Raw genomic sequence first — 48,451 nt, 5'->3', positions numbered from 1 at the left:
GGGNGGGGTATGACCTCGCGGGTCACAGCATTCAGAGTGCTCGCAACCCTGCCCTCGATTGTGACAGTTGAAGTGGTCCGGCGACAATCGACAGCTAGTACCAGTGGTGGGACTGCCAGAATGCCCACGCCCCGTCGGGGCTGCCGTACCGCTCGACCATGTAGTCGTAGGTCCAGCGGATCTGGGTCACCGGGTTGATCATCCAGTCCACGCCGTGCGAGGCCATCCGCTCCGGCGGCAATGCCTGACCGAGACCGTAGGCGCCCGATTCCGGATTGACGGCGAACGGATTCCAGCTGCTCTCGTGCGTGATCACGTTGTCGAACGAGGGGAACTGGGGGGCCGGAACGATCGTGAGGGCGACCGTCTTCATCGGCAGGCCCAGCAGCAGCCCCGCGGTGGCGGACCCGGAGGATCCCGCCGAACCCGAGGCCGAACCGGATGCCGATCCGGAGGTGTCGGCGCAGGCGGGGCCGCAGTCGGCGCCGGCCGTCGCGGCGAGGGCCGCCGGCGCTCCGACCAGCCACAGCGCGGAGAACGCGGCCAGGGCGGCGCGGCGCAGCGGGGACCTCGGTGTCGTCTCGGTCACAATTTCGACGCCGGCCGGAGAGGGTGCCGGAGGTGGCGGCAAGGTTGCCGAGCTGATCGGCGAGGCGGAGGAGACCGGAAAATGCGTTGCCGAAGCGGTGGGCTTCGCGGTCTGATTTGTCGGCTGGGCCGGAATTCGGGCGGGCTCGATTGGCGCAGACATGGTCAGCTCGGTCCTTCCGTGTCGACTTGCCGATCGATCAGAGTCGGAAATGCGACAGGTCGAGCAAACCACCGGTAATCCCGGGATGTCCGGATTGGGATCGGCGTGTCCGGCGCGGGCTTCCCGGGGGTGGGCCGGGGTACGTGCGAGCGCTATCCGAACGTATGTATAGTTGGCCTCAGCAACTAGTTGTACATGCTAATCAAATGCGTCGCGGGGAGTAAGGAAACTCGATCATGGTCGTCGATGCCCGTGATTCCCGTGTAAGCCCGCGGGCCGAAAGCGGTAGCTTGCGTAACCACGTAGGCCCTGGCGAACACAGCGCCGGCGTCACCGAACAGGATGTGGCCGATCGACTCGGCGGCCAGCTGATCCGGTTGATGCGGGCGATCGGCAGAACCAAATCGCACATAGCCAAGTACGGTCCGGACGGTCTGGAGCGATTGGCCTATTCTGTGCTGTTCTGCCTGGTCCACGACGGTCCGCAGCGGACGGGGAAGCTGGCGGACACCTTGCATATCGAAACATCGACCATCAGCAGGCAGACCAGATCGCTGGTGGCACACGGCCTGGTGGAACGCCGGGCCGACCCCGTGGACGGACGGGCCTGCGTGCTGGCGCCCACCGCCGAAGGGGTGCGGGTCTTCGAGGAGAACCGCCGAAACCGCAACCGCTGGCTGGCCGAGGTGATGGCCGAGTGGCCCGCCGGCGAACGGGCCAGATTGACCGATCTCCTCGAGCTGCTCGTCAGCGGCATCGAAGAATCCACAGCTGAAAAGTCCACCGCAACAGCCGAATCGAATTAGGGCTTACATACACATGACGACTTCGACCAGTGAGGCTCCGCCGGCGCAGCCGAACGCCCCGACCGTCGCTCCGGCGGCGGATGTGCGACCGTCTCTGTCGCATCGGCAGATTTTGACTATTTTGTCCGGTTTGTTGCTGGGGATGTTCTTGGCGGCGCTGGATCAGAATATTGTGAGTGTGGCGATTGTCCGGATCGCGAATAGTTTGCATGGTTTCGATCAGCAGGCGTGGGCGACGACGGCGTATTTGATTACGGCGACGATTTCGACGCCGTTGTACGGCAAGTTGGCCGATATCTATGGTCGGAAGCCGTTCTATCTGTTGGCGATCGGTATTTTCGTGGTGGGTTCGGCGGCGTGCACGTTCGCGACGTCGATGTACGAGTTGGCGGCCTTCCGCGCCTTCCAGGGCTTGGGCGCCGGTGGCCTCATGTCGCTGGCCATGACCATCGTCGGCGATATCGTCCCGCCGCGTGAACGGGCCCGCTACCAGGGCTATTTCATGATGGTCTTCGGCACCTCGACGGTGCTCGGCCCGGTGCTGGGCGGCCTGTTCTCCGATTACGACACGCTGTGGGGTATCGACGGCTGGCGTTGGGTGTTCCTGGTGAACGTCCCGATCGGCGTGGTCGCGCTCGCAGTCGTGGCCAAGGTGCTCAACGTCCCGCATCAGCGGCAGAAATTGAACGTCGACTGGTGGGGCGCGATCGCGCTGGCGATCTGTGTGGTGCCGTTGCTGATCGTGGCCGAACAGGGCCGCACGTGGGGCTGGGGCTCCGGCGGTTCGGTGATCTGCTACGCCATCGGCGCGGTGGGCCTGGTGTTGTTCATCGGAGTGGAATACCTGATGAAGGACTCCGCGCTGATTCCGCTGCGGCTGTTCAAGAACTCCACCTTCTCGGTGGTGATGATCGGTGGCTTCATCGTCGGTATCGCGATGTTCGGCGCGATCAGCATGGTGCCGCTGTATCTGCAGGTGGTGCGCGGCTATTCGCCGACCGAGGCGGGTCTGCTGATGCTGCCGCTGGTGCTGGGCATCATGATCGGGTCGATGATCTCCGGTCAGGTCGTCAAGCGCACCGGCCGCTACAAGATCCTGCCGGTGGTCGGCACCTTCCTGGTGACCGTGGGCGCGCTGCTCTACGCCCAATTGCACTTCGACAGCGCGATGTGGCAGGTGCTCGCGATCGGCGCGCTGGTCGGTCTGGGCCTGGGCTGCTGTATGCAGACGTTGATCATCGCGGCGCAGAATGCCGGTCCGCGGTCGGATATGGGTGTGTCGACGGCGTCGGCGACCTTCTTCCGGCAGGTCGGCGGCACGCTGGGCGTGGCGATCTTCCTGACGATTCTGTTCAATCTGCTGCCGCACAAGATCACCGACGCGTTCGGCGGTCATCTGCCGCCCGGACTGGACGCCGGCAAGCTGAACCAGCTGCAGGCCAACACCGCCGGAATCGGCGCGCTGCCGCAGCAGATCAAGGATCCGATCCTGATCGGGTTCACCAACTCGATGCACGGCGTCTTCTACGCCGCGGCGGGCGTGGCCCTGCTGGCCTGCATCGTCATGATGTTCATGAAAGAGATTCCGCTGCAGGATGCTTCGGCGCCCGCCCCGGCGCCGAAGGATCCGGTCGAGGCGGCCGAAGCCGAGTGGGCCGAGAACCAGGTGTGGGAGGGTGCCGCCCAGGCGCTCTCCGAGCCCGAACCGGTTCTCGCCGCCGCGGCGGCAGGTCGGCACGCCGCGGCCAACGGGCACGAATCACATCGAATTGCGGAGGTTTCGGCGATGACAAACACTCCTGTCGTCAACTCCCACGGCAGCGGCCACGCCATCGGCGGGCAGGTGCAGCGGGCCGACGGCCGACCGGTCGCGGGCGCCGCGCTGACACTGATCGACCAACGCGGACATCAGGTTTCGCGTTCGACCGGCGACAGCGGCGGCCGCTATTCGATCGAGCCGCCGGGCGCGGGTAGCTATGTGCTGATCGTCTCGGCGAACGGTCATCAGCCGGCCGCGGTGAACGTCACCGCCGACGGACGTACCCAGCGCCTCGATCTGACCCTGCAGGGTTCGGGCGAGCTGTCGGGTATGGTCCGGACCGCAGGCGCGGGACAGCCGCTGGCCGGTGCGACCGTCACCCTCACCGATCTGCGCGGTGAGGTGGTCGGCGCGGCCGTGACCGACGCGTCCGGCAACTACCTCTGCCACGGTGTGGTCTCGGGGACCTACACCCTGGTGGCGGTGGCCGAACATATGCGCCCGAGCGCGACCGCGCTGGTCGTGCCCGACAGTGGCCTGCTGCACCACGACATCGAACTCTCGCCGATGGCGGTGCTGACCGGAACCGTGCTCGCCGACGGCGGTGCGGTGCTGGACGCGGAGGTCACGGTGCTGGATCGCTCCGGAACCCCGATCGGGACCACTCGCACCGACGAGAACGGCCAGTACGTCCTGACCGACCTCAGCGAGGGCGAGTACACGGTGGTCGCGCGCGGTTATCCGCCGGTGACCAGCCGGGTCACCGTCGGTGGTGGCGAGGTCGAGCACGATGTCCGGCTGGGTTACGACGACGGTGACGAGGGCGTTCGCCCGGCCGCCGAGCCCACCGGAGTCGCCGGCACGAACGGTGTCGCGACGAACGGAGAACGGAACGGGGTGCGGCACAATGGTGTCGAACCCAGTGGTGTCGATCAGAACACGGAGCTGTCATGAGCGGTTTGACCGCACAGGTTCGCAATTCCGATGGCTGGCCGGTGCCGGGTGCGCTGCTGACCGTGACCGATCTGACCGGTCGCCAGCTCGCCCGGGCGGTGGCCGACGAGACCGGGGGCCGCGGCCACCGAGCCGCTGCCCGCGGGTATGCACACCGCGGTGGTGACCGCCCCCGGCTACCAGCCGGTGGCGCAGATCGCGCGGATATCCGCCTCCGGCAGTGGGCAATTGGGTGCGGTGGCGTTGCAGTCGGAGGCGAGCTCCGTCGGCACGCCGGCGCCCGGCCCGTGGACCATCGACCCGGTGCATTCCACGGTCGTGGCCACCGCCCGCCACCTCGGTATCGCGAGTATCAAGGCGCGCTTCGCCGAGGTGGGCGGCCGGCTGGACGTGGCCCGGAACTTCGAGCAGACAACCGGTTTCGCCGAGATCAAGGCGGCCAGCATCGATACCGGAATCGGAATGCGCGACGACCATCTGCGCTCGGCCGACTTCCTCGATGTCGAGAACTACCCGCTGATCGGCTTCACCGGAACCGGATTGCGGCGCACCGGCGCCGATACCTGGGTGATGCCCGGTGAATTGGAGTTGCACGGTCAGCGCCGCCCGGTGGAGCTGGACCTGACCTACGGTGGTTCCGGACCCGACCCGTGGGGCGGGGTCCGCGCCGCCTTCCATGCCGAAACCCATTTGCACCGCAACGATTTCGCGATCGACTACAACGCCGTCGTCCGCGCCGGCGTCGCCGCGGTGGGCACCACGGTGAAGGTCGAGCTGGATATCGAACTGGTGCAGGGAGATTCGCTGCCGCAGATGTAGCGGGCGGGCCGGGAACCGGTCAGCTCGCGTGGCGTTCCGGGACGACCCAGAGGCGCTGCACCGCGGGGAATTCCGTGGTGTCGGCGCTGGGGTCGACCTCGATCTCGGGATCGAACTCCGGATACCAACGCGTCATGCCCGCAAGGGAATTCGCCGAAGCGGGAATGTCGAGTTGCAGCTCGATGGTGTCGGTGAACGGGTCGATCACCGCGGCGTGGCGGGCCGGCTCCGGCGCCGCGTGGCGCGGGCGAAACCGTAGTCGATCGATGAAGTCATCGACGGAGGTGTAACCGGCCTCGTAGATCTCGGCCAGCAATCGTTCGGCGGGCGACGGGGCGTGGGATCCGCGCATACTGTCCCTCGATTTATCGATGTTTCACACTACGGTGTTGTTCAGGGGCGATGGGGGCTGTCGGGGACGCAGCCCCCATCTGACCTGATGTTGCGACAGCGGGACGCTGTGGGCATGGCGACCCGCTCTGCAAGCCTCGAGCTATCGAGGCAGGTCGAGCCTAAGCCACTTCGTGGCAACCGCACGGCATTTCGGGGGAAACTTCACTAATTCGCAGACGCGAAATTCGTTGCGCCAGGCCGTACCAGACGGTCGTATTGAATCGCCCACCACACCTGTGCGCCGGTGTGGGCCCGGCGCAGATCGCACCCGGTCAGCTCCTCGAATCGAGCGATGCGATACCGGACCGTATTGGGATGCACGATCAGTCGCTGGGCGGTCGCCTCGATGCGCATACCGGTATCGAGATATGCGGTGACGGTATCGATCAGCGTCGTCGCCGAGCCGCTGCTGCCCAGCGGGGCGAGATAGCGGCGCACGAGTTCGGCGCCCAGTTCGGGATCGGCCGCGACCCCGGGCAGCAGGCCGAGACCGTCGAATTCGCAGGTGCCGGTGTGGCCGAGAGCGGCTGCGGTGGCCAGCGCGCGGCCCGCCAGCCGAAACGAGCGCGGGGCCTCTGCGAGCGGGCGCGGCGGTCCGAACGCCAGCAGTGCCGTGCCCGGGATGTGGATCGTGCGGTCGGTGAATCCGGCGTAGTCCCCGTCGATCACGGTGCGGAAGGCGTAATCGGCGCCCTGGGGTCGCAGCAGACGGTCGAATTCGGTCGGCGGCGCGGCGTCGGCGCGGGCGCGGAAGGCCCGGTATTCGGCGTCGGCGCGCAGGCCGTAGCGCTGGATGCCCAACGTCAGTTCGGTGGCCGAAATCGTGCCCGCCAGCACCGACCGCGTGAATTCCGCGCGCTGGATGCGGTCGTGACCGGCCCGGGTGCGCTCGACCTCGTGGTGGGCGTCGGAGAATGAGGTCGCGGCCTCGTCGACCAGGCGCAGCAGGTCCCTGGTGATCTCGAACAGCACCGCGTCGTCGGCGCCGCATTCGGCCGCCACCGCGCTCAAGGTCTCGAGATGCAGCCGTTCGGCCAGGCGCCAGGCGCGCAGCAGCGCTTCCATCGACACGTCCTGGTTGGCGCGGATGCGGCCGTAGTCGGTCATCCGAGCGCCCTCGGGCGGCTCGATATCGGCCGTACCGGCGAGGGAGGCGAACAACCGGTCCATGATCGCCGTCGTCGTCGGGAGCAGATCGGCCGCCTCGATCGTGCGGTAGTCCGGAATGTCGGCGCGGGCCCGGTCGACGATGCGGGCGGCGAGGGCGTCGCGCTCGGCCCGCATCCGCACCAGCAAGCGCTGCCGCGGGGAATTCGGGACCTCGGACGATTCGCTCATGACAGGCCCGAGGATACGACGCGACTTTGGAGAAACCAACAAAACGCGGCCCCCGAACTTCGACACGGACTCCATGGCCGCCCGCGATGTGGTGCACGACACTCAACGGTGTTCCTCCGGTGGATCTCGGCCGCCTCGATTTTGGACTGACGGAGCGAGGGAGCGCAGCGACTGAGCGGAGGAAGGAAAAATCGAGGCCAAGGGGCCGAGATCCCGCCGTAGCGAAGCGAAGGCAGAAAGCAGAGAGACCGTGTATCTGACTCAGGGCCTGCACCGGGCCGTCCAGCAGAACCCCGACGGGGTCATGTCGATCTGCGGGGATCGCACCCGCACCTTCGCCGAGGGCGCCGACCGGGTCGCGCGGCTCGCCGCGGCGTTGCGGCAGCTGGGCGTCGGCGCGGGCGACCGGGTTGCGATTCTGGCGCTCAACAGTGACCGGTATCTGGAGTACGTACTGGCGGTGCCGTGGGCCGGGGCAACGCTGAATCCGGTCAACATTCGCTGGAGTCCGGCCGAAATCGCCTATTCGCTGGAGGATTCCGAGACCGCGGTCCTGCTGGTCGACGACGTCTTCGCCGCGATGGTGCCGGCGCTGCGGGCGGCCGCGCCGGTGCTGGCCACCGTGATCCACTGCGGTGACGGTCCCGCGCCCGACGGCATGCTGTCGTACGAGGAGTTGATCGCGGGCGCGGACCCTGTCGAGGACGCCCGCCGCGGTGGTGACGCCCCGGCCGGAATCTTCTATACCGGCGGCACCACCGGTCACCCCAAGGGCGTGGTGCTCAGCCATGCCGGGCTGCAGATCTCGGGTCTGGGCAGCCTGTCGACCGGATATCTGGCACAGCCCGGCGCCCGATATCTGCATGCCGCGCCGATGTTCCATCTGGCCGATCTGGCCGGCTGTGTCACCCAGATCATGATGGGTGGCGCCCAGGTGATGGTTCCGGCCTTCGATCCCGTCGCGGTGATGACAGCGATCGCCGATCACCAGGTTACGGATACGCTGCTGGTGCCGGTGATGATCCAGATGATCGTCGATCACCCGCGGGTGAGCGAGTTCGATCTGTCCAGTGTGCGCGGCATCGTGTACGGGGCCTCGCCGATCGCGCAGGCCGTGCTCGAGCGCGCCATGCGCGCGTTCCCGCAGGCGCGTTTCGCCCAGGCCTACGGGATGACCGAATTGTCGCCCGTGGCAACGCTGCTCGGCCCCGACGACCACCTGGCCGGACGATTGCGTTCGGCGGGCCGCGCGGCTCCGCACGCCGAGGTGCGCATCGCCGATGCCGAGGACAACGAGGTGCCGCGCGGAACCGTCGGCGAGATCCTGGTGCGCGGCGGCCATGTGATGCTCGGATACTGGAACCGGCCCGAGGAGACCGCGGCGGCCCTACGGGGCGGCTGGATGCACACCGGCGACGGCGGCTATATGGACGACGAAGGCTACGTCTACATCGTCGACCGGATGAAGGACATGATCGTCAGTGGTGGCGAGAACGTGTATTCCGCCGAGGTGGAGAACGCGGTCTCCGCGCATCCGTCGGTGGCGGCGTGCGCGGTGATCGGCGTCCCGGACGAGGAGTGGGGCGAGCGGGTGCACGCGGTGATCGTCTGCCATACCGGCGCCACCGTCACCGTCGAGGAGATCCGCGACCACGCCAAGCGGCTGATCGCCGGTTACAAGGCCCCGCGCACCATCGAGCTGGTCGACGCCCTGCCGGTTTCCGGTGCGGGCAAGATCCTCAAACGTGAACTGCGCAAACAGTATTGGGGCGAGGCGGAGCGGCAGGTCCACTGATCGCGTCAGCGCAGCAGGCCGGCCAGGTGCGGTAGCGCTTCGACGGGGTGGGCGGCGGTGATTCCGGCGGCGATCTCGCGGAATTCCCAGCCGTCGCGCTCGCGGCGGAACACTCCCACCACCATGCCGGTATCGCCGCCGGCGCCGAGTTCGCGATCGGCGAGCACGGTCCCGTCGGCGCCGGTGACGCGGCAGCGCGCGTTGTCGATATCGGCGAAGGTCTGTCCGCTGTAGCAGGTGACGACCACGGCGACGGCGGTGATCTCGGGGCGCACGCGGGTCAGGTCGACAGTGATGATCTCGGCGTCGCCCTCGTCCTCGCCGTTGACGCTGTCGCCGAGCAGCCGCACCGCACCGTCGGCGGAGATCAGCTGCTGGTGATACACCACCTCGACGGGGTTGTCGCCGGCCAGGAGGACGGCGGCGGCGTTGAGGTCGATCGCGGTGCGGCGGGCGCCGAACCAGCGTCGGCCGTGAGCGGGATCCCACCCCAGGCCGACGGTCGCGAATTCCACCGAACCCGCAGCGCGTCGTGGTTGATCTCCGGACATCAGCCGCACCTCCCCGCCGAGCGGTGCGACGTCGGTGCGCACCGGCTTCCGGCGGTAATTATGGACCGTCGAGTGCGCGACCGTGAGCGGCGGCCGGTTCCGGCACCTGTGCGTGACTCGGAAGTTCCTCGGCCACCGGGTGATTCAGCCGAGGGGCCGATCGGTGGGCAGGTTGACGTAACTCGGTGCGTTCGGATCCAGGCGCAGGTGCTGGGGCTTGAGCTCGGAATCGTTGAGCATCGGGCGGAACGGCATGGCCTTGGGCGCGTTGGCCGCGAACAGATCGATGCGCAGCCGATGTCCGATCTGAAGCCGCGCCTGGGTCGGGATCACCGCGATGTCGAGGCCCACCGGTTCGCCGGGCGTCACCGGCTGCCGCGCCGCGGCGGTGAGGAGATGGAACGGAACGGTGTAGTCGCCGTTGGCGGATCGGGAACTGCGGGCATCGTCGACGGCGCGCATGGAGACGGTGAGCTGGCCGGTGGTCAGGGCCGTGGAGGTGCCGTCGGGCGCGACGTCGTTGACGGTGGCGCTCCAGAATCCGTCGGTGGCGTCCTGCACGGTCTCGAGGTGGATGTCGATGGGCCCGGAGATGGCGGTCGGCGCGGACACCGGGGCGCTGGTGAAGGTCAGCGCGTCGTGTTCGGCCACTCGGGAGTCCTTGGCGCAGGTGTCGAGCATCGCGGCCGAACCGGCCGAACCCTGGGCCGCGTCCCGTGAGCAGAGGGTCGCCAGCCCCGGCGCCACGGTGAGCGCGGAGACCTCGGCCGGCGGCTGGGCGCTCAACGAGCCGTCGTGCACCGCCGCATCGGTCGTCCCGCTGGGCGCGGCCGTCAGGTAGATCCGGCGGTGGTCGGCTCCGGGCTGCGGATACTGCGGCAGTGTCACCCAGCCGCCGCCCTGTTCCTTCAGCACGATGGGGCCGTAGCCGTCGATACCGTTGTCGATGTCCTTGAGCCACTTGTCGAACCACGCTCGCTGCAGCACCTCGAGCCGCGGCGGGGCGCCGGGTACGCCGGTGCCGGCCCCGGGATTGGAGTGATAGGTGTCGCCGACCACCAGTTGTTTCCGCCCGGCCGGCAGCGGGATGGCCTGGTAGATCTTGGTGGCGCTGTTGGCGAAGATGTCGTGCCAGCCGCCGTAGACGAAGGTGGGCACGGTGACTCGTTCCGGATGTCCGGTGAGGGCCTGGCGGAAGTCGCTGCCGGAGTCGAGCGCGTCCGCGAGGGCGGGCGGCATGTTGTCCATCGACGGCGTCAACAGGGCTTGGGCCAGCAGGTCCACATTGGTGGCCGGATCCGCCACGCGGGCGGCGAGCCATTTCCAGTCGAAGGTTCCGTCGAAAATCGACTTCAGGTCGGGGATCAGCTTGAGCTGATTGACCGTTTGGAGCCACATCGGCAGGAAGGTGGTGCCGACGCCGCCGCCCGGTGCCACCACATCGCGCATGAGATCGCTGCCGGGGACGACCGGGAAGATGGCGCGCAGCGCCGCCGGGGCGTCCTCCGCCGCGCGCAGCTGGTTGATGGCCGCGTACGAGCCGCCACTCATCGCCACCTTGCCGTTCGAGAACGGTTGTGCCGCAGCCCAATCGATCACCTCGCGGGTATCGAGCTGTTCCCGCTCGCCGAGGGTCTCCCACTTGCCCTGGGACTGTCCGGTGCCGCGCACATCGGCGACCACCAGCGTGTAGCCGCTGCGGATCAGATTGCGGTCCAGGCCGAGGACGGTCGGCACGGTGCCGCCGTCGAGGGCGTGCAGCAGATCGCCGAAGCTGCTGATCGGGGTGCCGGAGAGGTTGATCTGCCGCACCAGCGACATCACCAGCGGCTGTAGTTCCGGATTCTCCACCGCCGAGCCGACCAGATCGGTCATCAGCTTGGTGTAGGGCGTGAGATTGACGATGGTCGGCAGTGGCTGGGCGACAACCGCGCCCGAGGCGTCGACCGGCCGGTAGACGTCGGCCTTCAGCATCACCCCGTCGCTCATCCGGATCGCCACATCGGAGTCCACGTGGACATCGGGATATTGCTGCGGACCGTCGTGCACGGCGGTCCACTGGTCCTCCCGGCCGGCGAGGCTGGGGGCGCCGGAGTGCGGTAGGCCACCGAAGAGCGCGGTGGCGGTCGCGGAAATCCCCACTGCCGCAACGGCAATCAGGGTTCGGACGGGCACGACGGGTTTGCGCGATCGCAGCTGCCCGAACATCACGCCCCTTCTCGGTTGAGTTTTCGCGCACGACTGGGCCGGTCATCGACGATAGCAATGCGCTACCGAGAAACCCGGTAGCGCGGCCCTGGTGTCGTGCGCGGAACTCAGTCGCCGAGCCGGACCGGGAACTGTGCCAGATCGTTCTGCGTCAGCACGGGAAGGTTGTGAATCTCCGCCACGGGTACGGCGAGCGACAGCTGCGGGAATCGTTCGAACAGCGCGGGCAGCGCGATCGAGGCTTCCAGCCGGGCGAGCGCGGCTCCGGGGCAGATGTGCGGGCCGTGACCGAAACTGATGTGCCGCTTGGCCGTCGGCCGGGTGATGTCGAATTCACCGGCATCGGCGCCGTGCACCGTGGTGTCGCGGCCGATGGCCCGATACGACATGACCACCCCCTCACCGCGTTCGATGACGGTGTCGCCGACGGTGATGTCCTCGGTCGCGAAGCGCATCAGCAGATGTGTCACCGGGCCGTCCCAGCGCAGCGTCTCCTCGATCGCGGTCTCCCAGTCGATCTGCCCCGACCGCACCAGCGCGAACTGTTCCGGATGGGTGAGCAGGGCGCGCACGGTGGTGAGGATCAGCGACACCGTGGTCTCGTGCCCGGCGGCGACCAGGGCTTGCAGATTGCCGACCACCTCGGCCTCGCTGAGCGGTTCGCCGCCGTCGGTGGCGAGGATCAGCGCGCTGGTCAGGTCGTCGGCCGGGGTGGCGGCCTTCTTGCGCACCATCGCGGTGAAGTATTCGCCCATCCGCTCGATCACGGCGAGCCGCTCGTCCTGCGGGGTGAGCAGGGAGAAGAACGCCTTGTACCAGTCGAGCAGCATCGGATGGTCGGCGTGGTCGACGCCCATCAGCTCGCTGATCACGCGCATCGGCAGCGGATAGGCGAAGACCGATTTCAGGTCGGCCGTACCGTCGCCGGAAGCGGCGGCCAGATCGTCCAGCAGGGCGGCGACCGTCGATTCGATGAACGGGCGCAGCGCGGTCAGGCGGCGCGCGGTGAGCGCCTGGGTGGTCTTGATCCGCAGGCGGCGGTGTTCGGGGCCGTCGACGGTGAACATCGACACGCCGACATCGATCATGCCGATCAGCGGCCACTGCCGGGTGACCACGCCGTCGCGCCACAGCGACCAGGAGTTGATGTCCTTGACCAGTCGCGGGTCGATGAGCAGCTGCCGGGCCAGGGTGTGGCCGGTGACGGTCCAGGCCGGGACGCCCAGCAGTTCGATGCGGGTCAGCTGTCCGGCATCGCGTAATCGGGCGGTCTCCCCGGCGAGGTCGCCGACCATCGGATCGATCACGAGCGGTGCGGCATGCGGGCAACTGGCATTCACGGGGTACCTCCCACGGTACGAACGGGTGTGAAGGTGACCGGCAGCGACGTCATTCCGCGCAGGAACGGCGAGGGCCGGCGAGTCAGTTCGGTGGCGGCGACCGCGAGGTCGAGATCCGGCAGCCGATCCAGCAGCACTTCGATCCCGGTGCGCGCGATGATCTCCGCGATCTGCTGGGCCGGGAAGGGACAGCGGTATTCGCCGTAGCTGAACGCGAAATGCGCGCTGTTGCCGCTGTGCGCGGGGGCGAGCGAATCGGAAAGGTCTTGGCGCACATGCGGATCGGCGTTCGCACCGGCCAGGCCGAGCAGCAGCATATCGCCGCGCCGGATGGTCTTGTCGGCCAGCCGGGTGTCGCGCGAGGCCCAGCGCCCGGCCAGGATCTGGGTGGGGGTGTCCTCCCACAGCACCTCGTTCATCGCCTGGCCGATGCTGTGGCGGCCGCCGCCGAGCGCGGCGGCGAAGCGGTCGTCGGTGAGCATCAGCCGCACCGAATTCCCCAGCCAGTCGCTGGTGGGCAGCTGGCCCGCGGCGGTGACGGCCATCAGGTCCAGCGCGTATTCCTCGTCGCTGAACCGTTCGGGCGAACGCAGCATCCGCGAGGTCAGATCGTTGCCCGGGCGCGCCTTCTTCATCGCGACGAGTCGCTGCATATGGTCGGCGAACCGGCCGTAGGCCGCCTGCGCCTCCGCGCCACCGTCGGCCAGCGTCTTCATCGTCCAGGCCAGATCCGCGCCCTGCTCGTCGGGGAAACCGATCACCCACGCCAAGGCCAGTACCGGCAGCGGTTCGGCGTATTCCGCGATCAGGTCGGCGTGGCCGCGCCCGCAGAAGTGGTCGATCAGCCGATCCGCCAGATCCTCACAGGCCCTGCGCAATCCGAACGGGTCGACCTGTTCGAGCGCGGGCTCGACCATGGCCAGATGCCGCAGATGTTCGGCTCCGGCGGTGAAATAGATCGAGGGCATCGGACGGCCGACCATGGGCAGCAGCGGCCAGTCCTCCGGAATGTTCGGCCACTGGTTCCAGCACGCCACGTCGCGCGGGAACAGTTCCCCGTCGCTGGTGACCTGGTGCACTTCGCGATAACCGATCACCAGCCAGGCCGGAATCCCGCCGGGCAGTACCACCGAGACCACCGGGCCGTGGGTGCGGCGCATCTCCCGGTACAACTCGTGCGGGTCGGTGTGGAAACGCGGGCCGCTCAACGGAACCGGATCGGTGGGCGACACCGGGCAACCCCCGGTGGTGAGGCCGGGCTGCGGCGCGTTCATCGAGCGGCCCCCCGGGCGGCGGCCCGCAGACCGGCGGCGTGCAGATGTTCGACGAGGGCGATCAGCACTCGCTTACCCGAATCCCGCGAGCGCGCATCGCATGCCACCATCGGCACGTGCGGATCCAGATCCAGCGCCGCGCGCAGTTGGGTGTCGTCGTGGCTCGTGGGCCCGAAGATGTTGCACGCCACCACGAACGGTGTCTGCTGATGTTCGAGCCGGTCGATCGCATACCAGGAATCGGTGATCCGGCGCGGGTCGACCAGCACGATCGCGCCCAGCGCGCCGGTGAACAGCCGGTCCCACAGAAACCAGAAGCGCTCCTGTCCGGGAGCCCCGAACAGATACAGGACGTGTTCGGCGTCGATGGTGATGCGGCCGAAGTCGAAGGCGACCGTGGTGGTGGATTTGGCCGGTGCGCCGGTGGGATCGTCGATGCCGATGCCCATCGAGGTCATCGTCGCTTCGGTGTCGAGCGGCCGGATCTCACTGACCGCGCGGACCATGGTCGTCTTGCCGACGCCGAAACCGCCGACGATGACGACCTTGAGCCCGTGCCGGACGGTATCGGCCAGCGGGGCCTGGGCCCGGGCGGGACGGTCGCCGACTCCGGTGCGGCGGGGATCAGAGGTTGCGGAGTCCAACGAGCACCTTCTCCAGTATTTCGGTGTCGGGCAAGGCTTTCCACGGCTCCCACGCGGGGGCGGAGCGCGGGTGGCGCACGGTGATCTTGCCGGCGTCGAGCAGGTCGGCCAGCAGAACCATCGTGATGCCGACCGGCAGCCGCAGTTCGGCGGCGATCTCGACCACGGCGGTCGGTGCCCGGCAGATCTCGAGGATCGCGACCTGTTCGGACTGCATACCGGGGACCGGAGCGGATTCGGCCACCACGAGCGTCACCAGATCGAAGGCGTCGGTATCGGGGTGGCTGCGGCCGCCGGTGAGGGTGTAGAGCCGGTCCGGGGAGTCGTCACGGCCCGGCCTGGTCATCGCGGCCGCCTCACGGGCGCGGGCCGCGCGGCGCGGCGGACAGGTGTTCGCCGAGCTGTTCGACCAGTTCGCTCATGTTGTGGCCGACCAGCCCGGCATCGGCCTCGGCATCGGCGACGACCGCGATATGGGCTCCCAGCCCGGCTTCGACGATGAACAGGATGCCGCCGTAGAACTCCGTCATCGACTGCCGCACCCCACTGCGCCCGTCGCCGAATTCGACCGAGGCGCCGTGCGAGAGGCTCTGGATACCGGCCGCGATCGCGGCCAGTTGATCGGCCTTGTCCACCGACAGTTCCGGGGTGTGGCAGATCTTGAGACCGTCGCTGGACAGCAGCAGGGCGTGGCGGCTGTGCGGGGTGCGGGCCAGCAGCTGGTCGAGTAGCCAATCCAGGTGTGCCGGTACGGAAGTGGTCACCGATCGTTCTCCAGGGCAATCGAAGGGGAGGGGGAATCCGGGGCCGAGACCGCGCGCTGGAAGGCGCCCAGGGCCGAGGGGCGCGCGGGCGGATAGGCGGAATTCTCGGCGGCGGTGGGGCGCAGGCCGTCGGGATGCACGGCGGCGAGGGTGCTGCCGCGGCGGCGCTTCGGCAGTGGCTCGGCCGATCGTTCGAGGGGTGGAACCGATTGGGCGGCAGGCTGTTCCGTGTTCGGCGTGGACGCGGCCGGTTCGGTGTCGCCGGTCAGGGGCGGCTCGAACGGACTCGCCGGAAGGGCGGCCGGGGTGACCGGTCGGGCCGCGGGCGGCAGTTCGATCGTCGCGGTGGAGCCGGGGGAGCGATCCAGACGGGTGGTCAGATCGCGCGGAACGACCACGACGACCGCCGTGCCGCCGATCGCCGACGGGCGGTACGACACGGTCAGCGCGTGTTTGCGGGCCAGATTACCGACCACGGCGAGCCCGAGCCGGGTGCCGGTCAGTGAGGACAGATCGGTGTCGGATCCGCGGCCCGCCACGGTGCCCGATACCGCCTGTTCGGCGCGGCGCAGGGCGGTTTCGCTCATCACGAGTCCGCTGTCCTCGATGGTGACGACGACGCCGGCCGGCACTTCGGCGGCATAGACGTGGACTTCGGTCGTGGGCGGGGAGAAGTTGCACGCGTTGTCGATCAGTTCGGCCAGCGCGTGCATGACTCCCTCGGCGGCATGACCGGCGATCGCGATTTCGGCGACCGCGCGCAGGCGCACCCGGCGGTAGCCCGCGACGCGGCCCATGGCGCCGCGCAGAATCGATTCCATCGCAATGGGTTTCGCCCACCGGCGGCCCGATCGCGCGCCACTGAGCACCGCGATACTGTCGGCCAGGCGTCCGGCCTGTGCCGTGCGGTGGTCGAGGGTCAGCAGATCGGCCAGTACCGACGGATCGGCGTGCCGATGTTCCATCTCGCGCAGTTCGGCCAGCATCGAGGTGGTTATGGCCTGCATACGCCCGGCCGCACCGGCGAACGCGGCCATCGCGGCCACCCGGCGGTTCTCGCTGCCGTGCGCCTCCCGCCCCGCCGCGGACGCGGTGTCGTGCGCGGCGGCCAGGCGCGCCTCGCTCTCGGCGACGTAGGTGGCGGCCGCGCGCTCGGCCCGGTCGTTCGCTTCGCGATAGTGAATCGCCTGGTCACGGTAGTGCGCGGCGCATCCCGACGTCACGGCGAGGAGCAGTCCCGCGGCGCCGGCGGCGATGGCGAATGCCACCCGTGCGGTATCGGGCGCGAACCGGAGGACGGCGAGGCAGGCCACGGCGCCGGTGAGGACGCAGATCGTCGCGGGAAGCAGGAAAGCCGGTAGCCGTCGCGGTGGCCGGGATGGGGCGCCGGAGGGCGGCTGCTGCGTATTCAATGAATAGATCACTATCGATACTTCCGGATCCACATCCACCCGTGCGGAGACGGCACAGTTTCCCCCACCTTCCGCTGTGCACGGCTGGCTCGAATATGCGGACCGCCAGACGTTTTCGAAATTCGCGCACGAGCATAACGCCGACCTCGAGGGTGCGCTACCCGAAGTGTTCGCGCCGTCCGGCGGCTTCGAAATGGAAGTTTCACGGCGAGTTTTCGAAATGAAAGGAATGTGATGCCGAGGGGGTCTCTTTCCGTGAAAACGCTGCTCGGCGACCATGTTCGAAAATTCTGGCGAATGCGTCGTGTGATCGATCGACATGATCACGAACTGAAAACGTTGCGCCGCAGTATCTTTCGGCAATTTAGTGAACAGCGTTCATTTCACCCTGAGCAGTGCTTTTCTCCGCGGGGCCGGGTGTCCGGTGAGCGGGAGCGCGCGCCGGACCGAAACGTGTGTCAGTTACCGTCCCGGCATGGCCGCAGAACCGAACGACATCATCGATCCGCACCGCTACGGGCCGTGGGCAGTCATCGCCGGCGGTTCGGAGGGGGTCGGCGCGGAGTTCGCCGACCGGCTCGCCGCCGCGGGAATCAACATCGTGCTGCTGGCGCGGCGGGAGGGCCCGCTGGCCGAGACCGCCGAACGAGTCGCCGCGCGTGGTGTCCAGGTGCGGACACTGGCGGTGGATCTCACCGCGCCGGACGCAGCCGCCCGGGTCGCGACCGCCACGGCCGACGTGGAGGTCGGCCTGCTCGTCTACAACGCGGGAGCCAACACCCACAGCGCCGAATTCCTCGACGGCGACCTCGAGGCCTTCGCCACCATGAACGCGCTGAACGTGACCGCGCCGCTGGCGCTGGTCCACCACTTCGGGCGCGGTATGCGCGCGCGGGGCCGCGGCGGCATCGTGCTGGTCGGCTCGCTCACCGGATACTGCGGTTCGGCTCGCCACACCGTCTACGGCGGTTCCAAGGCGTATCTGCGGATCTTCGCCGAGAGCTTGTGGCTGGAACTGCGGGAACACCACGTCGATGTGCTGCATCTGGTACTCGGGGTGACGCGGACGCCGGCGATGGCACGGGCGGGCTTGAATTTCGACATTCCCGGAATGCTCGTGGCCGAACCCGCGGATGTGGCGCGCGAAGGGCTCGAGCAGTTGGCGAACGGCCCGGTGTTCGTCGCGGGCGGCAATGCCGAGACGGCCGCGCGCAGCAGCGGTCCGGACCGGGCGGCGATCGTGCTCGGCGGGCATCGCCGGATGCAGAAGCTGATCGGCGCCGAACCGGATCCGCGATGACCGCGCCGTTGCGACTGGCCCTCTCGTCGCCGATCGTGGTGCGGTTTCCCGGGCAGTATTCGCCGTGGGAGGCCGACGCCGGCATGGCGGAACTCGCCCGCATCGCCGAGACCGCCGATCGGCTCGGATTCGACCATCTCACCTGCAGTGAACACACCGCGGTCCCCGCGGCGGTGGCCGCCTCGCGCGGCGCGACCTACTGGGATCCGGTGGCCACGCTGTCGTATCTGGCCGCCCGCACCACGCGAATCCGGCTCGCCACCTCGGTGCTGGTGCTGCCGTATCACCACCCGCTCGAGATCGCCAAGCGTTACGGCACCCTGGACCGGATCAGTGGCGGGCGGGTCGTTCTCGGCGTCGGAGTGGGTTCTCTGCGTGCGGAATTCGAGCTGCTGGGCGCGTCGTGGGAGGGACGCGGAGAGCAGGCCGACGATGCGATCGCCGCGCTGCGTGCCGCATTCGGTGTGCGCGAACCCTCCTATGCCGGAACGCATTACAGCTTCTCGGAGTTGATCGTCGAACCGGCCGGCGTGCAGGCCCGCGTTCCGATCTGGGTCGGCGGGCGAACCATGCGCTCATTGCGCCGTGCGGTCCGCTTCGGCGACGGATGGATGCCGTTCGGCCTGCCGATGGCGGAGCTGAAGACGATGCTCTCGCAGGTCGATTCGCCACCCGGCTTCGAGGTCGTACTCCCCACCGGACCGCTCGACCCGCTGGGTGAGCCGGACCGGGTGACGCGGCGGCTCGCGACCCTCGCGGATGCGGGTGCCACACTGGCCGGATGCGCCGTCACCGCGAACTCGGCCGAACACTACTGCGATCAGCTGGTGGCACTGACCGAACTCGTGAACCGATGAGGCCGGAGGAGGACGAGATGACCGAGATCGAGCTCACGGACATTCTGCGCCGATTGCGGCGGGTCGAGGACGAACTGGCGATCATGCGCATCATCGCCTCCTACGGTCCGCTGGTCGACGCCGGACAGGCGGAGGCGACGGCCGAATTATGGTGTGCCGACGGCGAATACGACGTCGAGGGCTGGCAGATGCGGGGGCGTGACCAGGTGCGCGCGATGGTGGACTCGTCCGCACATCGGACGCTCATCACGGCCGGGTCGGCGCACTTCCAAGGTCCGGCGCGCATCGCTGTCGACGGCGACGAGGCGCTCGCGGTGTTCGAATCGCTACTGGTACACCGCGAATCGGAGGGTTACCAGGTCCTGCGCGCGAGCGTGCACCGCCTCGAACTGCGCCGCGAATCCGACGGCTGGCGTATCGCGCGCCGCACCGCCCGGCTGCTCGACGGCGGTGAACAAGCCCGCGAACTGTTGTCCACCTTCGCGGGCCGACGCGGGGACCGGCCGTCGCCCGATTCCCGCGACTGAGCACCGGTTATCACCTGCCGGCGTTGAACACCTCCGAATATGTCTGTGCTCCAACCGCTTACGCGTTGTAGCGGTAGAAGCCCTCGCCGCTGGCCAGGCCGAGCTTGCCCTTGTCGATGTACTGCGACTTCAGCCACTGCGCGAGCTTCTGGCCGTCCTCGCCGCTGTTGACCAGGATGTTGTAGGGCGTGGTGAGACCGACGATGTCGAGGATCTGGAACGGGCCCGCGGGTGCGCCGGTGCCGATGCGCCAGGTCTCGTCGACCGCCTTCGGCTCGGCGTAGCCGCCCGCCGCCAGCGCCATCGCCGAGTTGAGGAACGGCACGAGCAGCGAATTGAGGACGTAACCGGCCTTCTCCTTGTGCAATTCGATCGGGACCATGCCGATGGCCTCGGCGAACTCGACCACGGCCCGATACACCGTCGGATCGGTGTCCTCGGTGCCCATGACCTCGGCGGTGTTGAACTGCCACACCTGATTGGCGAAGTGCAGGGCCAGGAAGCGGTCCGGGCGGCCGGTGGCGTCCTTCATATCGCTGGGCAGCAGCGTCGAGGAGTTGGTGGCGAAGATGGTGTGCTCGGGCGCGAGTTCGCCGAGCCGGCGATAGGTGTCCTGCTTGATCGACAGCATCTCCGGCACCGCCTCGATGATCAGATCCGCGTCCCGCGCGGCCTCGCCGAGATCACTGGTGAGCGTGATGCCCGCCGCGGTGGTCTCGGCCTTGCCGTCGCCCGCGCCCTGTACCTGCTCGCGGTAGGTGGCCGCGAGTTTGTCGAAGCGCTCGTGCGCGGCGGTCAACGCTTCGTCATTGATGTCGTAGGCGGTCACCTCGAAACCGTGAAAGGCGGTCTGGAAGGCGATCTGGGATCCCAGGACTCCGGTCCCGAGGACGCTCACCTTGCGAATCGTCGCGGACATGTCGACTCCGTTCTGCGGGCCGTGGCCCGCGCTGGTGGTTTTCAGGTTCCGGAGACCGCGGCGCTGCGGAAACCGGCGACGAGCTGGGCGATCTGGGCGTGCAGATCGGCGATCGGATCGTGGTGGGGATGTACGCCGGTGGACGGGCGCACCAGCGCCATGTGCAGGACCGCGAAGAGACCGCGGCCCGCCACACGCGCCGCCTCCCGCTGCGCGGCCGTGGGCTCGCCGGAGCCCGCGACCGCGGTCAGCAGGATCTCGGCGAGGACCGCCTCGAGCTGCGCCACCAACGCCAGGCCCTGTTCGCGATAGGTCTCCTCGGGCGGCCCGAACAGCAATTCGCGCTGGTAGGCGATGGTGTTCTCGGTATTGCGCGCGGCCGCGACCAGAATCGGCCGCAGCAGCGCCGTGATCGCACCGACCGGATCGGCGATGTCGCGGGCGCGGCGAGCGCCTGTCTCGAGTGCCGACCGGAAGTCCTCGTTGTAGACCATGAGCAGCAACTGCCCCTTGGACGAGGCGTAGCGGAAGAGGGTGCCCGCGGCGATATCGGCCCGGTCGGAGATCTGCTGGGTGGTGACCGCGGCGAATCCGCGTTCGGCAAACAACCGCGCCGCCACCTCGAAGATCCGGCTCTGTTTCGCGCGCATATTGCGCGCCCGCCGCCCGACCTGCTGATTCTGCTGGGGATCCGCCACTCGACACCTCCCATCGGCCCGCCTTAATGAGTGCGCTCATTAATGAGCATACTCAGAGCTACCGGAGGCGCAACACATCCAGCATGACCTCGGACATGCTCGCCGGTCATCGCCTCGTCGCAGGCGTGGCCCGTTCGTGATGACCGGCCCGGCCGCGACAATGGATCGACCGCGGTCGACGGCGACCGCGGCAGCGAAGGAGGGCCACGATGGCCGAATGGGTGACCGCGGAGCGCGAGATCACCGCGAGCGTCGATCTGTGCACGCCGCGGGGCCGGCTGAACCCCGACGCGGTGGGCTGGACGCGCCGCCCGCTGCACCGGGCGAATCTGCGCGGCTGGGGTCGCACCAAGCGATGGGAGTACTGGGGCATCGTCACTCCCGACCACATCATCGGAATCGTGCTGACGTCGCTGGATTACGCCGGGCTGCAAGGGATCTACCTGTTCGACCGGGCGAACGGCACCGAGATCGTCAAGGATGTGGTGACGCCGTTCGCCCGCGGTGTGCACCTTCCCGACCGCAGCGGCGTCGGTACCGCGTCCGGACATGCCGGCGATCTGATCATCGAACTGCGAAACGATCCGGGCGGCACCAGGATTCACGCCGCCACTCCGCGAATCGACATCGATCTGACGGCCGGGCTGCCGGCGGGACACGAATCGCTGGGTGTCGTGGTGCCCTGGAGTGCCGGGCGCTTCCAGTACACCGTGAAGGATCTCGGCCGCCCGGTCTCGGGCACCCTCACCGTGGACGGCATCGCCTACGTGATCGACGACGGATTCGCCGTCCTCGATCACGGACGCGGGAAGTGGCCGTACTCGATCGCGTGGAACTGGGCCGCCGGCTGCGGTCGCGAGACCGCGATCCAGCTCGGCGGCAGGTGGACCGACGGCACGGGTGCGACCGAGAACGCGCTTTTCGTGAGCGGCCGGTTGCACAAGATCGGCGACGAGCTGGAATGGGTGTACGACCGCCGGGATTGGTTGCGGCCGTGGCAGATTCGCGGTCCTCGCGTCGCCGTGGAGTTCACTCCCTTCCATGTGCGCGAATCCCGGACCGCGCTGGGTGTGCTGTCCAACGACACTCATCAGTGCTTCGGGCACTTCACCGGCCGCGCCCGCACCGACGACGGGGACTGGGTGGAGTTGGACGGCCTCACCGGCTGGGCGGAAGAGGCGCGTAACCGCTGGTGATCCGAAACGCTACCTACTCGCAATAGCTATTGCGTTCTTGTCTCGCGGATGTAGCATTATCGAAACTGAGAATGCGATTTCCGCGAGGTTGTCGCGACGCAGCGGGGCTCCGGGAGGTGGCGGCATGGCGATAACTCTGCCCAGCTGGTCCCGGAATATGTCCCGCCGTTCGGCGGGCGGGCTGCAGACCATCGGCGGGCTGTTCGCCATGTCCGCCGATGCGGTGAAATTCGCCTTCCGCCGCCCCTTCCAGACCCGCGAATTCCTGGAGCAATCCTGGTTCGTGGCACGGGTGTCGCTGATTCCGACCCTGCTCGTGGCGATTCCGTTCACCGTACTGGTGAGCTTCACCCTCAACATCCTGCTGCGCGAGCTGGGTGCGGCCGATCTCAGCGGCGCGGGCGCGGCATTCGGCGCGGTCACCCAGGTGGGGCCCATGGTGACCGTGCTGATCGTCGCCGGATCCGGCGCCACCGCGATGTGCGCGGACCTGGGCTCGCGGACCATCCGCGAGGAGATCGATGCCATGGAGGTCCTCGGCATCGATCCGGTACAGCGACTCGTCACGCCACGCATGCTCGCTTCGGGGCTGGTCGCGCTGCTGCTGAACAGTCTGGTCTGCATCATCGGTATCGCCGGTGGTTACGTCTTCTCGATCTATGTGCAGAACGTCAACCCCGGTGCCTTCGCCAACGGCATCACGTTGTTGACCGGGCTGAACGAAGTCGTGATCTCGGCGGTCAAAGCGCTGCTGTTCGGCCTCGTCGCCGGCCTCATCGCGTGTTATCGCGGGCTGATCGTCTCCGGTGGCGCCAAGGCCGTGGGCAACGCGGTGAACGAAACCGTGGTCTACGCCTTCATGGCGCTGTTCGTGATCAATGTCGTCGTGACCGCGATCGGCATCCAGATGACGGCCAGATGAGGGGGAACGGCTGTGGTACTGGAAGCGAGATATCCGCGTGCCGTGCGGCGGGCGCGCCGGCCGGTGAAAAGCCTCGGCAACATCGGTGATCACACCCTCTTCTATGTGCGAGCGCTGTTCGGCGCGCCGTTCGCCGCCTGGCGCTACAAGAAGGAAACCATCCGGCTCATCGCCGAATTCAGCATGGGCTCGGGCACTCTCGCGGTCTTCGGCGGCACCGTGGTGATCGTCGGATTCCTCACCCTGGCCACCGGCGGCACCCTGGCCGTGCAGGGTTACAGCTCGCTGGGCAATATCGGCATCGAGGCGTTGACCGGATTCCTGTCGGCCTTCATCAATGTGCGCATCTCCGCGCCGGTGGTGGCCGGCATCGGACTGGCCGCGACGTTCGGCGCGGGAGCCACCGCGCAGTTGGGCGCCATGCGGATCAACGAGGAGATCGACGCGCTGGAATCCATTGCGATCGAGCCGATCGCCTATCTGGTGGGCACCCGCATCGTGGCCGGAATGATCGCGATCACCCCGCTGTACTCACTGGCGGTGGTGGCGTCCTTCCTGGCCAGCCGGGTCACCACCGTCTTCCTGCTCGGCCAGTCCTCGGGGCTGTACGACCACTACTTCACCACCTTCCTCAATCCGCTCGATCTGGTGTGGTCGTTCGTGCAGGCGATCCTCATGGCGCTCACGATCCTGTTGATACACAGCTATTTCGGGTTCTTCGCCGCCGGTGGGCCCTCCGGCGTGGGTATCGCGGTCGGCAACGCGGTGCGGACCTCGTTGATCGCGGTCGTCTCGGTCACTCTGCTGGTCTCGCTGGCCATCTACGGCTCCAACGGCAACTTCAACCTGTCGGGCTAGGGGAGAAGCCGTGCTGCGCAACATTTTACGTCCGATCGTGGGTCTGCTGTCGATCGCCGCGATCGCCGGGGTGGTCGCCCTGGCGGTAGTCATGTTCCGCGGCGGATTCGCCGACACCGTGCGGGTCACCGTCCTGTCACCGCGCGCGGGCCTGGTCATGTATCCCGACGCGAAGGTGAAGATGCGCGGGGTGACCGTGGGCAAAGTGGCCGCGGTGGACGAGCGGCCCGACGGACTCGCCGCGATCCAGCTGGCGATCGATGCCGACCAGGTGCGACGGATCCCGTCGAATGTGACCGTGGACATCGCCTCCACCACGGTGTTCGGCGCCAAATTCATCGAATTCCTGCCGCCCGCACAGAAATCCGCGACCTCGATCCACGCCGGCCAGATCTTCGACTCCGGACACGTGACGGTCGAGATCAACACCATCTTCGAGCGATTGACCGCGGTGCTGGGGCAGATCGAACCGGAGAAGTTGAACGAGACGCTGGGGGCGATCGCGGGTGCGACCAACGGCCGCGGCGAACAGGTCGGGCAGATGCTCACCGATCTCGACTCGTTCCTGGCCAAGATCCAGCCGGCGCTGCCCGCACTGAGCCGAGAGATCACCGCCGGACCGAATGTCGCCGCCTCCTACGGCGACACCGCCCCGGATCTGCTGTCCACCGCGCGCAATGCCACCACGATCAGCCGGACCGTGGTGGATGAACAGGCGAATCTCGACGCACTGCTGGTCAATGCGATCGGCCTGGCCGATGTCGGCAATCAGGTGCTCGGCGACAACGGCGCGCCGCTGGCCTCGATGCTGCACCTGCTGGTGCCCACCACCGATCTGGCCGCCGAATACGCGCCGGCGCTGAAGTGTTCGATCGAGGGCCTGGACTATATGGACAATGTGAAACCGGTGCAGGTTCCGGGTATGGGCCTCACGGTCAACTTCCTGTGGGGCGCGGAACCGTATCGGTATCCGCGTGATCTGCCGAAGGTCGCGGCGTCCGGTGGTCCGCAGTGTTCGGTGCTGCCGGTGCCCTACAACGGCAAGCCCAAGTTCGTGGTGGTCGACGACGGCGCCGTGCCGTTCCCGAATACCAACCGCACCCTGCGCGTGAATCCGGATCTGCTGCAGAGCGTGCTGTTCGGCGCCGTCGATCCCACCGCCGGAGGTCCACGATGAGACAACGGGACACACCGCTGCTGAAATTCGGCGCCTTCGCGCTGGTGATGGTGGTTCTCTCCGGATTCCTGGTCCTGGTCTTCGGCCAGTACCGCACCGGTTCCACCAACGGCTATTCGGCGGAATTCACCGACTCGTCGGGACTGCGTTCCGGAGACAGTGTGCGGGTGGCCGGTGTCGAGGTGGGACGGGTGCAGGGGGTGACGCTGCGCCCGGATCAGCGGGTGGTGGTGACCTTCGACGCGGACCGCGACATCGTGCTCACCGGAGGCACCAAGGCCGCCATCCGCTATCTGAATCTGGTCGGCGACCGCTATCTCGAGCTGACCGACGGTCCGGGATCGACCGCGACTCTGCGACCCGGCGCGCGCATCCCGCTCGAACGGACCACGCCCGCATTGGATCTCGACCTGCTGCTCGGCGGCCTGAAACCCGTGCTGCAGGGCCTGAACGCCCAGGAGGTCAACTCGCTCACCTGGTCGCTGGTGCAGATCGTGCAGGGCCAGGAGGGCACGGTCGATTCGCTGCTGACCAAGACCGCCTCCTTCACCTCCCGGCTCGCCGACACCAGCGATGTGGTGGGCAGGTTGATCGACAACCTGAATCAGGTCATGGACACCCTCGCGAGCAACGGCACCCAGTTCTCCGACGCCATCGACCGCCTCGAGCGACTGGTGACCCAGCTGTCGCAGGACCGCGATCCGATCGGCTCCGCGATCGACGCGCTCGACCGCGGAACCGCCTCGGTCGCCGACCTTCTCACGCAGAGCCGGGCCCCCTTGGCCGACACCGTCGACCAGCTCGCGCGGCTGGCTCCGGCCGTGGACGACGGTAAGGACAAAGTCGACTACGCCTTGCAGCGGGCGCCGGAGAACTTCCGGAAGATGGTGCGCACCGGTTCCTACGGCAACTTCATCCAATACTTCGTGTGCGCGTTGACCATTCGGGTCAGCGATCAGTCCGGGCAGGTGGTCCAGCTGCCCTGGATCAAAACCGAGACGGGGAGGTGCGCACCGTAATGCTGCAGTATCGCGGCGGTCATCTGTTACGTCCCGGGCTGGTGGGGATCGTGATGATGGTGTGCGTCATCCTGATCGGCCTGCAGTCGCAGAAGTTCATGGCATGGGGCACCACCGTGCGCTACCAGGCGCTGTTCGGCGAGGCGGCCGGGCTCGCCGTCGGCGACGATGTGATCGTCTCGGGCGTGCGGGTCGGCACGGTGCAGAAGGTGGCGCTGCACAACGGGGATGCGCTGGTGGTGTTCTCGGTGGACTCGACCATCCGGCTCGGCGCCGACAGTTCGGCCCACATCAAGACCAGTTCGCTGCTGGGTAAGCGCGATCTCACCGTCGTGTCCGCGGGATCCGGCCGGATGCGCTCTCTCGACACCATTCCGTCGTCGCGCACCTCCTCGCCGTATTCGCTGACCGACGCCGTCGGTGATCTGAGCACCAAGACCTCGGCGATCGACATCGATTCACTCAACCGTTCCCTCGACATGCTGTCCTCGACGTTGAACCACATCGCACCGCAGGTGGGTCCGGCATTCGACGGGCTGACGCAATTGTCGAAGACGATCAACAGCCGCAACGAATCGCTGCGGCAGCTGCTGGCCGGCGCGGGCACGGTCACCTCGGTACTCGCCCAGCGCAGTCAGCAGGTGAACACCCTGATCCTCAACGCGAATGCGCTGGTCGACGTGCTCGCGCAGCGCCGGCAGGAAATCGTCGACCTGCTCGCCAACACCTCGGCGGTCGCGAAGCAACTGTCCGGCCTGGTCGCCGACAACGAGGCCGCGCTCGGACCGACACTGGACCGGCTCAACTCCATCGCCGCGATGCTCGAGAAGAATCGCGACAATATCGGCAAGGCCATACCCGGATACGCGAAAGTCGCACTGACACAGGGTGAAGCCGTCTCCGGCGGCCGCTTCTACAACGCCTACGTCGCGAATCTCATCGACGGCCAGGATATTCAGCCCTTCATCGACCGGGCGTTCGGCGTGAACCCGCCGGCCCAGTTCCCGCTACCGCATCCGGAGCCGCCGCGATGAGTACGAGATGGATCGTCCGGATCGCCGGTGCCGTGGTGATCGTCGCGGTCGTGGTGACCGGCGGCGTGATCGGTTATCGAGAACTGTTCGGGCCCAGGCACTTCACCGCGATATTCACCACCGCGACCGCCATCTACCCCGGCGACGACGTGCGTGTCGCCGGGGTGAAGGTGGGGCACATCCGATCGATCACCCCGCGCGGGACGACCACCGAGATGGTGCTCGCCGTCGACCGTGATATCCGGGTGCCCGCCGACGCGCGCGCGGTGATCGTCGCGCAGAGCCTGGTCGCGGCCCGCTACGTCCAGCTGACGCCCGCGTATCGGACCAGCGGCCCGACGCTCGCCGACGGTGCGGTGATCCCGGTCGAACGCACCGCGGTGCCGGTGGAATGGGACGAGATCAAGTCCCAATTGACCAAGCTGGCAACGGGTTTGGGTCCCGGCGGCGACGCCGCGGGCAGTTCGATGGGCCGGTTCGTCGACAGCACCGCCACAGCATTGAGCGACGGCAACGGGGAGAAGTTGCGGCAGATGCTGGCCCAGCTGTCCGCGGTGGGGCGCATCCTGGCCGACGGCAGCGGCAATATCGTCGACATCCTGCAGAATCTGCAGACCTTCGTGGACGCGTTGAAGGGCAGCGGTACCGAGATCGTCCAGTTCGAGAATCGGCTCGCGACGCTGTCCAGCGTGGTCGACGACAGCAAATCCGATCTGGACGCCGCGCTGCGTGAACTGTCGGTCGCGGTGGGCGAGGTCCAGCGCTTCGTCTCCGAGAACCGCGCGAAGGCCGGTGAACAGGTGCAGCGGCTGGCGAACGTGACCCAGAATCTGGTGGATCATCGCGCGGATCTGGAGAATCTGCTGCATATCGCGCCGAACAGCATCGCGAACTTCTATCACATCTACAACCCCGACACCGGCACGGAGGCAGGGGTTTTCGAGCTCAACAACTTCTCCGATCCGATGCAGTTCATCTGCGCCGGGGTGGCGAGTATCGAGAACGCGACAGCCGCGGAATCGGGGGAGAAGTGCCGCCAGTATCTGGGCCCGATCCTGCCCCTGCTCAGCTTCAACTATCTGCCCTTCCCGGTGAGCCCGGCGACCGGGCCGGCGCCGGATCCGAACAACGTGATCTACAGCGAACCCGATCTGGTGCCGAAGATCGTCGGACAGCAACCCGGCCCGTCGGCGCCGACGTCGGTCACCGAACTACTCCAGCCCTGGGGGAGGCCACCGTCATGATCGCGCGGCTGCTGGTTCTGTGCGCGTGCACACTGGTCACCGTCACCGGATGTGGCTGGCGCGGCGTGGATTCGCTGCCGCTGCCCGGGGCCCCCGGCCGCGGCTCCGACGCCGCGACATACCACGTCGAAATGGCGAATGTCGGTACGCTGGTGTCGAATTCGCCGGTCATGATCGACGACGTGGTGGTGGGCAGCGTCGGGTCGATCACCGTGCACGGCTGGCACGCCGTCGTGGACGTCTCGGTGAAACCGGATGTGGTCGTACCCGCGAATGTGGCGGCGACCATCGGGCAGACCAGTCTGCTCGGCTCGACCCACCTGGCGTTGAATCCGCCGGCCGGACAGGCGCCGAGCGGGCGCCTGCAGCCCGGGGCGACCGTGCCGCTGAACCGGACCTCGACCTATCCGTCGACCGAACAGACCCTGGCGTCGCTGTCGGTGGTGCTCAACGGCGGCGGGATGGGCCAGATCAACGACATCATCCACAATCTCGACGCCGCGTTCTCCGGTCGCGAGGGCGCCATCCACGACCTGATTCCGCGCCTGGACGCGTTCATGACCGTGCTGGATCAGCAGCGCGACAATCTGCTCGCCACCGTGACCGGTCTGAATCGGATGGCGGAAACCTTTGCCCGGCAACGCGATACCGTCAGCGACACGTTGCGTCGGGTCGGGCCCGCGCTAGAGGTGCTGCTCACCGAGCGGCCCACCATCACCACCGCACTGGACAAACTGCGCACCTTCAGCGACACCGCGACCGGGGTGATCTCGCAGGTGCAGGCTGATCTGCTGACGAATCTGCACAACCTCGAACCGACGCTGCGGGAATTGGCCGATGTGGGGTCGAAGATCGACGGTGCGGTCTCCTTCCTCACCGTGTTCCCCTACGGGCAGTACGGCATCGACCACGGCATCCGCGGCGACTACGTCAATCTGTTCGCCACCATCGACCTCACGGTGCCGCGGTTGCGGCGCGAACTGCTGCTCGGCACGCCTCTGGGTGATCCGAATGCCGTGCTGCAGGCCATGGTCGGCGACCCCGGCTACGGCAAGCAGACCAACGACCCGCTGGGTGCACCGGTGAACCCGCCCGATCCGAACGGAGGCGGCCGATGATTCTCACCCGATTCGTCCGAGCGCAGCTGGTGATCTTCTCGATCCTGGCCGTCATCGGCATGGTGTCGATGGCCGTGCAGTACATGCGGCTGCCGACCCTCGCCGGCATCGGCACCATGAAGGTGACGCTGGAACTTCCGACCTCCGGCGGGCTGTACCGATTCGGCAACGTCACCTATCGCGGGGTCCAGATCGGCAAGGTCACCTCCGTCGATCTGACCGACGACGCGGTGAAGGCGACCCTGTCGATCGACGGCGGGCACAAGATTCCCGCCGACCTGCGCGCGCAGGTGCGCAGTGTGTCGGCGGTGGGCGAGCAGTACGTCGACCTGCAACCGCGCACCGACGCACCGCCGTACCTGCACGATGGATCCGTGATCGACGTGCGCGACAGCACCGTTCCGCAGCCGGTGGGACCGATGCTCGACGAACTCGACAGCCTCGTCGGCAGTATCCCGAAAGACCGGCTGCACACCATGCTCGACGAGGTGTTCACCGGTGTGAACGGCGCCCGCTACGACCTGCAGTCGCTGCTGAACTCGGCCGCGACCGTGGCCGCCGATGCGAACCGGACCGGCGACACCACCCGTGAGCTACTGGCGAAGGCCGAGCCGCTGATGGACTCGCAGGACCGCTCGGCCGATGCGATCAGGATCTGGGCGCGCAGCCTCGCCGGGGTGTCGGGACAGATCGCCACCGACGACGAGCAGATGCGGACGCTGCTGAACACCGGGCCCGGTGCGGCGCGGGAGGCGACGACACTGCTGGATTCGGTGAAACTCACGCTGCCCGTGCTGTTGTCGAATCTGACCTCGGTCGCGCAGCTGGGCGTCACCTATCACGCCGGGCTGGAACAGGTGCTGGTCTTGCTGCCGCCCGAGGTCTCGATCGTGCAGGCGGTACAACCCACCAAGAACGCACAGGGGTTGGGCCCCGGCGACTTCCGCATCAGCGGGGTCTCGGATCCGCCGGCGTGTACGGTCGGCTTCCTGCCGCCGTCGGCATGGCGGCCGCCCTCGGACACCACCACGATCGACACCCCGGACGGGCTGTACTGCAAGCTGCCACAGGATTCGCCCGTCGCGGTCCGCGGTGCGCGCAACTTCCCGTGTGCCGGCAAACCGGGTAAGCGGGCTCCGACAGCCGAGATCTGCAACAGCGACCAGGAGTACGAACCGGTGGCGCCGGACCAGCCGGTGGTGGGGCCGTATCCGCGCGATCCGAATCTGGAATCGCAAGGCATCCCGCCGGATTCGCGGTGGAATCCACCCGCACCCGCTCCCGCGCCGGCGGCCCCGTTGCCACAGCTACCGCAGATCGAGCTGCCCAGGATTCCCGGGCTGAACGCACCCGCGGCAGCGCGCACCGGGACCGAGCCTTCGCTGGGATTCGCGCACTACGACCCGCACACCGGGAACTATCTGGCGCCGGACGGAAAGATGTATCGGCGCGACGATCTGGCCGGCGCCCGGCCGGCGAGTTGGAAGGATATGGTGGCGCACTGATCTCGAGTGCGCCGCCGATCAGACCGGATCGAACGAGGAGATCAACCACTTCCCGCCGACGTGCGACAGCGACACCTTGACGCTGCTCGAGGTCATCGACGGATCGGGTTTGTCGGAGGTGGTGGTGGTCTGGTTGATGAACACCAGCACCACGGCCGAATCCGGACGGATCTGCTCGACCGCCGAACGGACCACCGCCGCAGATGTTTTCACCGACTTCTGCTTCGCGGCCGGGGCCACGACCTGCTGGGTGAACTGTCCGTAGTAGGTGAGGAAATCTCCGGTCAGGAAGGATTTCGCGGTGGTGAGATCGTGGTCCAGGGTATCGGGAGCGTAGGACAGGATCGCGACCGAACCATCGGTCGCGGCGGCCGTGGCCGCGTGCTGCGCCGCCTCGTCGGTCTGCTGATCGGGCCGGTACTGGGTGAAATACAGGCCCGTCGCCGCCGCGACGGATGCCACTGTGAGCGCGCCGAGCGCCCCTGCTCCGACACCGGCACGGTGGCCGCGCAGCCAGGACAGGGCCGCGCGCGGGCGGGAAAGTGTTCCGGCCGCTTCGCCGGTCGAGTCGCCGGTATCGGATTCGGATGCTGTGCTCATGGGACGAACTCCACTTTCGACATCTTGAGCCGGCCGTCGACGCGCTCCACGGTGACGCTCAACCGCCAGGCGCGCGGTTCCTGTTTGGCGCCTGCGGAATTGGTGACCTCCGAGGTCGCTGCGACCAGGACCACGGCGGAGTCGTCGGTCATCGACTGCACCGCGGCGGCGTTGACCCGGCCCTGGGTGGCGACCTTGGACTGCTGGATCACCTTGGCGAAATCGTCGGCGCGCGACTGGAAATCGTTGCGGAAACTTCCCGTGGAATCGTCGAGCACGCGCTTGACGTCATCGGCGGCATGATTGAAATCCAGTGAGGTCAGCGTGGTCACGCCCTGCCGCGCCGCCGCCACGAACTCCGCCTCGCGATGCTGGTTCGCGGTCACATCGTGATGCCGCCACATCATGTATCCGCTGCTGCCCAGCCCGGCGCACACGACGATGGCCGCGACCGCCACGCCGGCCGTGCGCCGCCGGATATGCCGAACGGCGCCCAGTCGCGGTCGCTTGCGGCGACGGCTTCCCTCGGTCTTCGCGTCGGTGCCGGTCTCCGCGTCGGCCTCGGATTCCGCGTCGGCCTCGGTAGCCGCGTCACCGCCCGTCGAGGACCGTGGTCGGGAAAGTGATTGGGTTGCAGGGCCTTCCGGGGCGGAGGCGGCATCGTCCGGTGTTCGCTCGGCACTCGGGGCGGGCTGCCGGGTCGACGCGACGTCCCGACCGGAAGCGGCACTGTCGCCTTCCGTATCGGGAGCAGGGTCGTCGCTGTCCGGCGTGTCGTTCGCATCCGAGGGTGCGCTCGGGTGTGCGGCGGCCTCGGCGCGGCGGCGCAGGGTGGCCGCACGGGCTCGGGCGCGGGCAGCGGCTGCCACCGCGTCCGCGGCTTCGGCCTCCGCCTCGGCTTCCACGGCGGCCAGCAGCAGATCACGATCGGAGATGTCCCCGGTATCCGGCGGCGTGGGGTGTTTTCCGGACGTCACTGCATGCTCCGTTCGTCGGGCGGTGCCGGGCAGATCGGCGAGAACAATATTTTCGCGCAACGAGAACTGTACTCTACCTGCGTTGACGGGCGAAGGCTGTAGTTATTGCCGGATTCGCATGTGACCTCGGGGATTGTCATTGTCAATTGCAGAGAATATTCTTCTCTCACGGTGACGGGAGGCGCCATGACGCGAGGTCGGAGGCGCCTGCCCCTGTGCCTGTCCGCGGCCGAGCCGCATTCCGGAGATTTCCGCAAGGGGTGAACCAGTGACCATCAGCACGGCCGGCGACGTCCACTACGACCCGTACGACGTCGAACTCAACGCCGATCCGTATCCCATGTTCCAGCGTCTGCGCGACGAGCTGCCGCTCTACTACAACGCGCAACACGACTTCTACGCGCTGAGCCGATTCGAGGACGTCAACGCGGGCCTGATCGACAAGGACACCTTCATCTCCGGCCGCGGCGCCATCTTGGAGCTCATCAAGGCGAATATCGAGATACCCTCCGGCGTCCTGCTTTTCGAGGATCCGCCGGTGCACACGATCCACCGCAAACTGCTGTCGCGGATGTTCACTCCGCGCAAGATCAAGGCGCTGGAATCGAAGGTCCGGGACTTCTGCGCCGAAAGTCTCGATCCGCTGGTCGGTACCGGGCGCCTGGACTTCATCGCCGATATCGGCGCCCGGATGCCTATGCGGACCATCGGGATGCTGCTCGGCATCCCGGAAGAGGATCAGGAGGCCATCCGCGATTTCGCCAACGAGCAGATGCGCACCGAGGAGGGCAAGCCGATGCGGGCCGCCTCCGAGGGCATGGTGTCCGGCGACATCTTCGGCCCCTATATCGACTGGCGCGCCGAACATCCCTCCGACGACATCATGACCGAACTGCTCAACGTCGAATTCGTCGACGAGACGGGCACCGAGCGCCGCCTCACCCGCGACGAACTGCTCATGTACGTCAATGTCGTGTCCGGCGCCGGGAACGAGACCACCACGCGCCTGATCGGCTGGGCCGGAAAGGTTCTCGCCGACCATCCCGACCAGCGCCGGCTGCTGGTCGAGAATCCGGCTCTGATCCCGCAGGCGATCGAGGAACTGCTGCGCTTCGAATCGCCCGCCCCGCACACGTGCCGCTACGTGACCCGCGAGGTCGAGTACCACGGGCAGAAGGTGCCCGAGGGGTCGGTGCTGATGTTCCTGATCGGCGCGGCGAACCGCGACCATCGCCACTTCGCCCCGGACGGAGACGTTTTCGACATCCTGCGCGCGCCGCAACCGCATCTGGCGTTCAGTGTCGGCACCCACTTCTGCCTGGGTTCGGCGCTGGCGCGGCTGGAGGGACGCATCGCGGTCGAGGAGATCCTGAAGCGGTTCCCGGAGTGGGAGGTCGATCTGTCGCAGGCGCGACTGTCGCCGACCTCGACGGTGCGTGGGTGGGAAAGTCTGCCCGCTCACACCTGAACCCGTTGTCGCGCAGGGCGGATCGCAAGGTCCGGCCTGCCCTCGCCGGAGGCGTGTTCGTCTGCCGGATGCGATGATCGGACTCGCATACGTTTCTGATCGGAGTCGAGGAGACAGCAGATGAGCTTTCCGCAGCGGTACGGGCCGTGGGCGTTGGTGGTCGGTGCCGCGCTGGGACTGGGGGCCGAATTCTGCCGTCAGCTCGCCGAGCGCGGCCTGAACCTCGTCATGGTCGCGCTGGAGAAGGACGAACTCGACACGCTGGCAACGGATCTGGCCGACCGCTACGGCATCCGCACCCAGACGGTGACCGGAGACATCACCGCGCCCGAGGTGCTGGAATCGGTCGCGCTGCTGGTCGACGACGTCGAACTGGGCCTGATCGTCTACAACGCCGGGCTCTCGGTCTGTGGCATGTGGCTGGACACCCCGCTGGAACGGCATCTGAAGACGATCGATATCAATGTGACCTCGATGATGACCGTGCTGCACCGCTTCGTCCCGCCGATGATCGAGCGCGGCCGCGGCGGGGTGGTCCTGCTCAGCTCCATGTCCGGCCTGCTCGGCACCCCCATGTACGCCTCCTACGCGGGCACGAAGGCGCTGACACTGAATCTGGCCGAATCACTGTGGGACGAATGGCGTCCGCACGGCGTCGACGTCGTCGCGGTCGTGCCCGGCCCCACCGACACCCCCGGCTACCGCGCCGACCAACCGCGCACGATCCGCAATTCCCCGAAGGTGATGCCGGTAGCCCCGGTGGTCGCCGCCGGCCTGGCCGCGCTGGGCAGACGCCCCTCGGTGATCCCCGGCCGGGCCAACCGCTTCAACGGCACGCTGCTGTCGCGCATACTGCCCCGCTCGAAGGCCGTCGCCCTCATGGGCAAGAGCATGCGCGAGATGTACGCGGGGGAGTAGAACGCCGACGGCCGTCGGCTCGGTCGGTGTCCGAATGCGCTGGAGCCGAGCCGAATTCGCGTCGGGACGGTTCAGGAGGTGAAGCGCGCGCCGACCCAGACGAGGGCGTCGGGGAGCGAGGCCTGCAGGACGCCGCGATGGTCCGCGCCGGGGTAGGTGCGGTAGGTGACCTGCTGATCGGCCAGGCGCAGACGGGCGACCATCGCGTCGGTCGCCCGCGGGGGGACCGTCGTGTCGGCGCTGCCCTGCAACACCAGCAGCGGCGCGTCGACGCGCAGGGTGCTGGGATCGTTGTCGGTCAGTACCCGGAGGAAGGGCGCGGCGTCGCCCAGAGGGCTGAACGCGGCGTCCGCCGGGAGGCCGCCCCAGCTGTCCGGGGCGCGCAGGGCGCCGATGCATCCGGTGTCGGCATCGGGCAGCAGGCTCAGTGCGCGCGGCGTCAGGAAGCGGGCCGGATCGATATTCTCGGCGGTCTGCGCGCCGCGAATCAGCAAGGGCAGAAACGCATTCGAGTTGCCGAGCGTGCCGGCCAGCGCCTCGCCGGCACCGACCGTACTCGCCACGCGCTGCGCTCCGATGCCGAATTCCACCTGCGATGCCGGCGCGAGTGCCACCACGGCGCGCAGATCCAGTCCGGGTGCCCAGGCGCGGGCCTGCGCATCGGTGAAGATCGCCGCCTGGCCGCCCTGGGAGTGGCCGATCGCCGCCCAGCGCGTACCGATCGACGCGTCGAGTTCCCGCGCGGCCAGCGCCATATCGGCGACGGCCCGCGCCTCGGTGGCGCCGATCAGATATCCGTGCGGACCCGGCGTCCCGAGGCCCTGATAATCGGTCTGCGCCACCGCGTATCCGGCCGCGAGCCAGTGCTGCTGCACCTCGCGCACCTGCGCGGTGTAGTCGTGGGCGGGATAGTCGGGGCCGGTATCGCGCGAGGGTGCGCAGATATCGGCCACGCCGGTGGTGCCGTGTGCCCACGAGATGAGCGGCCAGCCATCCGGCGGCGGTGTGCCGTCGGGTACCGCCAGTGTTCCCGAGACCGCCACCGGATGCCCCTGCAGATCCACCGAGCGGTACAGGACGAGCAGATTCCGCGCCCCGGGCAGCCCCGGATCTCCGGTGATACTGCGGGCCCGGATCACCGAGCCGTGTGGTCCGGCGATCGCCTCGGCGGGTGCGTCGTAGAAGGCCTGCCCCTCCGGGACGCCCGTGCTGCCGGTGGGGTCCGCCGCCGCGGTGGCCGTCGTGGCGGCGATCGAGACCAATGCCGCGGCGACGACCAGCCGACCACGTCGTGCCCGGCGATTGCGGGCGATCTTGGTCGGTGACGACACGCGAGACATGAATCCAACATAACGGGGCCGCGTGGAGCGCGGCCATCGCGCTGGAACCATTGTGGCTCAACTCGTCTGCATATCGATACCTCCGCGCAACCAGCCGGTGCGACGTCCGTCCACGGCATCACCACTCTGTGCGCTGGAAGATTGCTGACGTGGCGATACGGTAATCTCGACGTGGAGACCGCTCGCCGAGACGAAGTGGAGCCGACTGTGACCGAATCAGCCGATGCGTACCTCGCGGACGAGCCCGACCGGCCCATCGTGGTCGGCGTCGACGGCTCGGAGATCTCCTATCAGGCGGTGGCCTGGGCCGCGGTCGACGCCGTCCTGCACGGGCGGCGTCTGGACATCGTCACCTCGGCCACGTTGCCGACCGGTTTCGGCTCCGAAATGTGGACGGGCGGCGCGGATTGGGTGCGCGAGGACGGTGAGCGCATCGTTGCCGAGGCGCGCCGGGTCGCCGGGTTGGTGCAGGGGCCGTTGGAGATCAATGCCGAGCTGGTGTTCGACCCGATCATCCCGACCCTGATCGCACGGTCGGAACGGGCGTACCGCCTGGTCGTCGGCAGTCGCGGGCGCGGCGCCGTCCGGCGGGTGCTGCTCGGTTCGGTGAGTTCGGCGGTGGTGCAGCGGGCGCACTGCCCGGTCGCGGTGATTCCCGGGAATTCCGCGACCGACATGGTGACCGCGGCGAAGCCGGTGGTGGTCGGCGTCGACGGCACCGAGAACAGTGAACCCGCGATCGGCGTCGCCTTCGACGAGGCCTCGCGGCGGAAGGTGCCGCTGATCGCCGTGCACACGTGGAGCGATATCAGCCTGCCCGAGGTCGTGGTGGCCGGTTGGGACACGCTGCGCGAATCCGAGCGCGCCGCGCTCTCGGAGAGTCTGGCCGGATGGCGGGAACAGTATCCCGATGTCGATGTGCGGCCGGTGGTGTGGGCCGATCGGCCGGCCCGGGCGCTGCTCGCCGAATCCGAACATTCCCAGCTGGTGGTGATCGGCAGCCACGGCCGGGGCGGATTCACCGGCATGCTGCTCGGGTCGACCGGCCACGCCCTGTTGCAATCGTCCGAATGCCCGGTGATCGTGGTGCGCCGGCGGTGAGCCGTCGGCCGGGCGGCCGACCGGCCGCCCGGTGACAGTCGTCGATCACACTCCCGAGAACTCCGGTTCCGGTTCGTTCGCCGGCACCATGCTCACCGGTAGCGTCGCGAGCCCGCGAATCAGCAGACTCCTCCGCCAGATCGGTGGCCCGAACTCCGGGTCCAGGCAGAGGTCGGGGATCCGGTCCAGCAGCCGGTTGACGGCGATGGTCGCCTCCATCCGGGCCAACGCCGCGCCGAGGCAGAAGTGGATGCCGTGCCCGAAGGCGATGTGCCGATTGTCCGCACGATCGACGTGGACCAGGTCCGGCCGCGTGAAACGGTCCGGATCGCGGTTGGCCGCGGCCAGCGAGATCATGATGAATTCCCCCGCTCCTATCTCCCGGCCGCCCAGCACGATCGGCCGGGTGGTGTAGCGCGCGGTGGCCAGATGCACCGGGCCCTGGCTGCGCAGAATCTCCTCGACATACGCCGGAACGGTTTCCGGTTCGGCCCGCAGCCGCTCTGTGATGCGCGGATTGCGCAGCATCTCGTAGACCGCGTTGCCGATCAGGTTGACCGTGGTTTCGTGCCCGGCCGCCAGCAGCAGCAACAGCATCGAGATCAGCTCGCTCTGGTCGAGCCGGTCGCCGTCCTCCTTGGCGATGATCAGTTCCGAGAGCAGATCGTCACCGGGACTGTCGGTGCGTGCGGCGATCAGCTTCGTCAGATAGGTGAAGAAGTTGACGCCCGCGGTGGTGCGTTCCTCGATCGGCGCGGAGTCGTCGACGACCACCGCCGTCCACGCGCGGAAATCGTCCTTGTCGTCGTCCGGGACCCCGAGGAGTTCGCAGATCACCGCGACCGGCAGGGGAAAGGCAAAGGCGTCCAGCAGGTCGACCCGGTCGCGGGTGGCCATCTCCGCCAGCAGCTCGTCCGCGAGGGTGGTGATGCGGGGGCCCAGTTCGCGGATGGCACGGCCGGCGAAGGCCTTGGTCACGAGCTTGCGCAGGCGGGTGTGCTGGGGCGGGTCGGCGAAGAGCATGTTGTCGTTGATCGCGCCGTTGAACTGGTCGACCGCACCGTTCTGTGCGAGCACGGCCTGCCCCTCCGGCGACCCGATCCTCTTGCTGATGCCGGGCTCGAGGAAGGCCTGTTTGGCGACGTCGTGATCGACTACCAACCAACCCAGCACCCCGTCCAGCCGGATGCGATGGATCGGGCCGCGGGCCCGGAGCTCCCGGTAGACCGCGTGCGGGTCCTGGTAGAAGTCGTCGGTCAGTTCGAGGATCGGGTCCTCGGCCTGCGCCGAATCCGAATATGTCACGTGCCAAAGTCCTTTCGACGTTCGATCGCAATGCGACGTGCGGCCGATGCGGCGCCGTGGGGCAGCCGGCGACATGACGAGTCGACACGGCGTAACGGCGTGGCAAACCCAGGGCGACGACACAGCTGTGGACAGCGGTCGGCCGGGCAGGCATCGGTGAGGGTCGAGCACCAGCACTCGGTCTGTTGACCAGGAAAAGCCAATGGAGAGAACGACTTCGGTCGTCGCGACGAGGAAGCGGCCGACCGTCCGAGCCGTTCGACAAGATCATCGCACACCGTCCGCGCGGCCGGGATCACCGGTCTCGAGCGGCGGTGTGAGCCCGATTCCCGGGGTGTGGCGGGTCTCCGGCGAGTTCCGAAAAAAATTTTCCTAGCAAAACGAAGGGTCTCGAAGACCTGTCGAGACCGTCGAGCGGTGCCGTGCGCGCATCACCCTGTACCCGGTTCCGCGAAAGCTGAAACTTCCGATCGGAAGTGAAACGTGTTGTCGAGCAAGTCAACTCGCCGAGCGGGGCGCGGTACACGTGGCGGACTCCGGTCCGGTCCGAGGGAACCGATTCCGTCCGGAAGTTGCCTGAAAATAGCTACACGGCGGTAGTGAAGCGGGTTCGAGTTTTAGAGGAGGTGCTTGCTTGAAAAGTGGACGCTTGATATGTTGCCTCGGTCACTAACCGGTACCGGCCGTGACCGATAACTCTCAGGCGTGATTCCGGCGACTGAGAGGCGATTGAACACGCTCACAAAGGAGATTCATCGATGGGTTCGATGGGCGACTTGCTTACCGCGTTGATTCCGGCCCTGGGTTCCGCAGTTGCGGGTGACGGGCTGTGGGAAACCTTCCTCGGTTCGCTCGGAAGCATCGTCAAGTAATTCGACGAAACCGCTCGTATTCATCGAGTTGCGCGCGGCAACTCGATGCACGGATATTTAGGAGAAAAGTATGGGATCGCTCATCGATATTCTGGGAATGGGCACACAGAGCGCCGGTTCGGTCGGAACCACCATCGTGAATGCGCTCATCACCCTCAGCGGTGGCACCCCGGCCGCCGGAAAATAATCCAGTCGTCGATGGTGGGGGCTCACTCGAATCGGGTGCGCCCCCACAGTGCTGTGCAGAGGTGGTAGTGGTGTCGAGCGGTAAGAGGACCGGCGCGGTGCGCGGGATCGCCTGGCTGATGGCATATCTCGGTGCGACCGCCCTGCTGTGGACGTCGGTCGCGCCGATCGGCTCGGCCGCCCCGGCGGCGCATATCGTCGGTGAAACCCCGGGCCCCGGGCGTGTCCTCGAGATCAGTGTCCATTCGCCGGCGATGGATCGCGATATCCCCCTGCACGTGTTGCCCGCGAGGGACTCTCGCACTCCGGCGCCCACGCTGTATCTGCTCAACGGCGCCGGCGGTGGCGAGGACGCCGCGACCTGGCTGGCGCAGACCGATGCCGCGGACTTCTTCGCCGACAAGCACGTCAACGTGGTGATCCCGATGGAGGGCGCGTTCAGTTACTACACCGACTGGGAGCGCGACGACCCGGGCCTGGCGAAGAAACTGAAGAACAACGGCCGGAACAAGTGGGCCACCTTCCTCACCGACGAGCTTCCGCCCGTGATCGATTCGGCCTTCGGTGCCACGGGCGCCAACGCGCTGGCCGGCATCTCGATGGCCGGTACCTCGGTGCTGGATCTGGCGATCGAGGCCCCGGCGCTCTATCGGAGCGTCTCCGCATACAGCGGTTGCGCGATGACCAGCGATCCGCTCGGCCAGTCGTTCGTCAGCCTGGTGATCAGCCTGGGCAAGGGTGATGCAACGAATATGTGGGGACCGGTCGGGGGTGAGGGCTGGAAGGCGCACGACCCGTATCTGCACGCCGACCGGCTGCCGCGGATTCCGATGTACATCTCCAGCGCGAGCGGACTCCCCGGCCGGCACGACAGTCTCGCCGACCCGAGCGTGCGCGCGAACACCGAGGTGCTGGCCAATCAGGTCCTGCTCGGCGGCGGTATCGAATCGGCGGCGAACTACTGCACGACCAAACTCGCCGAGCGCACCCGGGAACTCGGACGCACGCACATCACCTACAACTTCCATCCTGCGGGCACCCACTCGTGGGGCTATTGGCAGGACGACCTGCACAAATCCTGGCCGATGATGGCGGCGGCGATCGGCGCGAACTGATCCGCTCCGCCCGCCGCCGCGCGGTCCGTCACCTCTGTGGGGCGAGCCGTTCACTCAGCTCCCGGAACGAGCGCAGCAGCAGTTCGCCGTACCGCGCCGGGTCCGGAAGCATGCCGGCATCGGAGCTGACCGCGATCACCACCTGATCGCCCTGAGACGTGATCAGATGCCGCAGCCCGTCGCCGTCCATGATCGGGAGCACACCGAAGACGCTGATCACCGGTGCGCCGAGAAATTCCAGACGGTCCGCGACCGGAGGCACATTGCTGACGGTGGTGTTGGACAGCGGCACCGCGTCGACCTCGTCGAAAACCCGCTGCGCGCGAGCCCATCCGGCCAGGCGCAACAGCCAGGCGGGTGAGGTCTGCATACGGCTCTCGCGGGCGATGACCGCCGGGTCGGCCCAGCGCTGCTTCTCCTCCCGCGCGGAGTTCCGGATGGCGTACAGGCGTTCCAGCGGATCGCCGAGATCGGTGTGCAGGTCCACCGACATCTGGCACAGCTGATTCGCCGAATTCCACTGCGCGAGCCCGCGCATCGAGATCGGCACCATCGCACCGAGCGATGCGGACGGCGTTTCGTCCTGCTCGGCGAGATAGGCCGACAGCGCGCCCGAGACGACGGTCAGCAGCAGGTCGTTGACCGTGATGTGCTCGGCGGAGGCCGCTTTCGCCGCCCTGACCTGTGCGAGCGGCAGGGTGACCAGATCGAAGACGGGTGTCGCGCCGATGCGGCGGTTGAAGCGGGTGGCGGGCCGCAGTGGAATCGGTTCGCGGAGCAGGTTTTCCGCGGCCTTGGCTGCGACCGTGCGTGCCGCCGCCCGCGTGCGGGCCACGCCGGAGACGAAACGTGTGAACCGATACGGTGTGACGGCGGCGGCGCGCACCAGCGCGCCCGGCTGCGACCAGCGGCGATCGGTCGTGGGAAGCGGTGGATGAGAAGCCGCGGTGCCGAACAGTTTTCGCTCGAGTTCGCGGGTGGCCACACCGTCGCCGACGCTGTGATGGAACTTCAGCACCACGATCGTCACCGGATCGGCGGTGCCGGGAAATCCACGCACACCGTCGAAGAGGTGCAGTTCCCACGGCGGCCGGGTGAGATCCATCCGGGCCGCGGCGATCTCGGCCAGGCGGCCGCGTACCTCGTTCCAGGACCACGACGCGCGTTCCTCGATCGTCACGTGATGATCGATGTCGAAGCCGGGATCGGGAACCCAGTACGGCAGGTCGACATCGCCCGGTACCCGTTCCAAGCGGCGGTGGAACAGCGATGCGTAACCGAGCCGCTCCCGCATCCAGGCCCGCACCTGTGCCCGGCTCACCGATCGGCCTTCCGGTTCCGCCGCACCGGCGAAGACATAGGCGGCGACGATATTCGACGGATGCCGCTCGAACTCGTCGTAGACGAATACCGCATCGCGCGGCGTCAGCTGTTCGGCAGTGAGGTGGAGAACGCTGCTCGCATCGCGGACCGTTGTCGTCGTCATGATTACTCCTGACCGGACATTGTGCGAGCGGGAGATGATATGTCCGCACAATTCTTTCTGCGGCGCAGTCTACAGTCGCGGTGACCGATGCGGCCATGGCGGTAGACCGATCTGGTGCGGAAATGGGCGACCGTCGAAAAACGCAGAAATCTGCCGCCATGAATGTAAGAAATTCCCGAGCGAGCGGGCGGGGGCGGTTCTCAGTGGTTACGCGGCCCGGCGACAGCGAAGCATCGATTCCAGATAGTAATAGCTGTTATGCATCACTTTGCTTCTGGCTGATACGTTCTCCGCATGATTGCCGCGAGCGCCTCCGATGGCTGCCTGTAGCCAAGGCTGCGCGTGAATGGCAAGGAGTACCTCCCAGTGCTGGGAGCGGCTTCCGGTTGTGCGGCCGGACAAGTACTGGCATCGTCTTCCCCGCGGGACAGCAGCGGGCGTGAGGGATGTGATGAGTTCTGACTCCAACCGGCCGCCCGGACCCGTGCCGCAACCGTTCGGCCCGCCGGTCGGCTCGGCCGATTGGTTCACGCCGCCCCGACCGCCGCAGCCGCCCCCGCTGCGCGATTCGCGTCCCGCGGCATCGCCACCGCGAATAGTCCGGCGGGCGCCGGAGTCGCCGGAATGGGCGATCGATCCCGATGCCATTCAGCTCGCACTGGGTCCGACCACCCGGCCGCCGCGCCGGCCTCGTCGGCGCAAGTGGTGGATCGCCGCCGCGGCCGCCGTCGTCGTGCTCGCGCTGGCCGGCGGCGGAATCGCCCTGGCGGTGACGGTCGCGCGCAAGGAACCGGGTACCGCCGCCGCCGTGGCGACCGCAACGACCCCGGCCCCGGCCGGGTCCGCCGAAACATCCGCCCCGGCCCCCGCGCCGCCGACTCCGGCGTGCCCGGCCGAGTCGCACGACGGGATCGTCGTGGGCAACGGTGCCGGCGGCGTCACCGACGGGCCGAATTCCATTCTGGGATTCGAGTATTCGTATTACACCGAGCGCAGCGGTGAGCGGGCCCAGGCGTTCGTCGCCCCGGACACCGTCAACGTCGCCGCCGCGGCCGGTCTGCAACAGGCGATCGACACGGTGATCCCGCCCGGGACCACCTACTGCGTTCACATCACCACGCGCGAGCCGGATCTGTTCGATGTGGATATCGAGGAGCACCGGCCCGACGGCGGTCACACGACCTACCTGCAGTCCGTGCGTACGGTCGTCCGTGACGGCCGCACCCTGCTCTACGAGATCCGCGGGCGGTAACGGCCGATCCGGCGGGGGCTGTACCGAGGCCGCGGGCGCCGGTACGCTGCGAGATGCCCCGCGCGTGAGAGGATGTGCCATGGATACTCGCATTGTTTCTCGACAGTGCACCCTGTGTGAGGCGCACTGCGGAATCCGGGTCACCGTCGAAGGCGACCGCGTCGTCCGGATCGAGGGAAATCCCGACGATGTGCTGTCCGAGGGATATATCTGTCCCAAGGCCACGGCGATGGGAGCGCTGCACCACGACCCGGATCGGCTCCGCACACCGGTACGCCGCGTCGGCGACCGGTTCGAGCCGATCGGCTGGGACGAAGCCTTCCGCGAGATCGGGCAGCGGCTGCGCCGAATCCGCGCGGAGCACGGTCCGAGCGCGATCGGCATGTATCTGGGAAACCCTGCGGCACATAGTTCTTCGGTGTTGTACGGCGTGCTGTTGCGGGTCGCGCTGGCGACCCGCAACTTCTTCTCCGCTTCCTCGATCGATCAATTCCCGCAGGAGTTCGCGGCCTGGCGGATGTTCGGATCCAATGTCCTGATGCCGGTCGCCGATATCGATCGCACCGACCGGCTGGTGATCCTGGGCGCGAATCCGGCGGTGTCGAACGGGTCGGTGACGACCATGCCGAATGCCAAGCAGCGCATCAAGCGGGTGCGTGAGCGCGGCGGCACGGTCGTGGTGATCGATCCGCGCCGCACCGAGACCGCGCGGCTGGCCGACCAGCACATCGCGGTCGTTCCGGGTGGTGACGTCTATTTGCTGCTGGCCGTGCTCAATGTGCTGATCGACGAAAAGCTGTGCGACGAGCGGGCCGTGCGTGCGCGCTGTTCGGGCTGGGACCAACTGCGCGAGACCGTCGCACAGTGCACGCCCGAAGTGGCGGCCCCGCATGCCGGTGTCGACGCCGAGACCATCCGCGGTTTCGCCCGCGACCATGCCGCGGCCCGCTCGGCCGTGCTCTACGCGCGGATCGGCGTATGCCAGCAGGTGACCGGCACACTCACGCACTGGCTGGTGAACACGATCAACGCGGTGACCGGCAATCTGGACCGGGCGGGCGGGCAGATGTTCGCGACCGCGCCGGTCGACGCCGCCCGGTACGGCAAATATCTGCCGATGGGTCACGGCGCGTGGACCGACCGCTCGGGCCGCTACAAGTCCTTCCGGTCCGAACTGCCGGTCGCGGCGCTGGCCGACGAGATTCTCACCGAGGGCCGCGGGCAGATCCGGGCGATGGTCACCTACGCCGGCAATCCGGTGCTGTCGACGCCGCAGCGCGGACGCCTGGACGCGGCGCTGGAATCGCTGGATTTCTTTGTGGCCGTGGACATGTACGTCACCGAGACCACCCGGCACGCCGACATCATCCTGCCGCCGGTGTCCCAGCTCGAGCGCGAGGACGTCAACCTGCTGTTCCCGGTGTTCAGCGTGCGCAACAATCTGCGCTACGACGCCAGGGTGTTCGAGCCGCCGGCCGACGGCCTCGAGGACTGGGAGATCATGGCGCGGCTGGTCACCGAGGTCGTGCCGCTGCCGGCGCGACGCCTCACCGGCAGGATGCTGAACGCGATGTTCGAACGCCTCTCGCCGGTGCGGCTGGCCGCGCTGGGCATCGCGGCCGGTCCGTACGGCGTGCTGCGCCGCGGCCGGGCGGGCCTGACCATCACCAAGCTGCGCGCGTCCGCGGGCGGCATCGATCTCGGGCCGCTGCGCCCGCGCCTGCGCACGCTGATCGGCACCCGCGACCGCAAGGTCCGGTTGGCGCCGCAGGATTTCCGTGCCGAGGTGGCGAAGCTGCTCACCGACCTGCCGGCGACTCCGCCCGCCGGAGCCGACGGATTCGATCTGCGCCTGATCGGCCGTCGCCATCTGCGCAGCAACAACTCGTGGCTGCACAACGTCCCGGCCATGGTGAAGGGCCGCGATCGCTGCACCGTCCTCATGCATCCGGCCGACGCCGGCGCGCGCGGGCTGGCCGACGGGGAACCGGTCACCGTCACCTCGTCGAGCGGTTCGATCGTGGTGACCCTGGAGGTCGGTGACGATATCCGCCCCGGCACGGTCGCGATCCCGCACGGCTGGGGTCACCGCGAACCCGGCGTCGGCTGGCGGGTCGCCGCGTCCCTCCCGGGCGCCAACGTCAACCTCCTCCACGATCCGGCACTGGTCGACCCGCTGTCCGGCACAGCTGCCGTCAACAACACCTGGGTCAAGGTGAGCACCACCGCATAACCGGCGCGACAGCGCCTACGGCTCGGTATCTTTCGAGCGATCGAACGCTCTCGGCACGGATGTGGTTGGCTGTACCGTCAGCGGATACGGGCCGATCGACCGGAAGGGTGTCATGGCTGAGGAAGTGCTCGCGGAGATGGTGTCCACCGTCTTCCAGATCGTCGCGCACGAGGGCGCGGCCGTGCGCGAAGGTGACACCCTGGTGCTGCTGGAATCGATGAAGATGGAGATTCCGGTGGTGGCCGAGGCGGACGGCACCGTCGCCTCGATCAATGTGAAACCGGGCGACGTCCTGCAGAAGGGCGATCTGATCGCCGTCATCTCCTAGCTTCCGCCGCGACACCACGTCGGCTCACGGGCGGGTGCCGTAGCCTTTGTTCCCGTGTCCACTCTTAGTGATCTGCTCGCCGAACACACCGATCTCCCCGGTGCGGCGGTGGATCATCTGCAGCGCGTGGTGGGGGATTGGCAGCTGCTGGCCGACCTGTCGTTCGCCGATCTGCAACTGTGGGTCGGGATCGGCCCGGTGACCGACGGGGCCGACGTGGTCTGCGTCGCCCAATGCCGGCCGACGACCGCCCCGACGGTCCAGCCCGACGATCTGGTCGGATCGCTGGCATCGCGCCAGGAACATCCGCAGATCTTCCAGGCCCTGAGCTCGGGGGAGATCGTGCGGGTCGAGGGCGACGGCGAATCGACCGGCGTCTACCACCCCACCCCGGCGCGGGTCATCCGCGAGGGGATTCCGGTGCGCTGCGGGACCGACGTCATCGCCGTACTCGGCCGCGACACCGATATGCAGCGCTCGAAGGTCCGCGGCAGCCTCGAGCACGCCTATATGAGCTGCGCCGACGATCTGTGTCAGATGATCGCCGACGGCACCTTCCCCACCCTCGAGGACCGCACCGGCTCACATTCCAGCCCGCGCGCCGGGGACGGCTTCATCCGCCTCGACACCGCCGGTCTGGTCGTCTACGCCAGCCCGAACGCGCTGTCGGCGTACCACCGCATGGGCCTGCAGAGCGAGCTGGCCGGGCACGATCTGGCCCAGTCGACCCGCTCGCTGATCACCGATCCGTTCGACGCGCAGGAGGTCGTCAGCGACATCCAGGCCGCGCTGGCCGGCAAATCGGGCCGGCGGATGGAGGTCGAGGCACGCGGCGCGACGGTACTGCTGCGCACGCTGGTGCTGCGTCCGCACGGTGAACTGGCGGGGGCCGCGGTGCTGGTCCGCGACGTCACGGAGGTCAAGCGCCGCGACCGGGCGCTGCTGTCCAAGGACGCCACCATCCGCGAGATCCATCATCGGGTGAAGAACAACCTGCAGACCGTCGCCGCGCTGCTGCGTCTGCAGGCCCGCCGCACCGAGAACGAAGAGGCTCGGGTGGCGCTCACCGAATCGGTGCGCCGCGTCACCTCCATCGCCTCCGTGCACGAAATGCTGTCGATGTCGGTGGACGAGGAGGTCGACCTCGACGAGGTGGTCGATCGCCTGTTGCCGATCATGGCCGATGTGGCGACCGTGCACACCGCCCGCATCAAGGTCCGCCGCGACGGTTCGCTGGGAGTTTTCTCGGCCGAACGCGCGACCCCGTTGGTGATGGTGCTGACCGAATTGGTGCAGAATGCCATCGAGCACGCCTTCGACGCGGGCGAAAACGGCACTGTCACAATACGTTCCGAGCGTTCGGCGCGGTGGCTCGATGTCATCATCAGCGACGACGGACGTGGGTTGCCGGAGGGATTCAGCCTCGACGGTTCCGATCGGCTGGGATTGCAGATCGTGCGCACTCTGGTGACCGCGGAACTCGGCGGCTCGATCGGTTTGCATCCCGGCGCCGATATCGGCACCGACGCCGTGCTGCGGGTCCCGCTGGGTCGCCGCAACGCGCGCTGAAACGGCGCCTCGCGCACGCGAGTCGCGGAAATCGGATAAGTCCGAATCGCTGTCGAACGGTTATGTGAAATGGCGCGGGAAAACAATCCGGCAACAAAAACAGTGAAGCCCGGCACCTTTAAGGTGCCGGGCCGAAATGCGTTACCGGTCGGGGCTGTGCGGTTTACTACAGGCCGGTAACGCCGCGCGTCTCAGACGACGCTGCGAGTGCGGGTGCGGGCGTTGCGCCGCTTCAGCGCCCGGCGCTCGTCTTCGCTCATACCACCCCACACGCCGGCATCCTGTCCGGAGGACAGGGCCCAGGACAGGCAGTCGGCGGTCACGGGGCAGCGGGCGCAGACCAGCTTGGCATCGGCAATCTGCGCGAGCGCCGGACCACTGTTACCCACCGGGAAGAACAGCTCGGGGTCCTCGTCGCGACAGATGGCCTTGTGGCGCCAGTCCATTCCTCTGCTCCTTTGCATGGGCGCCGTAAGGCGCCGCTGGTTTGTGGTCCGTTCACTTGTGCGTCTCGAATGT

Annotated in this window: 43 protein-coding genes; 24 read left to right on the top strand and 19 right to left on the bottom strand. The window is 67.7% G+C overall.

All coding sequences use genetic code 11. The features are described from left to right. Positions 1 to 94 precede the first annotated feature (94 nt). Entirely contained in the window at positions 95 to 589 is a 495-nt protein-coding gene (locus ON23_RS39360) for an aggregation-promoting factor C-terminal-like domain-containing protein (RefSeq protein WP_051043004.1), read from the bottom strand. A 506-nt stretch (positions 590 to 1,095) separates the two neighbouring features. Between ON23_RS39360 and ON23_RS21195 the strand changes: the two genes are divergently transcribed. From ON23_RS21195 to ON23_RS21185, 3 genes are all read left to right on the top strand, one after another. Continuing rightward, positions 1,096 to 1,557: a MarR family winged helix-turn-helix transcriptional regulator gene (locus tag ON23_RS21195; RefSeq protein ID WP_245556041.1), complete on the top strand. Its 462-nt coding sequence runs from the start codon at positions 1,096 to 1,098 to the stop codon at positions 1,555 to 1,557. A gap of 13 nt (positions 1,558 to 1,570) precedes the next feature. Then, complete coding sequence (locus tag ON23_RS21190; RefSeq protein WP_083904124.1) at positions 1,571 to 4,270, top strand: MFS transporter; 2,700 nt, start codon at positions 1,571 to 1,573, stop codon at positions 4,268 to 4,270. 159 nt (positions 4,271 to 4,429) lie between these two features. Then, the gene (locus ON23_RS21185) at positions 4,430 to 5,089 is read left to right on the top strand and encodes a YceI family protein (RefSeq protein ID WP_245556039.1); all 660 of its coding nucleotides are present in this window, start codon (positions 4,430 to 4,432) and stop codon (positions 5,087 to 5,089) included. 19 nt (positions 5,090 to 5,108) lie between these two features. On the opposite strand, the gene ON23_RS21180 is transcribed toward ON23_RS21185, so the two are convergent. Next, positions 5,109 to 5,441, bottom strand: coding sequence for a hypothetical protein (locus ON23_RS21180; protein WP_039780248.1), 333 nt, complete (start codon positions 5,439 to 5,441; stop codon positions 5,109 to 5,111). A gap of 206 nt (positions 5,442 to 5,647) precedes the next feature. Then, entirely contained in the window at positions 5,648 to 6,820 is a 1,173-nt protein-coding gene (locus ON23_RS39355; RefSeq protein ID WP_051043002.1) for a PucR family transcriptional regulator, read from the bottom strand. Positions 6,821 to 7,070: 250 nt separating this feature from the next. Here ON23_RS39355 and ON23_RS21170 point away from each other — a divergent pair, with 250 nt between their 5' ends. Then, a complete protein-coding gene (locus tag ON23_RS21170) occupies positions 7,071 to 8,615 on the top strand; it encodes a long-chain-fatty-acid--CoA ligase (RefSeq protein ID WP_039780246.1) in 1,545 nt (514 codons plus the stop codon). A 5-nt stretch (positions 8,616 to 8,620) separates the two neighbouring features. Here the strand turns inward: ON23_RS21170 and ON23_RS21165 are convergent, their stop codons facing one another. The 8 genes from ON23_RS21165 to ON23_RS21130 all read right to left on the bottom strand — a co-directional run bounded on the left by ON23_RS21165 (position 8,621) and on the right by ON23_RS21130 (position 16,820). Next, a complete protein-coding gene (locus tag ON23_RS21165) occupies positions 8,621 to 9,166 on the bottom strand; it encodes a TerD family protein (RefSeq protein WP_039780287.1) in 546 nt (181 codons plus the stop codon). Between the two features lie 144 nt (positions 9,167 to 9,310). After that, positions 9,311 to 11,374 (bottom strand): CocE/NonD family hydrolase, encoded by a 2,064-nt coding sequence (locus ON23_RS21160; protein ID WP_051043001.1) that lies wholly within the window; start codon positions 11,372 to 11,374, stop codon positions 9,311 to 9,313. A gap of 107 nt (positions 11,375 to 11,481) precedes the next feature. Continuing rightward, complete coding sequence (locus tag ON23_RS21155; RefSeq protein WP_039780244.1) at positions 11,482 to 12,714, bottom strand: cytochrome P450 family protein; 1,233 nt, start codon at positions 12,712 to 12,714, stop codon at positions 11,482 to 11,484. Then, positions 12,711 to 13,988 (bottom strand): cytochrome P450 family protein, encoded by a 1,278-nt coding sequence (locus ON23_RS21150; RefSeq protein ID WP_039780243.1) that lies wholly within the window; start codon positions 13,986 to 13,988, stop codon positions 12,711 to 12,713. The genes ON23_RS21155 and ON23_RS21150 overlap by 4 nt, the downstream gene beginning before the upstream one ends. After that, a complete protein-coding gene (locus ON23_RS21145; RefSeq protein WP_275942017.1) occupies positions 13,985 to 14,563 on the bottom strand; it encodes a GTP-binding protein in 579 nt (192 codons plus the stop codon). The genes ON23_RS21150 and ON23_RS21145 overlap by 4 nt, the downstream gene beginning before the upstream one ends. A gap of 49 nt (positions 14,564 to 14,612) precedes the next feature. Continuing rightward, complete coding sequence (locus ON23_RS21140; RefSeq protein ID WP_039780239.1) at positions 14,613 to 14,978, bottom strand: DUF742 domain-containing protein; 366 nt, start codon at positions 14,976 to 14,978, stop codon at positions 14,613 to 14,615. Positions 14,979 to 14,988: 10 nt separating this feature from the next. After that, positions 14,989 to 15,396, bottom strand: coding sequence for a roadblock/LC7 domain-containing protein (locus ON23_RS21135; RefSeq protein ID WP_036506268.1), 408 nt, complete (start codon positions 15,394 to 15,396; stop codon positions 14,989 to 14,991). Further along, entirely contained in the window at positions 15,393 to 16,820 is a 1,428-nt protein-coding gene (locus ON23_RS21130; protein ID WP_245556037.1) for a sensor histidine kinase, read from the bottom strand. The genes ON23_RS21135 and ON23_RS21130 overlap by 4 nt, the downstream gene beginning before the upstream one ends. Positions 16,821 to 17,304: 484 nt before the next feature. On the opposite strand from ON23_RS21130, the gene ON23_RS21125 reads away from it, so the two are divergent. Genes ON23_RS21125 through ON23_RS21115 form a run of 3 tightly spaced genes read left to right on the top strand, consistent with a single transcriptional unit; the run spans position 17,305 to position 19,492 of the window. After that, positions 17,305 to 18,108: an SDR family NAD(P)-dependent oxidoreductase gene (locus ON23_RS21125; protein ID WP_039780284.1), complete on the top strand. Its 804-nt coding sequence runs from the start codon at positions 17,305 to 17,307 to the stop codon at positions 18,106 to 18,108. 8 nt (positions 18,109 to 18,116) lie between these two features. Next, complete coding sequence (locus ON23_RS21120) at positions 18,117 to 18,965, top strand: TIGR03619 family F420-dependent LLM class oxidoreductase (RefSeq protein ID WP_039780283.1); 849 nt, start codon at positions 18,117 to 18,119, stop codon at positions 18,963 to 18,965. A gap of 17 nt (positions 18,966 to 18,982) precedes the next feature. Next, a complete protein-coding gene (locus ON23_RS21115; RefSeq protein WP_039780238.1) occupies positions 18,983 to 19,492 on the top strand; it encodes a nuclear transport factor 2 family protein in 510 nt (169 codons plus the stop codon). 58 nt (positions 19,493 to 19,550) lie between these two features. Here ON23_RS21115 and ON23_RS21110 read toward each other — a convergent pair whose 3' ends face one another. Both ON23_RS21110 and ON23_RS21105 read right to left on the bottom strand, forming a co-directional pair. Then, complete coding sequence (locus tag ON23_RS21110) at positions 19,551 to 20,411, bottom strand: 3-hydroxyacyl-CoA dehydrogenase (protein WP_039780237.1); 861 nt, start codon at positions 20,409 to 20,411, stop codon at positions 19,551 to 19,553. A gap of 41 nt (positions 20,412 to 20,452) precedes the next feature. Next, the gene (locus ON23_RS21105) at positions 20,453 to 21,109 is read right to left on the bottom strand and encodes a TetR/AcrR family transcriptional regulator (RefSeq protein ID WP_223273649.1); all 657 of its coding nucleotides are present in this window, start codon (positions 21,107 to 21,109) and stop codon (positions 20,453 to 20,455) included. 209 nt (positions 21,110 to 21,318) lie between these two features. Here ON23_RS21105 and ON23_RS21100 point away from each other — a divergent pair, with 209 nt between their 5' ends. The 9 genes from ON23_RS21100 (at position 21,319) to ON23_RS21060 (ending at position 31,182) form a co-directional block, all read left to right on the top strand. Beyond that, positions 21,319 to 22,305: a DUF2804 domain-containing protein gene (locus ON23_RS21100; RefSeq protein ID WP_210743552.1), complete on the top strand. Its 987-nt coding sequence runs from the start codon at positions 21,319 to 21,321 to the stop codon at positions 22,303 to 22,305. Positions 22,306 to 22,429: 124 nt separating this feature from the next. Then, positions 22,430 to 23,227, top strand: coding sequence for an MlaE family ABC transporter permease (locus ON23_RS21095; RefSeq protein ID WP_039780236.1), 798 nt, complete (start codon positions 22,430 to 22,432; stop codon positions 23,225 to 23,227). Positions 23,228 to 23,239: 12 nt separating this feature from the next. Then, positions 23,240 to 24,085: an MlaE family ABC transporter permease gene (locus ON23_RS21090; RefSeq protein WP_039780235.1), complete on the top strand. Its 846-nt coding sequence runs from the start codon at positions 23,240 to 23,242 to the stop codon at positions 24,083 to 24,085. Positions 24,086 to 24,095: 10 nt separating this feature from the next. Further along, positions 24,096 to 25,262 carry an MCE family protein gene (locus ON23_RS21085; protein ID WP_276326908.1) on the top strand — a complete coding sequence of 389 codons (1,167 nt, stop codon included), beginning with the start codon at positions 24,096 to 24,098 and terminating at the stop codon, positions 25,260 to 25,262. Further along, positions 25,259 to 26,281 (top strand): MCE family protein, encoded by a 1,023-nt coding sequence (locus ON23_RS21080; protein WP_039780234.1) that lies wholly within the window; start codon positions 25,259 to 25,261, stop codon positions 26,279 to 26,281. The genes ON23_RS21085 and ON23_RS21080 overlap by 4 nt, the downstream gene beginning before the upstream one ends. Further along, positions 26,281 to 27,315: an MCE family protein gene (locus ON23_RS21075; protein WP_039780233.1), complete on the top strand. Its 1,035-nt coding sequence runs from the start codon at positions 26,281 to 26,283 to the stop codon at positions 27,313 to 27,315. Before ON23_RS21080 ends, ON23_RS21075 begins: the two co-directional genes overlap by 1 nt. Continuing rightward, complete coding sequence (locus ON23_RS21070) at positions 27,312 to 28,559, top strand: MCE family protein (RefSeq protein ID WP_083904122.1); 1,248 nt, start codon at positions 27,312 to 27,314, stop codon at positions 28,557 to 28,559. Before ON23_RS21075 ends, ON23_RS21070 begins: the two co-directional genes overlap by 4 nt. Next, positions 28,556 to 29,677, top strand: coding sequence for an MCE family protein (locus ON23_RS21065; protein ID WP_039780232.1), 1,122 nt, complete (start codon positions 28,556 to 28,558; stop codon positions 29,675 to 29,677). The genes ON23_RS21070 and ON23_RS21065 overlap by 4 nt, the downstream gene beginning before the upstream one ends. Then, complete coding sequence (locus ON23_RS21060; protein WP_210743551.1) at positions 29,674 to 31,182, top strand: MCE family protein; 1,509 nt, start codon at positions 29,674 to 29,676, stop codon at positions 31,180 to 31,182. The genes ON23_RS21065 and ON23_RS21060 overlap by 4 nt, the downstream gene beginning before the upstream one ends. An 18-nt stretch (positions 31,183 to 31,200) precedes the next feature. Here ON23_RS21060 and ON23_RS21055 read toward each other — a convergent pair whose 3' ends face one another. Together ON23_RS21055 and ON23_RS36050 are read right to left on the bottom strand one after the other, a co-directional pair. Continuing rightward, positions 31,201 to 31,782: a hypothetical protein gene (locus ON23_RS21055; RefSeq protein ID WP_039780231.1), complete on the bottom strand. Its 582-nt coding sequence runs from the start codon at positions 31,780 to 31,782 to the stop codon at positions 31,201 to 31,203. Next, the gene (locus tag ON23_RS36050; protein ID WP_157170257.1) at positions 31,779 to 32,759 is read right to left on the bottom strand and encodes an Rv1363c family protein; all 981 of its coding nucleotides are present in this window, start codon (positions 32,757 to 32,759) and stop codon (positions 31,779 to 31,781) included. Before ON23_RS36050 ends, ON23_RS21055 begins: the two co-directional genes overlap by 4 nt. 340 nt (positions 32,760 to 33,099) lie before the next feature. On the opposite strand from ON23_RS36050, the gene ON23_RS21045 reads away from it, so the two are divergent. Beyond that, positions 33,100 to 34,227 (top strand): cytochrome P450, encoded by a 1,128-nt coding sequence (locus ON23_RS21045; protein ID WP_086006955.1) that lies wholly within the window; start codon positions 33,100 to 33,102, stop codon positions 34,225 to 34,227. A 120-nt stretch (positions 34,228 to 34,347) separates the two neighbouring features. Further along, positions 34,348 to 35,145 carry an SDR family NAD(P)-dependent oxidoreductase gene (locus ON23_RS21040; protein ID WP_039780229.1) on the top strand — a complete coding sequence of 266 codons (798 nt, stop codon included), beginning with the start codon at positions 34,348 to 34,350 and terminating at the stop codon, positions 35,143 to 35,145. Between the two features lie 71 nt (positions 35,146 to 35,216). On the opposite strand, the gene ON23_RS21035 is transcribed toward ON23_RS21040, so the two are convergent. Further along, entirely contained in the window at positions 35,217 to 36,485 is a 1,269-nt protein-coding gene (locus tag ON23_RS21035; RefSeq protein ID WP_063821310.1) for an alpha/beta hydrolase family protein, read from the bottom strand. Positions 36,486 to 36,692: 207 nt separating this feature from the next. Here ON23_RS21035 and ON23_RS21030 point away from each other — a divergent pair, with 207 nt between their 5' ends. After that, positions 36,693 to 37,586, top strand: a complete 894-nt coding sequence (locus ON23_RS21030; RefSeq protein WP_051043008.1) for a universal stress protein — start codon at positions 36,693 to 36,695, stop codon at positions 37,584 to 37,586. A 45-nt stretch (positions 37,587 to 37,631) separates the two neighbouring features. On the opposite strand, the gene ON23_RS21025 is transcribed toward ON23_RS21030, so the two are convergent. Then, positions 37,632 to 38,891, bottom strand: a complete 1,260-nt coding sequence (locus ON23_RS21025; RefSeq protein WP_051042994.1) for a cytochrome P450 family protein — start codon at positions 38,889 to 38,891, stop codon at positions 37,632 to 37,634. A gap of 1,177 nt (positions 38,892 to 40,068) precedes the next feature. Between ON23_RS21025 and ON23_RS21020 the strand changes: the two genes are divergently transcribed. After that, positions 40,069 to 41,064 carry an alpha/beta hydrolase gene (locus ON23_RS21020; protein ID WP_083904130.1) on the top strand — a complete coding sequence of 332 codons (996 nt, stop codon included), beginning with the start codon at positions 40,069 to 40,071 and terminating at the stop codon, positions 41,062 to 41,064. A 28-nt stretch (positions 41,065 to 41,092) separates the two neighbouring features. On the opposite strand, the gene ON23_RS21015 is transcribed toward ON23_RS21020, so the two are convergent. Further along, the gene (locus ON23_RS21015) at positions 41,093 to 42,550 is read right to left on the bottom strand and encodes a wax ester/triacylglycerol synthase family O-acyltransferase (protein WP_039780228.1); all 1,458 of its coding nucleotides are present in this window, start codon (positions 42,548 to 42,550) and stop codon (positions 41,093 to 41,095) included. A 451-nt stretch (positions 42,551 to 43,001) separates the two neighbouring features. Here ON23_RS21015 and ON23_RS36045 point away from each other — a divergent pair, with 451 nt between their 5' ends. The 4 genes from ON23_RS36045 to ON23_RS20995 all read left to right on the top strand — a co-directional run bounded on the left by ON23_RS36045 (position 43,002) and on the right by ON23_RS20995 (position 47,932). Continuing rightward, entirely contained in the window at positions 43,002 to 43,802 is an 801-nt protein-coding gene (locus tag ON23_RS36045; RefSeq protein WP_157170256.1) for a DUF8176 domain-containing protein, read from the top strand. 79 nt (positions 43,803 to 43,881) lie between these two features. Further along, entirely contained in the window at positions 43,882 to 46,035 is a 2,154-nt protein-coding gene (locus tag ON23_RS21005; protein ID WP_039780227.1) for a molybdopterin oxidoreductase family protein, read from the top strand. Positions 46,036 to 46,147: 112 nt separating this feature from the next. Then, positions 46,148 to 46,363, top strand: a complete 216-nt coding sequence (locus ON23_RS21000) for a biotin/lipoyl-binding carrier protein (protein WP_036504493.1) — start codon at positions 46,148 to 46,150, stop codon at positions 46,361 to 46,363. Positions 46,364 to 46,417: 54 nt separating this feature from the next. Next, positions 46,418 to 47,932, top strand: coding sequence for a sensor histidine kinase (locus ON23_RS20995; RefSeq protein ID WP_039780226.1), 1,515 nt, complete (start codon positions 46,418 to 46,420; stop codon positions 47,930 to 47,932). A gap of 191 nt (positions 47,933 to 48,123) precedes the next feature. On the opposite strand, the gene ON23_RS20990 is transcribed toward ON23_RS20995, so the two are convergent. Further along, positions 48,124 to 48,378, bottom strand: a complete 255-nt coding sequence (locus ON23_RS20990) for a WhiB family transcriptional regulator (RefSeq protein ID WP_030516005.1) — start codon at positions 48,376 to 48,378, stop codon at positions 48,124 to 48,126. Positions 48,379 to 48,451 lie beyond the last annotated feature (73 nt).

Source organism: Nocardia cerradoensis NBRC 101014, from assembly GCF_000308535.1.
Lineage (GTDB): Bacteria > Actinomycetota > Actinomycetes > Mycobacteriales > Mycobacteriaceae > Nocardia > Nocardia cerradoensis.
Note: the sequence above shows the minus strand (reverse complement) of the source record. Positions and strands in the feature narration are given on the sequence as shown.

Coding starts and splice junctions, on each gene's coding strand:
- ON23_RS21150 (WP_039780243.1), bottom strand. CDS start 13,988: ATGAACGCGCCGCAGCCCGGCCTCACCACCGGGGGTTGCCCGGTGTCG.
- ON23_RS20990 (WP_030516005.1), bottom strand. CDS start 48,378: ATGGACTGGCGCCACAAGGCCATCTGTCGCGACGAGGACCCCGAGCTG.
- ON23_RS21035 (WP_063821310.1), bottom strand. CDS start 36,485: ATGTCTCGCGTGTCGTCACCGACCAAGATCGCCCGCAATCGCCGGGCA.
- ON23_RS21080 (WP_039780234.1), top strand. CDS start 25,259: ATGAGACAACGGGACACACCGCTGCTGAAATTCGGCGCCTTCGCGCTG.
- ON23_RS21005 (WP_039780227.1), top strand. CDS start 43,882: ATGGATACTCGCATTGTTTCTCGACAGTGCACCCTGTGTGAGGCGCAC.
- ON23_RS21000 (WP_036504493.1), top strand. CDS start 46,148: ATGGCTGAGGAAGTGCTCGCGGAGATGGTGTCCACCGTCTTCCAGATC.
- ON23_RS21165 (WP_039780287.1), bottom strand. CDS start 9,166: ATGTCCGGAGATCAACCACGACGCGCTGCGGGTTCGGTGGAATTCGCG.
- ON23_RS21020 (WP_083904130.1), top strand. CDS start 40,069: ATGGCATATCTCGGTGCGACCGCCCTGCTGTGGACGTCGGTCGCGCCG.
- ON23_RS21070 (WP_083904122.1), top strand. CDS start 27,312: ATGAGTACGAGATGGATCGTCCGGATCGCCGGTGCCGTGGTGATCGTC.
- ON23_RS21095 (WP_039780236.1), top strand. CDS start 22,430: ATGGCGATAACTCTGCCCAGCTGGTCCCGGAATATGTCCCGCCGTTCG.
- ON23_RS21075 (WP_039780233.1), top strand. CDS start 26,281: ATGCTGCAGTATCGCGGCGGTCATCTGTTACGTCCCGGGCTGGTGGGG.
- ON23_RS21190 (WP_083904124.1), top strand. CDS start 1,571: ATGACGACTTCGACCAGTGAGGCTCCGCCGGCGCAGCCGAACGCCCCG.
- ON23_RS21045 (WP_086006955.1), top strand. CDS start 33,100: ATGTTCCAGCGTCTGCGCGACGAGCTGCCGCTCTACTACAACGCGCAA.
- ON23_RS21060 (WP_210743551.1), top strand. CDS start 29,674: ATGATTCTCACCCGATTCGTCCGAGCGCAGCTGGTGATCTTCTCGATC.
- ON23_RS39355 (WP_051043002.1), bottom strand. CDS start 6,820: ATGAGCGAATCGTCCGAGGTCCCGAATTCCCCGCGGCAGCGCTTGCTG.
- ON23_RS21040 (WP_039780229.1), top strand. CDS start 34,348: ATGAGCTTTCCGCAGCGGTACGGGCCGTGGGCGTTGGTGGTCGGTGCC.
- ON23_RS21015 (WP_039780228.1), bottom strand. CDS start 42,550: ATGACGACGACAACGGTCCGCGATGCGAGCAGCGTTCTCCACCTCACT.
- ON23_RS21140 (WP_039780239.1), bottom strand. CDS start 14,978: ATGACCAGGCCGGGCCGTGACGACTCCCCGGACCGGCTCTACACCCTC.
- ON23_RS21100 (WP_210743552.1), top strand. CDS start 21,319: ATGGCCGAATGGGTGACCGCGGAGCGCGAGATCACCGCGAGCGTCGAT.
- ON23_RS36045 (WP_157170256.1), top strand. CDS start 43,002: ATGAGTTCTGACTCCAACCGGCCGCCCGGACCCGTGCCGCAACCGTTC.
- ON23_RS21055 (WP_039780231.1), bottom strand. CDS start 31,782: ATGAGCACAGCATCCGAATCCGATACCGGCGACTCGACCGGCGAAGCG.
- ON23_RS21065 (WP_039780232.1), top strand. CDS start 28,556: ATGATCGCGCGGCTGCTGGTTCTGTGCGCGTGCACACTGGTCACCGTC.
- ON23_RS21110 (WP_039780237.1), bottom strand. CDS start 20,411: ATGTCCGCGACGATTCGCAAGGTGAGCGTCCTCGGGACCGGAGTCCTG.
- ON23_RS21115 (WP_039780238.1), top strand. CDS start 18,983: ATGACCGAGATCGAGCTCACGGACATTCTGCGCCGATTGCGGCGGGTC.
- ON23_RS21180 (WP_039780248.1), bottom strand. CDS start 5,441: ATGCGCGGATCCCACGCCCCGTCGCCCGCCGAACGATTGCTGGCCGAG.
- ON23_RS21160 (WP_051043001.1), bottom strand. CDS start 11,374: ATGTTCGGGCAGCTGCGATCGCGCAAACCCGTCGTGCCCGTCCGAACC.